A 57,072-nucleotide genomic window follows, 5' to 3' on the forward strand; every position below is an offset into this window, starting at 1 on the left:
TCCGCCACAAAAAGTAGGGGAAGAAGAAACTCTTCCCCGAGATTTTGCGGGTAGGATACCACGACATTTCCGCAGGTCAGCGGGGTCGGTCACCAGCTCTTCGAGTCAGGAATGGAACTGCGCCGTGTACATGAAAAGTCCCTGACCCAGTGTTTCAGGTCAGGGACTTTTTCGTGGAGCTGCCGGGAATTGAACCCGGGTCCTCCGTCGTGTTGGTAGGGCTTCTCCGTGTGCAGTCCGCTATGTCTCTACTTGGATCTCCCGGTCACACGAACAAGCCGAGAAGACGATCCCAGTCGCTGTTTGCTGTCCCGCGTCCGCCCGCGACCGGCGAACACGGTGAGTCCCCTGAGATGATGCCGGCATCCGGATTCGGGAACTCAATCCGGGCCGACAGACTAGCCGTCGCTGATCAGGCAGCGAGGGCGTAGTCGCGCTGATTGGAATCGGCGCTTAATTGGTTGCTGCGACGCTCACGGTGGTCTCCAGCCTGCACCGACACGCTTCCCCTACCTCGACGCACGTAGTCGAAACCGATCAGCCCCGAGATAGCACCCATCGAGTTTCGATGAGCACTTAAGTCTAACAACGTGTGCAAGCCAATTCATTCCGGTGCTCGAACAGCGCTCAGGAGCATGGTGTCGCGTGCCGCGACCAGCACCGACACCCAGCCATCGCGCACCGGCACCTGCTGCCCGGTCCACAGATTGACCAAGTGTTCACCCGCAGGCAGTCCGAGGGTCGAAAGCCGAACCGACATCGCCCGCGGATGATTCTGGCGATTCGTCAGTGACACCACCGCGCCACCGTCGACCGCCCGCTTCCATATCTCCGGATCGTCGTTCACCGGTGAGCCTGCGCCGACCACCTTGTCCTGATCGACTGCGATCACCGCAGCGTTGCGCAGGGTGCTCAGGGTATCGGGGCTCATCGTGGTGAGGTCGTTGCTCGCGATCAGGGGCGCGGCCAACATCGACCACATGGCCATCTGGGTACGACCCATAGCCGGCGTCAGCCCCGACGATCCGACGACGAGTGCGTCGGGGTCGAGGAAAGCACCCTGCCCGACGCGACCGGTCAGCGGTACCGCCGCGTCGATCTCGTCGACGATGCCCTGCTGACCTGCTGGTCCTGCCGAGGTCTGCCACGCGCCGACCACGTTGTTCGACAGTCGCGTCATGGTCGCGACCCCGCCCCAGTCGTACTGGGCTCCCGGCACGACTCCCCCGGTCAGACCGCTGTTGGGATTGATGTTGTAGACGATCGGGCGGTTGGTCGAGCGCAGCGCGTCGCGCATCGCGGTGAATGCGGTCACCTGCTTGTCGTGGTCGGCGTCGGTCGAGCACCAGTCGTATTTCAGGTAGTCCACGCCCCATCCGGCGAACGTCTGCGCATCGGTCTGTTCATGGCCGAGACTCCCCGTCGACCCTGCCCGGTTGCCGAGCAGCTGCGTGCAGGTCTGCTCCGACGCACCCGAATAGACCCCGAACTTGAGACCCCGCCCATGCAGATAGGTACCCATGGCGGCCATGCCGGACGGGAACCGATCCGGGTCGGCGACCAGGCGTCCCTGCGCGTCGCGGGCGGTTGCCGACCAACAGTCGTCGATCACCACATAGCGGTAGCCGGCATCGCGCAGACCGGTCGAGACCAGTGCGTCGGCCTGGGCGCGGACGTCGGCCTCGGTGACACCGCAACCGAAGGTGTTCCAGCTGTTCCAGCCCATCGGCGGCGTCGTTGGCAGACCCGAAATCGCCGGTGGATCGCCACCCAGCCGGCCCGGCTCGTCGCCACAGCCTGCGACGGCCAATGCCAGAACTGCTGCACCGATCACCCCGACCAGCCGGCGGACGATCACATCCCCTTGACCCGACGGCCAATTTCCCGTTCGACCTCGCGCTGCGCGGTGCGCTTCGCGATGTCCTGACGTTTGTCGTGGGCCTGCTTACCGCGGGCCAATGCGAGCTCGACCTTCACCCGACCGTCGCTGAAGTACATCGACAACGGCACCAGCGTCAGGTTCCCGTCCCGGATCTTGCCGATCAAGGTGTCGATCTCACGACGATGCAGCAGCAGTTTGCGCTTGCGACGCACAGGGTGGTTGGTCCACGACCCGTTGGTGTACTCCGGGATGTGCAGCGCGTGCAGCCAGATCTCGCCGTCGTCGATGGTCGCGAAGGCGTCCACCAGCGAGGCCTTGCCGGCACGCAGGCTCTTCACCTCGGTACCGACCAGCGCGATTCCGGCTTCGTACACATCGAGAATCGAGTAGTCGTGTCGCGCCTTGCGATTGGTGGCAATCGCCGCGCGGCCCTTTTCCTTGGGCACGTCGCTCTCCTCTCTTGTGGTTCTGTCGCCGCTCCTTCGAGGCTCGCTTCGCTTCGCACCTCAGGAAGCGGAAGGTCGGTCTTACTCGCGAACGTAGACACGCAGCGTCACATATGACGTCACGCTTGCCAACACAATTCCCCCCAGCAACAACCACGGGGCGACGAAGAGAACGTCGGTGTTCTCGATGCGCGACAAGAAGCTCACACCGTACAGATCTCGTAGCGCGTTGTCGAAGAAGAATCTCTTCGCCGCGAACAGGCCGCCGATCGCGAGCAGGGCACCGATCAGCGCCGCGACCACCGCCTCGAGCAGGAACGGCAGCTGCGTGTACCACCGGGTCGCGCCGACCAGACGCATGATCGACACCTCGGTCCGTCTCGTGTACGCGGCGATCTGGACGGTGTTGATGATCAGGAGGATCGCCGCGATGGCCAGGACTGCGGCGATGGCGAAGGTAGCGTTGCGCGCGCCGTCGAGCACGTTGAATATTCGTTCGACGAGTTTGCGGTCGTCGCGGAACGATTCGACGCCCAGGTCGGTGCGGGCCCGATATTTCTCGGCGATCGTGTTGAAGTTGTCCGGGTCGGTGACGCGCACTCGCATGGAGGCCTGCAGCGTGCCCTCGCGGATGTTGTCGGCGAGGTCGGGGTTGTTCTTGAAGATCTCCTTGGCCCGCTTGTAGGCGTCCTCGCGATCGACGTAGGTCACGGCGCTCACGCCGGATTCCTTCTCGAGGTCGGTACGCAGCGTCGCGCATGGCGCCTGCTGGCAGAGCGGGTCACGGTCGGTGACGGCGTCGTTGAGGTAGAACTCCATTTCGACGCGGTCGAGGAAGATCTTCTGGCTCTTGTCGGCCATCTGGATCACCAGCAGACCACCGCCGAACATGCCGAGGGTGATTGCGGTCGTCAAGATCATCGCGATGGTCATCGTGAGGTTGCGACGCAACCCGTTCAAGACCTCGCTGATGATGAAGTTGGCTCGCATGCTCGCTGAGATGTCCTTCTGGTCGGTGGTGTCTGTGCGGCGGTCTACTACGCGGCTGGGTCAGCCGATGCCGTACACACCCTGCGGGTCGTTGCGGACCAATCGCCCGTTGTCGAATTCGAGCACCCGCCGACGCATCGCGTCGACGATGTGGCGGTCGTGCGTGGCCATCACGACGGTCGTCCCGCGTCGGTTCACGCGGTCGAGGACGTCGACGATCTCCTCGCTGGTCTCGGGGTCGAGGTTGCCGGTCGGCTCATCGGCCAGCAGAACCAGCGGCCGGTTGACGATGGCGCGCGCGATGGCGACACGCTGCATCTCACCACCCGACAGTTCGTTGGGCATGCGGTCGTGTTTGCCCTCGAGGCCGACATACTCCAGGACCTCGGGCACCACGCGCTTGATCGTCGACTGCGGCCGCCCGATCACCTCGAGGGCGAAGGCGACGTTCTCGGCGACCGTCTTCTGCTGCAGCAACCGGAAGTCCTGGAAGACGCATCCGATGGATTGGCGCAGTTTGGGCACCATCCGACCGCGCAGGCGGTTCACGTGGAATTCGCCCAGGTGGATCTCGCCCGAGGTGGGCTTGTCCTCCTTGAGCAGCAGTCGGAAGAATGTCGACTTGCCCGAACCCGACGGCCCGATGAGGAAGGCGAACTCCCCCTTGTCGACCTCCAGGCTCAAGTCCTTGAGAGCCGGCCGACTGGAGGCCTTGTACTGCATCGTGACGTTCTCCAGCGTGATCACGAGAAGCCAGTGTAACCACGACGCCTGAGAGCTCCGCTCAGGCTGCCCGGGGCGTTTCAACTGCGTTTCAGCGGGCCGGTGACGTGGTCTGAGTCGTGCCGTTCAGTCCTGGAACCGGGATCTGGAAGGGGATTCCGGGGATCGACGTCGTGGTTGTGGTGAGGCTCGGCACGGGCGCGGGCTCCCCGTATGGGGTCTGCGACGATTCCTGCGTGCCACTGACCGATGTACTCGTGACCGACGACGAACTCGGCGTCGAACTACGCGTGGTCTCGTAGGTCTGCTGGGTGGTGCGAGGAGCCGGTTGCTGTGTCGTCTGATCCACCACGCCATAACGCTGTGAGGTGTACCCGTACACCCACAACAGCGCGATGAAGGCGATCACCAGCACTGCGGTGCTCGTCCGCACTCGGGTCCCGCGGATATGACCCCAGTCGCGCTTGCGAAACCATCCGGAACTGCTTTGGGCGCGCTGGGCCCGCAACGACCCCGTGGTGGTTGGACCGGAATTGCCCTTGTCTTCGGGATCGGTTCCGCCAGCCGGGTTTTCCTCAGTCATCGCCGCGGTCACCTCCGCTCGGCTGGAGAGTGGCCGGGGGCGCGGACTGGGCTTGCACTTCGCGGCCGAGCGCGACGGTGATGCCTTCGGCCGCCAATCTCCGCACGATGAGGATGCGCAGCGCGCGGGCGATCTCGAACTGCTTGCCCGGGAGGGTCCGGGCCACCATCCGCACCGTGATCGCCTCGAGCTCGAGGTCGATGACCCCGAGCGGAGTCGGCGCGTCGAGCATGAGGCGGTGCATCCGAGGATCGTCGAAGAACTCCTGCCCGACCTCTTCGAGAATGTCGTTGACACGACCGATGTCGGCCTCGGCCGGGATCGGGACGTCCACCACCGCGCGTGCCCAATCCTTGGACAGGTTGGTTGCCTTGATGATCTGGCCGTTCGGAACCGTGACCATCTCGCCGTCGCTGGTGCGCAGTTTTGTCACGCGCAGTGTGACGTCCTCGACGGTGCCGTCGGCGAATCCCCCGCCCGTGACCATCAGGCTGACGACGTCGCCGTAGCCGTATTGCTTCTCGGTGACCACGAAGAATCCGGCGAGAAGATCCTGGACCACGCGTTGCGCGCCGAAACCGAGCGCCGCACCGAGCACCGCGCCCGGCCCGACCAGTCCGGTGATCGGGATGTTGAAGACGCCCATGATGTGCACACCGCAGATGAGCGCCACGATCACGATGAACACCCAGCTGACTACCTGAACGACCGCACGCATGTGCTTGGTGCGCTCGGTCCGAACGATCTGGTCACTGTCCTGGAACTCGTCCTCGACGCGCGCGCCGTAGCGGTCGGCATTCCACCGTATGAAGCGGATCACGATTGCCGCAGCGAGAATCCACAGCAGGATTTCGAGCCCGTCGGTGACCAGCCACACGTAGAAGCGGCCGATGATGGACTCGGACTCCGGGCCGAGAATTGCGATGTTCAGCTCAGGCCTCTGCATCGGCCATCCGCCATCGGATGCCTGCTTCGATGAACTTGTCAAGCTCACCGTCGAGCACTGCCGACGGGTTGTTGTCTTCGACGCCGGTGCGCAGATCCTTCACCATCTGATACGGGTGCAGCACGTACGAGCGCATCTGGTTGCCCCAACTCGATCCGCCGTCTCCCTTGAGCGCATCGAGCTCGGCGCGCTCTTCCAGTCGTTTCCGTTCGAGCAGCTTGGCCTGCAGCACCCGCATCGCCGACGCCTTGTTCTGCAACTGGCTCTTCTCGTTCTGGCAGGTGACCACGATCCCGGTCGGGATGTGCGTGAGCCGCACCGCCGAGTCGGTGGTGTTGACCGACTGACCACCGGGCCCCGACGACCGGTACACGTCGACCTTCACGTCGTTCTCGTCGACGTCGATGTGGTCGGTGGTCTCGACCACCGGCAACACCTCGACCTCGGCGAACGACGTCTGGCGGCGGCTCTGGTTGTCGAACGGGCTGATCCGGACGAGCCGATGGGTGCCCTGCTCCACCGACAACGTGCCGTACATGTAGGGGGCTTTCACGGCGAACGTCGCACTCTTGAGACCGGCCTCCTCGGCGTAGGAGGTGTCGTAGACCTCGACCCCGTACCCGTGCTGTTCGGCCCAGCGCACGTACATGCGCATCAGCATCTGTGCCCAGTCGGCGGCGTCGACACCACCCGCGCCCGAGCGGATGTTGACCAGCGCGTCACGCGAGTCGTACTCGCCGGCCAGCATGGTCTTGACCTCCATCGCCTCGATGTCGGTGCGCAGGGTGGTGCGGTCGTTGTCGGCGTCAGCCAGCGCGGCGGTGCGGTCGTCGCCCTCCTCGGCGTCGGCGAGCTCGTACAGAACGGGCAGATCGTCGAGACGTTGCCGCAGTTCAGAGACCTTCCGGAACTCCGACTGCGCATGCGACAACTCGCTGGTCACCTTCTGCGCGTGCTCCTGGTCGTTCCAGAGGTCGGGGTCGGAGGCCTGCATCTCGAGCTCGTCGATCCGGCGACGCAGCTCGTCGAGGTCGAGGACTTTCTCGACCGTCGTCAAGGTGGCGTCGAGGGATTCGAGATCTGCGGTTACGTCGGGATGCACGGTTTACCAGGATACCGACCGGATTCCCGGGCCGTTCAATCGCCGAAGGAGGAACCGCCCGGCGGCGGACCCGCCTGCCCCAGATCACCGAAGCGCCACGACGTCGCAGCCTTGTGCGGCTTGTAGAGAACGGAAATGTCGTCGCCGATCGCGGGCCACCGATCGGTGGTTCCGAGCACGAGAGTGCCGTACACCTCGGTGGGATTGGTCTCGGGTCCGACGATGGTGCCCGATATCGTGGCGAACCGTTCACCGTTTTTGTCGCCCTCGTCGGGCCGATCGCTGACGCCGGTGATCGTGAAGGTGCCCTGCACATAATTCGCGGCCTGGCCTGGCGTCAGCGGCCGCGGGTTACGACCCCGCTGCCATTGCACGATCATCACCACCACGAGTGCCGCCAACAGGAAACTGAACGCCACCGCGAGCCACATGGCAGCCAGCGTACCGATCCGACATTTGCGACGGCGCCGAGGCGGGAAACTAAGCTACCCGGGTGTCCCCCGCTTCCCCGCGCATCTCCGATGACCTCGACCTCGCGCTGTCGCTGGCCGCATCGGCCGACGAGCTCACGTTGCGGCGATTCGGCGCGATCGACCTCCGCGTGGACGCCAAACCCGACCTCACTCCGGTCTCCGACGCCGACCTCACGTGCGAAACGCTTCTGCGCGAACGCATTTCGTCGCAGCGCCCGGGCGACTCGGTGCTCGGCGAGGAGTTCGGCGGCGAACGCGAGCTGACCGGCCGGCAGTGGGTGATCGACCCGATCGACGGCACCAAGAACTTTGTGCGCGGAGTTCCGGTGTGGGCCACCCTGATCGCGCTGCTCGTCGACGGCGAGCCCGTGGTCGGGGTTGTCTCGGCCCCGGCGCTGCGTCGACGATGGTGGGCGGCAACCGGACTCGGCGCCTTTGCCGCGTTCGACGACGACGAGCCGCGTCGCATCCAGGTATCGGGTGTCGATGACGTAGCGTCGGCGAGCCTCGCGTTCTCCAGCCTGTCGGGCTGGGCGGACCGCGGCATCCGCGATCAGTTCATCGCCTTCACCGACCAGGTGTGGCGCGTTCGCGGGTACGGCGACTTCTTCAACTACTGTCTGGTCGCCGAAGGTGCGGTCGACATCGCAGCCGAACCCGAGGTGTCCCTGTGGGATCTCGCGCCCCTCGACGTGCTGGTCCGCGAGGCCGGCGGGAGTTTCACCGCACTCGACGGCACACCCGGTCCCGCGGGCGGGAGCGCGGTCGCAACCAATGGCCTGCTGCACGACGCAACGCTGGCGGCATTGCACGGCGCCTGACCACCACGCCGTCTGGCCATATCGGCCTGGCCGGACGGACAGTCCCGCGTCGATGTCAACACGCCGTCGTCATGGCGGACCTAGCGTCTGATGGGTCAGTCCCCCCACGGACAAGGGAGTCCGACCATGGCAACATTTCCCGGCCTCGCCCATGTGGCCATCACCGTCTCAGACCTCTCGGCCAGCACCAAGTGGTACGCCCAACTCTTCGACGCCGACCCGGTCCTCGACGAGGACGAGGAGTCGGGCGACTTCCACCACACCGTCTTCGCACTGGGCGACGGCATGCTCTTTGGCCTGCACACCCACACTCGCCCGGGTTCGGCGGACGGCTTTGACGAGAGTCGCACCGGTCTCGATCACATCGCGTTCGCCTGCTCGCAGGCCGATCTCGACGGTTGGATCGCGCGCCTGGATGCGCAGGGAATCTCCCACAGTGGCGTCAAGCACGCGCACTACGGCTCCGGGATCTCCTTCCGCGATCCCGACAACATCGCGTTGGAGTTCTTCGCACCGCCCGCGTGAGCAACACCCGACTCTCCGAATCAGCGACCCACCCGCCGACTGCGTCGGATCTCTGTACGCCCCAGCCAGACCACGTGCACTCTGCATTTGACTGGGCTCCCAGGTACAGATCTCCGCAGTTCAGGAGGCCGAAGGCAGTACTCTTCGGATCAGAGGTCGACGCCGTTCTCCGCGTCGAGCACCCGGAAGTCGGTGGCCGGGTTCCGCATCTCCTGCAATCGAGAGTTGTGCACGGCGATGCCGGCCTCGGATTGGACGGCCTGGTGGATCGGCACCGCGACGCGCGGCGCAACCCCCCGAAGGTAGTCGACGGACTCGCTGAGCTTCATCCATGGCGCGGCAGCGGGCAGCGCGAGGACGTCGATCTTCTCGAAGGGGATGTAGAAGGAGTCACCGGGGTGCATGAACTTCGCCGGTTCGGCATCGGTGCCCAGGATGTAAGCGACGTTGTCGATCACCGGGATCTCCGGATGGATGACGGCGTGCCGGCCGCCGGTGACGCGCGCCGTGACGCTCCCGACCTGCACGCTCGTACCACTGTGCGCCGCCGTCCATTCGCCGGCGACGTCGTCGCCGTTGAGCTGAGCCGTGGTCTGCGGATCGGCGAAGCGGGCAGCGTCGGGATTGGCTGCGACGAGGTCGGGCAGCCGTGCGACGTCGCAATGGTCGGGATGCTGGTGGGTGATCAGGATCGCGTCGAGCCCGGTGATTCCCTCGAAGCCGTGAGAGAAGTTGCCCGGGTCGAAGAGCACTCGGGTTCCGTCGAGTTCGACGAGCAGGCAGGAATGGCCGAAATGAGTGATCTGCATGCCACCACTGTGCTCCCGACTCCCGGTGGTGTCACGTGATGATCGGGAAGATTCCCCATCCGGCCGCGGTGTCGACGGCACGGAACACCCCGTAGCCGAGCCAGACCGCAACAAAGCCCACGACCACGCGGACGCTCAACCACGACCGGGTCCGATCGAGTGGCGCACCATCGCGCAACACCAGCGACCAGAGCGCGATCACGACGGCCACCGCCGTCAACACGAGCAGCAGCGGGCCGAACAGATTGAACGAGAATGCGTTCGACACGTCACCGTGCATCAACGACACCCAACTGCGGGTCAGCCCGCAGCCCGGACACGGGAGTCCGGTGAGCCGACGGAACGGGCACACCTCAGGACCCGACGACGCGCCCGCGGGCGACCACGCGCACGCGACCGCGATCCCGGCGATCCCGACCCCCGCGACGGTCGCCGCACCCGCCAGGCTCACACTGGACAAGCTGCGTCCCGGCTCGGCGGTGGCCACCGCGGCATCGTGAAGGCCCTGGTCGGCGCGTGGTTCGGACGTCACCCGACCAGCGTAGCCAGGCCGGTGCCCGTCGTCATCGATCAACCGTGTGACAGGCATCCAAGAAAAACGTGACAAGCTTCTTACCGAGTAGTAAGGTACGTACTTACTACCGAGTAAGATCGGTGCGATCAAACCCTCACGCCAACCGGGATCCTCCCCGAGAACAGCTGGTGAACATGACTACCCACACCGAACCGCGCGACACCTCCGCCGTCGGAAAGACCAAGCACCCGCGCAACTTCATCGGCACCGCCATGCGCGTACTGACCACCGTCACCGGCTCGGAGTTCGCCGAGAAGTACCAGATCCGCGAGCCGATCAACCGCATCGCCTACCAGGCCACCAAGACCGGCTTCCAGACCCTCGGTGCCGCCAACCGTGCGTTCAAGGCCGCCCAGGGCGGATCCGGTAAGGCCAAGCGCCTCACCAGCACCCCCAAGGACTACTTCAACCTCACGCCCGACGACGAGCAGCAGATGATCGCGGAGACGGTGCGCGAGTTCGCCACCGAGATCCTGCGTCCCGCCGCCTACGACGCCGACGCCGCCGCGACCGCACCCGAGGAGATCCTCAATCGATCGGCCGAACTCGGCATCACCATGATCAACGTGCCCGAGGAACTCGAGGGCGCAGCCACCGAACGCGGCGTCGTGACCAACGCGCTGGTCGCCGAGGCCATGGCGTACGGCGACATGGGCCTGGCCATCCCGCTGCTCGCACCGAGCGGCGTGGCCACCACCCTCACCAACTTCGGAAGCGACGACCAGCAGCGCACCTACCTGCCCGACTTCGCCGGCGAGAACGTCCCGCAGTCCGCGGTCGTCATCGCCGAGCCGAAGCCACTGTTCGACGCATTCAACCTGTCCACCAAGGCAACTCGTGTGCCCAGCGGTTACCGCCTCAATGGTGTGAAGTCGTTCGTCCCGGCAGCCGGGTCGTCGGAGTTGTTCATCGTCGGCGCCCAACTCGAGGGCAAGCCCGCGCTGTTCATCGTCGAATCCGACTCGAAGGGTCTGATCGTCGAAGCCGATCCGGGTATGGGCGTGCGTGCCGCAGGCATGGGCCGTCTGCTCCTGCAGGATGTCGCCGTCCCGACGTCGGCTCTCATCGGTGAGGGCGAGTCCTCTGCTGCTGCCTACCGCGACGTCGTTCGGCTCTCGCGTCTGGGCTGGTCGGCGCTGGCTGCCGGCACCGCCAAGGCCGTCCTCGACTACGTGATTCCCTACGTCAACGAGCGTGAGGCCTTCGGCGAGCCGATCTCCAACCGTCAGGCCGTGGCCTTCATGGTCGCCACAATCGCGACCGAGGTCGACTCGATCCGCCTTGTCACCCTGCGTGGCGCGGCTCGTGCCGAACAGGGACTGTCGTTTGCTCGCGAGGCCGCACTGGCCCGCAAGCTGACCATCGACAAGGGCCTGCAGATCGGCCTCGACGGCGTGCAGTTGCTCGGTGGCCACGGTTTCACCAAGGAGCATCCGGTCGAGCGCTGGTACCGCGACCTGCGTGGCGCGGGCATCGGCGAAGGCATCGTCGTCCTCTGACGACCCACCGGACTTCAGGAGCATCGCAATGAGCATCAATCTGGAACTGCCCAAGAAGCTGGGCGTCACCATCGACCAGGCCCATCAGGCCGCCGCCGAGATCTTCCGGCCGATCTCACGCAAGTACGACCTGCGTGAGCACGCCTACCCGGTGGAGTTCGACACTCTGGCCAGCCTGTACGACGGTCTGTCCGAGACCGGCCAGGCCGGTGCCGGTGCCGACGCCGGCCGCAGCCGCGAGAAGACAGCGAAGCCCAAACCCGAGGGCACTGTCGTCAACGGCGGCAACATGCAGTCCGTCGTCAATGTGATGGAAACCTCGTGGGGCGACGTCGGCCTCATGCTGTCGATCCCCTACCAGGGGCTGGGCAACTCGGCGATCGCCGCGGTCGCCACCGACGAGCAACTCGAACGCTTCGGCAAGGTGTGGGCCGCGATGGCCATCACCGAACCGAGCTTCGGCTCCGACTCCGCGGCCGTCACCACAACGGCCCGGCTCGACGGCGACGAGTACGTCCTCAACGGTGAGAAGATCTTCGTCACCGCGGGGTCGCGCGCCACGCACATCGTCGTGTGGGCAACCGTGGACAAGAGCCTGGGCCGTGCGGCCATCAAGAGTTTCGTCGTGCCGCGTGAGCATCCGGGCGTGGAGGTCGTGCGGCTCGAGCACAAGCTCGGCATCCGCGTCTCCGACACCGCGGTCATCCGGTTCGAGAACTGCCGCATCCCCAAGGAGAACCTGCTGGGATCGCCCGAAGTCGACACCAAGAAGGGCTTCGGCGGGGTCATGCAGACCTTCGACAACACCCGTCCGCTGGTCGCGGGCATGGCCGTGGGTGTCGCGCGTGCCGCTCTGGAAGAGCTGCGGCGCATCCTCGAGGACGCCGGCATCGAGATCGACTACGACCGCCCCGCCGCCGACCAGCATGCCGCCGCCGCCGAGTTCATCCGCATGGAATCCGACTGGGAGGCAGCGTATCTGCTCACCATGCGCGCCTGCTGGATGGCCGACAACAAGCAGCCGAACTCGCTCGAGGCGTCGATGGCCAAGGCCAAGGCCGGCCGAACCGGCACCGACATCACCAACAAGACAGTCGAATTGACCGGAACCGTGGGCTTCTCGGAACGTCTCCTGGTGGAGAAGTGGGCCCGCGACTCCAAGATCCTCGACATCTTCGAGGGCACCCAGCAGATCCAGCAGCTGATAATCGCCCGCCGTGTGCTCAACAAGAGCAGCGCCGAGCTGAAGTGAGCTGAGCCAGACCAGAAGTGGCATGCCGGAAGAGGGCCGGCATGCCACTTCGCTTTCTCCGGGCTGGGTGCGAGCCTCGAAGCCGTTGGCGAGCTGAAGTTCTCAGCCCGCAGGCACCAACAGCACCGGCACCTTGCGTTGTCCGATCACCCGGTGCGCCACGGACTGTCCCAGCAGCGCATCCAGGTGCGACATCAGCCCGCCACGCGGGTTCCCGACCACCACCATCAGCGCCGAGTATCGGTCGGCCACCGTGATGAGCAGGTCGGCAGCCGATCCATGGCCGCTGTGATAGGTCCACGACGCCGGCACGGCGTCGAGCAGCCGTCGGGCCTCCAGCGCATTCTCGTCGACGGTCGCGGCGAACTGCTCACTCCAATCGGGCGCGTCCGGGTCGAGCGGCTCGTCATCGAGGTCGACGATGTGCACGAGGTGGATGTGCGCGTCGAGCCGGTCGGCGAGCATCACCGCGAATCGAACGGCGGCAACGCTGTCGGGCTGGCGGTTCCACCCGATCACCAATGCGGCCTGCGCGCGCTTGGCCGGGGTGGGGCCGCGCCGGTGTCTGCGCAGTGGACCGTTGTCGTCGTATTGGCCGAAGGTGTTGTCGTCTGCCATGTCTGACTCCTCTACAGCGCCCACGCCAGGGCGAGTCCGGAGGCGCAGGCGGCCACCGATGCGACCACCGACGCCAGCGCATTCGCCAATGCCCTCATGCCGTCGCGGCGTTGCGCGAGCCGCGTCGTCTCGACCGACGCGGTGCTGAACGTCGTGTAGCCGCCACAGAATCCGGTGCCGAGGATCGCCTGCAGGTCCGACGGTGCGGCGTGGTAGATCACCAGTCCGGCGAGAACACCGAGCAGCAGCGAACCGGTCACGTTGATGACGAGCGTCGCCCAGGGGAACGTCGTCGGACGCCACTGTTTCACGGCGCCGTCGACCACGAACCGTGCCACCGAACCCACCGCGCCGGCCAGCAGGATCAGCGCAACCGTCACGACACCGCTCCTCGCCCGCGCAGGAGTTGGCCGGCGACAACGATTCCCGCCCATGCACACACAACCCCGAGCACCACGCTCGATGCCGCATAAGCGATTCCCAGCCCGACCGCGCCATGGTGACCGAGTTGCGTCGTCTCGAGAGCGAACGAGCTATAGGTGGTGTACGAGCCGCAAAAACCTGTGCCGACCAGCACCCGAATGGTGCGGCGCCACCCGTCGTCGGGCCCTGCCAGGGCAAGCACCTCAAGCAACGCCCCGAGAATGAACGCGCCACTCAAGTTGACACCGAACGTCGCCCATGGCCAGTCCGTGCCGTATGCGGGAAACAGGTGTTCGGTCAGGTAGCGCAATCCGGTGCCGGCGATTCCACCGAGAAACACGAGTGCGATCGCCCGCCACTGCAGATGAAGCGGGCGCGAACTGTCCGGATCGAGTGGCAGTTCGGGGTGCGAGTCGGCTGCGTGATCGGCCATGCGTCAGTCCTATCCGTCATTTCGGACAGGAGCCATCAGCCGTGTCGGCGGTTCGGAGCAAGCACACTCCCGGTGGAGATCCATCACCGTGGACAACGGTAGCAGGGAGGAGGCGTGGATGTCCCGATCCTCACCGCTGCGGCCCTGGCCATGGAGTGCGGGAGGTGGGAAGAGTGCCGTCGTCCTACCTCCCGCACTGCTTCTGAAGATCTGCTCGCAGCCCCTGGTCAACACGACCAGTACTCGTCGAGTCAGCGACTGACCCGCGACGTAGTCGGCGATCGTGGCCGCGGGAAGTGTCCGCCGGCGCGCGAAGGCGGACACCCCAATGGGTCATTGGAAAGCGTTGTAGCAGAGAGTGCCCCATACGCGGCACCTTCTGCTACAACGTTGGCTGCTTGGTCGCACAAAAACTAGGGGAAGAAACTCTTCCCCTACCCCTGGAGTCCTCCCCGCGAAATTACTCGCGGACGACTCAACAAGCAGGGGCAGAAAGTAGGGGAAGAACCTTCCCCTACTTTTAGTGGCCCGGTGGCACGCTGACATCGTCATCTCACCCGCCCTTCGAGGCTCGGCTGGCGCCTCAGGGAGCGTATTGGGGGCTGACGCATTTCCCCAGCTCAGCGGGATTGGTCACCACACTCGTCGAGTCACACGACCACCACGTACAGGACGATCAGATAGATCGGGACGATGACGTCGAAGAAGAAGATCGGCCCGGCGTTGCCCGGCGCGAAATTGCGATTCACCACCATCTCGCGCACGTGACCGACAGCTGCACCCAGATAGAACACCGCGAACGCGATGATGGTGGCCAGCCAGAACTCCTTGCCGAAACCCGACGCCATCACGCCGAGCACACCGGTCGCGAGACTGGCGAGTCCCACCTCCCACTGCCACGGCGTCTTGGCGGGCCACCCGATGGATTCGGCGATCGGCTCGCCGAAGAACATGTGTCCGCAGCCCGTCATCCAGCCCTGCACGCCGATCATCCACAGGATCGAGTTGGCCAGCAGATCGTCACCGAAATGGCCACCGGGAGTGAGCACATCGACGACCGTCGAGATGATGGTGCCGACGATCCCGACAAAGGGGATCAGCCGGACGGACAGTCGCAGAACATGATCGACGGTCGAGCCGGTCGTCGGAGCCACCTCACCCGCCGATCTGCTTCGCCAGATCGGCCAGCACATCCGGGTCCTCGATGGTCGACGGCACGGTGTACTCCTCGTGATCAGCGATCTGCCGCATGGTCTTTCGCAGGATCTTGCCCGACCGGGTCTTCGGCAAGGCGGGAACCACGGTGACGTCGCGGAACGTCGCGACCGCACCGATGTGCTCGCGAACCATGGCGACGAGTTCGCCGCGCAGGACGTCGGGTTCGATTTCGACACCTGCCTTGAGCACCACATAACCGCTGGGGCGCTGGCCCTTCAGGTCGTCGTGGATGCCGATCACCGCGCACTCGGCCACCGCCGGATGCGACGCCACCACCGCTTCGATACTGCCGGTGGACAACCGGTGTCCCGCAACGTTGATCACGTCGTCGGAGCGGCCCAGTACGAACACGTACCCGTCTGCGTCCACATAGCCGGTGTCACCGGTCACGTAGTACCCCGGGAAGGTGTTGAGATACGAACCGCGATAACGCTCTTCGTCCTGCCACAGTCCGGCGAGCGTGCCGGGCGGCAGGGGAAGCTTGATGACGATGTTGCCTTCCTCGTCGGCGCCGAGCGCGTTGCCCTCGGCATCCACGATCCCGACGTCGTACCCGGGAACCGGCACCGTCGGGGAGCCCGCCTTGAGCGGCATCGGTTCCAGCCCACGGAGATTCGCGGCGATGGCCCAGCCGGTCTCGGTCTGCCACCAGTGGTCGATGACCGGCACTCCGAGCACCTCACCCGCCCATTCGAAGGTGTCCGGGTCGAGTCGCTCGCCCGCCGCGAACAAGGCGCGCAGCGAGGACGTGTCGTACTTGGCGAGTTCCGCCGCATCCGGATCCGCCTTGCGGATTGCGCGGATGGCTGTCGGTGCAGTGAACAACGCATTTGCCTTGTGCTGGGCAATGACTCGCCAGAATGCGCCGGCGTCGGGCGTGCCGACCGGCTTGCCCTCGTACATCACCGACGTCGCGCCGGCCAACAGGGGGCCGTAGACGATATAGGAATGTCCGACCACCCACCCCACGTCCGAGGCCGTCCACCACACATCTCCGGGTTCTATTCCGTAGATGTTGCTCATCGACCACGTGAGTGCCACGGCGTGACCACCGTTGTCGCGCACCACACCCTTGGGCTTTCCGGTGGTGCCGGACGTGTAGAGGATGTAGAGCGGATCGGTGGCCGCAACCGGCACCGGCGCGACCGGCTCGGCGGCCGACGCCAATTCCTCCCAGTCCAGCCATCCGTCGTAATCGGCTGCCGCACCGGTGATCTCGGGACGGTCCTTGACGATCACCGTTGACGGCGGCGTCGCCGACAACTCCAGCGCACGCGCCACCATCGGCAGGTACTCGACGGTCCGTCCCGGTTCGAGACCACCGGAGGCGGTGACGATCGCGACTGGCGCGGCGTCGTCGATGCGAGTGGCGAGCTCGGGTGCCGCGAATCCACCGAACACCACCGAATGGACCGCACCGATCCGGGCGCAGGCGAGCATCGCGATCGCGGCCTCGGGGATCATCGGCATGTAGATGACGACGCGGTCGCCGGCGCCCACCCCGCGGCCGGCGAGAACGCCCGCGAACCGTGACACCTCATCGAGCAGCGCCGCGTAGGTGTAGTGCCGGACCTCACCCACCATGGCCGAGTCCCAGACGAGGGCCGTCCGATCACCGTTTCCGGCGGCGACGTGACGGTCGAGCGCGTTGTGGCAGGTGTTCAGCGTGCCGTCCGGGAACCATCGGTAGATCGGCGGCGCCGAGTCGTCGAGTGCCCGCGTCGGTGCGACCTCCCAGTCGACACCCTTCGCCGCGTCGAGCCAGAAGCTCTCCCGATCGTCCTTGGCCTGCGAGAACGCCTCCGCATATCGACCCATTGCCCGTCCCTCTCACCGCGTAACCGTGTCTTGTGCCGCTTCGAGGGTAGCGATGTGATCGTTGCCACGGCGTTGCTTCGCGGGCTGTGCGTTCACCGGTCGACCGGCTGCGACGAGCGGTTGGAGAAGGTTCGCGCTCACCGGTTTCGGGTCAGCGGAAGCGTGGAGCTCGGGATCGATCCCGCCGACTCAGTTGCGATACTTCTCGACCACATCGGCCGGCCGAACGCCCGCGTCGTCCGGGTTCTGTCCCGCGTCGCGCTTGGCCTGACGCTGTCGCAGCAGGTCCCAGCACTGGTCCAGCGAGACCTCGATCGCGGCCAGCCGCGCGTTCTCGTCCTCGCGAGACACCTCACCGCGCGAGAGTTTGCCCCGCAGGTCGTGCTCCTCGGCGATCAGATCGGTGATGTGGGAGTGGATGGACTTGTCGGTGTCGGCCATGGTTTCCACCGTAGTCCGCACTGCGATGCGCCCGTTCACATATGACGCGCATCCCCGACCGCGTGTGTGACTGCGTCGAGAAATCGCCGGACGGTGTCGAGCTCGACGCCGGAGAAACCGGCGGTCACGCCGACCACCCCATCGATGAGTGGGCCGAAGAACGCCCAGCCGAGGGTTCGGGCGTGGTCGGTGACGACGATCGTCACTCGTCGCCGGTCGGCATCCCCCCGTTCCCGGACCACCAGCTGCGCTCGTTCCAACCGGTCGACCAAGGCGGTCGTCGACGCACTGTTGAGCCCGAGATGGGTGCCCAGCCAGCCTGGGCTTGCGGGTTCGCCCGCGCGCTCGCGATCCAACAGTCCGATGAGCGCTCGGACGTCGGTCGAGTTCATCCCGTGCATCGTGGCGAATCCCGATCCGAAGTGCTCGAGTGCCACCACCAGTCGTCGGAGTTGGTGGACCATCTCCAATTGCTCGTCGTCTCGCGGTTCATCCACGTGCGCGCCCACCCGTCGAGCCTCCCACTTTCCCCCTCGATCGTCTACCCTCTCGTTTATCGACTGTCTCGACAAACGAGGGAATTTGATGTCACAGCGCGCGATCAGCGAGTTCTCCCAAACAGCAGCCGGACACGAGTTCTTCGTGGCCTACGACGCGCTCCTGGCTCGCTGGCCCGCCCACCGGGCAGTCGACGTCGAGACAGCACACGGGGTCACCCGCGCAAACGTCTGCGGTCATGAGCACGCACCTCCGGTCGTCCTGCTGCCCGGCGGCGGGGCTACGTCAACCGCGTACACCCACAACGTCGCAGCGCTCTCGGCTACGCACCGTGTCGTGGCGCTCGACGTGATCGGCGACGCGGGGCGCAGCCGGCCAGGCAGCGGCCGGCCGCGTGACACCTCCGAACTGCTGACATGGCTTGCCGATGTGCTCGATGAACTCGGCGTCGGCGACGCGCGCTTCGTCGGCCACTCCTACGGGGCGATGATCGCCCTCGCGTTCGCACTGAGCCACCATCGCGATCGTGTCGGTGGTCTCGTATTGCTCGATCCGAGTTCGTGTTTCACCGGAATGAAACCGACATACCTGCTTCGTGCGCTCCCCGTGCTCGTGCGCCCGTCTCCCGAACGCCAACGGCGATTTCTCGAGTGGGAATGCCGATCGTCGGGTGTGGACCCGGTCGATCTCGATCAGGACTGGCTCACGGTCGCATGCATGGCCGCAGCGTTCCCCACGACCCGGCCAGTCGTCCCCCGACGACCCGACGCCCGGGCCCTCGCCACCCTGAACGGGCTCGGAATGACCGCAATACTGGCTCCGCACAGCAAGATCCACGACCCGACCACGGTGGCCCAGCGGATCACCGCGACGGTCGAGGATGCCACTGTGATGACACTGGCCTCGGGGAGCCACCACACACTCCCGCTCGCGCCGGCGGACGACATCAACCACTCATTGGTGAGGGCACTGAATCCGGGCCCCACCGAGTAGAAGCCGACGAATTGAACCAGCGGCACGCGTCAGGACGGCGCCAACCCCACCTGTGGCACCGTCGCCGGCCGCATGGGCGTGCTCTGCGCGGTCCGACGTCGCGGTCGCAGATGCGTGGTTCCGTCGGTGACGACGAACTCGATCCGATCCGCCAACCGGCGACGCAGCGCGCGAGCGAGCGGACTCGGACGTCCAACCATGCCGACCACCACCGCGGAGGCGTCGAATCGGTCGGCGACGCGAATCAGGACGGTCAGCGGATCACCGACCTCGCTGACCACCGTCACCGATCGCGCTCCGGCACGCTGCGCCACCTCTCGCGCATGCCGTAGATGCTCGGTGGTGATGGCCTCGTCGGTGAGTTGATATGCGTCCGCCTTCAGCGCGTCATTCCAGGCGTTGGGACGACCGACGCGATGACGCCCCGACGTGGCGGTCACCACCACGACGTCGGCGCCGGAGAATCGGGCGCAGACCATCCGCAGCGCGCGTTCCGATGCATCGGAGTTGTTGCAGCCGATCACGATCGGCCCTCGGTCGGGCGGTGGAAACCAGGTCGAGAACGGCTCCCAGCGGTCGAACCGATCGAAGATGTGGAGTGTCATGAGATGCCCCTTGAGCGGTGTGGATTCCCTACCCTCACAACGGTATGGAGGGCACGCGGGCGAATCTCCATGCCGGAGACGGAACCCGAGTCCACCCTGGGGTGGACATGACAGTCCATCGTCGGATTGATGAATCCGGTGATCAGCGGCCTATTCTGGACTGGTGACGGGCCTCACACGAGAACTGCGGCGTCGCCTCGAACTGGTCGGTGGCGACTATCCGCCGCTGTATCCGGTCGTGATCCTGGCTGCGAGCGTCGTCCTGACCATCACCGCCACGGCACAACGATTTCCGTTCGACGCTCCGTGGTGGACACTCGCGGCGCTGGGCTGCGCACTCACCACCCTGGTTCTCGACTTCACCGTCGCCGCCAAGACCGGCGCTTGTGTCCTGATGCTGGTCGGCACGTCCTGTTTTCTCATGGACCCGGTGCCCACCGATGCCGCGCCGATGCAGTTGGCCATCGTCACCGCGATCTCGGCCGCAATGCAGTCGCTGCGCACCGGGCTGACCGTCGCGGCGGCCTCCATCGCCGTCATCACCGGGTTCGCCGCCTTCGGAGGATTACAGGCGCCCGCCTACTACATCTCATCGGTGGCCATCGGATGGCTACTCGGCTACATGATCCTGATCCAGCAACGCCTCGCCGACAACCGGGCCCGTGAACTGCGCGCCCGCGCCGACAACGCAGCCAGTGAAGAACGACGCCGCATCGCCCGTGAGATCCACGACATCATCGCGCACTCGCTGTCGATCACGATGCTCAACGTGACCGGGGCCCGTCGGGCGCTCGAACAGGACCGCGACATCGACGACGCCGTCGACGCACTCCAGGACGCAGAACGACAAGGACGTCAGGCCATGGCCGAGATCCGCAACATCGTGCACCTGCTCGGTACCGACGAGGCATCCGTCACGCCGACCCCCGGCGCCGAAGATCTCGAACGGCTGGTGGCCGACTACCGCAAAGCCGGTCTGCAGGTCAACTTCCGAACGGTCGGGGACGTCGGCCGACTCTCGGCGCCGGTGGGCGCTGCCGTATACCGCATCACGCAGGAGTCGCTCGCGAACGTGGTGAAACATTCGGCTGCGCAACGCGCTTCGATCGTTCTCGCCGTCGGTGAGGACACCGTGGTGCAAGTACACAGCCCCTGCTCTGCCGAACCACGACCCTCACGCGACGGAAAGGGCATCACCGGAATGATGCAGCGCGCACATCTTCTCGGCGGGACCCTCGAGGCGTCCCGGACCGGCGACCTCTGGTCGGTGCGCGCCGCACTGCCCACAAGGGTCGGCGCCGACGAGGTGACAGCGTGAGCACCACCGCGATCGGCGAGCCGGCGGTGCCCGTCATCCGTGTGCTCCTCGTCGACGATCAAGAACTGATCCGGACCGGTCTGCGTCGAATCCTGCGAGCCAAGGACGGCTTCGAGATTGTCGGCGAGTGTGCCGACGGCTCAGAGGTTCTCGCGGCCGTGGCCGAACACAGCCCCGACATCGTGGTGATGGATCTGCGAATGCGCAACGTCGACGGGATCACCGCGACGACCATGGTCCGCGCCCTCAACAATCCACCGCCGGTCCTGGTGCTCACAACCTTCGACGACGACAAACTGCTGTCCGGCGCACTACGCGCCGGGGCAGCCGGATTCATCCTCAAGGATTCGCCCGCGGAGTCGTTGATCTGGGCGGTGCACGCCGTCGTCCGTGACGGCGCGTTCCTCGATCCGGCAGTCACGAGCCGTGTGTTGCACGGTTATCGGGGCAGCGGGCACGAACAGATCACCCGGCCCAGTGAACTCACCGACCGGGAAACCGACGTCTTGCGCCTCGTCGCGCGGGGCCGCACCAACGCCGAGATCGGCGCGGAACTGTGCATCTCCGAGGTGACGGTGAAGAGCCACATCAACCACATCTTCACCAAACTCGATCTGCGCGACCGGGCCGCCGCCATCGTGTACGCCTTCGACCACTCGCTGGTGCTCCCCGAGTACGACTAGACATGCGACGGATCACGGACCTGCCCAAGGTGGAATTGCACGTCCATATCGAGGGCACGCTCGAACCCGAGTTGGTGATGGAGCTCGCCGAGTCGTCGGGCGTCGACCTTCCCTACGCGAACGCGGACGAACTACGCCGACGCTACGTGTTCACGAACCTCCAATCCTTTCTCGACATCTACTACGACAACCTCGACGTTCTGCGGACCAACCACGACTTTTCCCGTCTCGCATACGAATACGCCGTCCGCGCCCATGCAGGTGGCGTGGTGCATGCCGAGGTCTTCTTCGATCCGCAGGCGCATCTCATTCGTGGCGTCGCACTCGACACCGTCGTCGACGGATTGGTCGACGGATTTGCCCGAGCACGGTCCGACTGCGGATTCACCGCCGACCTCATCGCCTGCTTTCTGCGCGACCGGCCGGTCCGGGAAGCTCTGGAGACGCTCGAATCCCTGACCGCCATCGACGCCCCGATCATCGGCGTCGGTCTGGATTCCGCAGAACTCGGCAACCCGGCATCGCTGTTCACCGAGGTGTTCGCCCGTGCCGCCGCGCTGGGCCTGCGCCGCGTCGCACACGCCGGCGAGGAGGGCGGCCCCGAATCGATCCGGCAGGCCCTCGACGACCTGGGCGCCGAACGCATCGACCACGGCATCCGCAGCCTCGACGACCCCGAAATGGTTGCGCGGCTCGTCGCTGCGCACATTCCGCTCACCGTCTGCCCGCTGTCGAACGTCGCCTTGCAGTCCGTCGACGAGCTCGCGCGTCACCCACTGCCCGAACTCCTGGCGGCCGGGTTACACGTCACGATCAACTCCGATGACCCGGCCTACTTCGGCGGCTACGCCGAGGACAACTACGTCCTGGTCGCGGCCGCCTTCGACCTCGACGACGCCACGCTGGCCGACCTCGCCCGAAACTCGGTGCGGGCCAGCTTCTTACCCGTGGACCGACAAGACGAGGTGTTACTCGACATCGACCGATGGTTGGCCGACGCCCATCCCACCTGACACCGAGCGCGGGTTCGAGGGTTGTTGAAACCCGTCCGAATCTAACCCGCATACCTACGCCGGTTCCCGCGTTCAATGGGGACGTGACCGACTCAGCCCACTCCACACCCGTCGGACCACCACATTTCCAGTGGCCTGCGGACGTCCCGCGACCGCGATTCGGTGTCTGGGCCCCTGTGTGGGGCCCCTTCGCCAGTCGCCACTATCCCGACGACCCCTTCGATGCGTCGTGGGACCTCAACCGCCGCTACGTACTTGCCGCCGAACAACTCGGCTTCGATTCGACTCTGGTCGCCCAACACAACCTCAACCCGAACGGCGACGAGTACGCACATCTCGAAGCGTGGACGGGCGCAGCTGCGCTGGCCGCGGTCACCGAGCGTATCGAGATCATCGCCGCGATCAAGCCGTACCTGTTCCATCCCGTGTACTTGGCCAAACTGGCCACGCAGATCGCCGAGATCTCCGGCGGCAGGTTCGCGATCAACCTGGTGAACGCCTGGTACAAGCCAGAGTTGGAACGCGCCGGGCTCGAGTTCCCCGAACACGACCTGCGCTACGACTACGGGGGCGAATGGCTGTCGATCGTGTCCCGCCTCGTGGCCGGTGAGCGAGTTCGGCATCAAGGCAAGAACTTCCACATCGACGACTACATACTGCGGCCCGCCGATCCGGCGCACGCGCCACGCATCTACCTGGGTGGCGAGTCCACCCCGGCGCGCGACCTCGCCGCGTCGAGCGCCGACGCCTGGTTCATCAACGGTCAACCACCAGAGGTGGTGCGCGACCTGATCGCCGACGTCCGACGACGCCCGCGGACCCGCGACCCGCTGAACTTCGGCCTGTCCGCCTTCGTCATCGCCCGCGAAACCGAGTCGGAGGCGCTGGCCGAACTCGACCACTTCTGGCGCCTCGCCGAGGTCGACGCCCCCGAACTCGCCGACCTCGTCGCCAATGCCGACCCGAAGGCCGTCATGTTCCACACCTTCGAGAAGTACCCGCACATCGGCACCAACGGTGGTACCGCAGCTGGCCTCGTTGGTAGTTATGACCAAGTGGCGCAGCGCGTTGTGGAGTTCCACGATCTGGGCATAGAACTGTTCATGCTGCAGTTCCAACCGGTCGAGGCCGAGATGCGGCGGTTCGCCGAACATGTGCTGCCGAGGGTCGCCGCGTTGATCGCCGAACGTGACGCCAGCGGTCACCGTGGAGAACTGATTGCGGCGGGCGACGGACCCGTCTCGTGACCCTGCAACTGGACAAACGTGTCACCGCTTCTCCCACTGCGGCTTCCGGCTCGGCCCGACAACCCGCGACCGCACCGACAACGTCACCTGCACGCACCGCGCATCCGGTCCGACGCCTGCTGCCCAGCGGACGCGCCGCCCGAGTGTTCCGGCAATCCGTCGGACTCGTTCTGGTGGTGGTCATCTGGCAACTCGGCGCGCGCAGCTGGCTCGGCCCCACCACACCGGCACCCACCGAGGTGATCAACGCCGGAGCCGATCTCATCCGCACCGGCGAACTGTGGCACCACCTGGCCGCGTCGACGCGCCGCGTCGCGATCGGACTTGCCATCGGCATCACCATCGGCGTGGTCCTCGGCGCCGCCGCCGGGACCGTCCGCATCGCCGAAGACCTGGTCAACGCGCCGATCCAGGTGCTGCGCATGATGCCCGCGGTCGCGCTGGTACCCGTGTTCATCATCTGGTTCGGCATCGACGACACGTTCAAGATCGCGCTGATCATCGTCGCACCGATCTTCCCGATGTATGTCAACGTGTTCGCGGGCATCCGCAACGTCGACCACAAGCTCATCGAAGCAGCGCACTCGCTCGATCTGACGCGCGCCGAGATGCTGCGCTTCATCGTGCTGCCCGGTGCCCTACCGCAAACCTTCGTCGGGCTCCGACAGGCGCTCGGGATCGGCTGGCTGGTGCTGGTCGTCGCCGAGATGCAGACCACCACGGTCGGTCTGGGTTTCGTGATGAACGACGCGAAAGAGTACCTGCGCACCGATCAGATCTTCCTCGTGCTCGTCATCTACGCCGTCCTCGGACTACTCACCGACACGGCGGTCAAACTGCTCGAGCACCGTTTCCTGTCCTGGCGCAACGGATTCCAGGGGGCCTGATGACAACGTCGACAACCCTTGGCGCCGACGGGGCGGTCGAGGTCCGTGACGCCGGACGCAGCTTTGGCGATCGGGAGATCCTACGCGAAGTGGACCTCACGATCGCACCCGGCGAGTTCGTCGCACTGCTCGGGGCCAGCGGATCCGGCAAGAGCACCCTCCTGCGCGCCATCGGCGGACTCGACGACGGGTTCACCGGGACCATCAGCGCTCCGGCGTCCAAAGCCATTGCCTTCCAGGAGCACCGACTGGTGCCCTGGCAACCGGTCTGGCGCAACGTCGCTCTCGGGTTGCGCGGCCGCGACGCCAAGTCCCGGGCTCTCGAGGCACTCACCGAGGTCGGTCTGCGGGACAAGGCCGACGTGTGGCCGTCGACGTTGTCGGGGGGAGAATCACAACGCGTCGCGCTTGCCCGCGCACTGGTCCGAGAACCGCGTCTGCTGCTGCTCGATGAGCCGTTCGGCGCGCTCGACGCCCTGACACCCGGGGCACCGCGCAGCGCCTCGTCGAACGTCTGTGGCAGCACCACCGGCCTGCGACGCTGCTGGTCACCCACGACGTCGAGGAGGCCGTTCTACTCGCCGACCGAGCCCTCGTCCTGCGCGACCACCACGTTGCCGAGGAAGTCGTGATCGACCTGCCTCGTCCGCGATCCGTCGTCGACCCCGAGTTCGTCGCTCTCCGTTATCGATTGCTGTCCGCACTGGGTGTCCAGACACCCGCACCCGCCACTACCGCGTCCGCGCAGCCGGATGCCGAGGAGACCACATGACCGAGCCCGACACCCTCACCCTGTCCACCGACGTACTGATCATCGGCGGTGGACCGGCCGCCACGTGGGCGGCGATCGCTGCGCGCGACAATGACGCCGACGTCGTTCTCGCGGACAAGGGCTACTGCGGTACCTCGGGCGCGACCGCACCCGCCGGTACCGGTGTCTGGTACGTGGCACCGGAGGCCGACGCGCGAGCCAAGGCGAAGGCATCGCGGGAACGCCTGGGCGGCAATCTCGCCGACCACGACTGGATGGATCGCGTCCTCGACCAGACCTACGCCAACATGCACCGCCTCGGCGCCGAGGGAGGCTATCCCTTCCCGGTTGATGACCGCACCGCCGAACCCATCCGGACCGGCGTGCAGGGACCGGAGTACATGCGACGCATGCGGGCGTGGGTGCAGCGCCGGGGCGTGCACATCCTCGATCACTCCCCCGTTCTCGAACTCCTCGTCGATCGCGACGGACGTGTCGCAGGTGCCGCCGGACACCAGCGACAGACCGGCCGCGACTTCCGGATCACGGCGGGTGCGGTCATCGTCGCGACAGGCGGATGCGCATTTCTGTCACGGGCGTTGGGCACCAACAACAACACCGGCGACGGCTTACTGATGGCCGCCGAGGTGGGTGCACAGTTGTCCGGAATGGAATTCGGGAACGCGTACGCGATCGTTCCCAAGGGTTCGACCGTCACCAAGACCGCCTACTACGGATACGCGACCTTCTATCACGCCGACGGCCGGGTGGTCGACGGCGCCGGCTCCATGAAGGGGCGGTCGGTCATCGCACGAACCCTGTTGAACGAACCGGTGTTTGCGCAACTCGACCGGGCCGACGAGACGGTCGCCGCGCAGATGCGCCTGGGTCAGCCGAATTTCTTCCTCCAGTTCGACCGACGCGGCATCGACCCGTTCACCGATCGCTTCGAGGTGGACCTGCTCGCCGAAGGAACCGTACGCGGAACCGGCGGGCTCGACATCGTCGACTTCGGCTGCTGGACCGGCATTCCCGGCCTGTATGCCGCGGGCGACGCGGCCACCCGCGAACGTATCTGTGGCGGATTCACCGGCGGCGGCAGCCACAACTCGGCCTGGGCGATGTCGTCCGGAGTGTTCGCCGGGTCGTCGGCCGCGCGCTCATCCCGCAACGGCATCCGTCCGGCATCGCAGGACCTCCGCGGAGCCGGACGCGTGGGACTCGCGCGCGAGTCCGGCGAACTCGCTCCCGACGAAGCGCTTCGTGCCGCACGGGCCGAGTTGATCCCGTTCGAGAAGAATTATCTACGGCACGGCGTGCGGATGTCCGACGCCCGTGCTCGTCTGGATGGACTGTGGACTCAGCTGTCGGACAACGACTTCGGATCATCGGACCCCGCTGCGCGGCTGCGGACGCGGGAGGCGGCCGCCATCACCGCCACCGGCCGGTGGATCTATGCGTCGGCGTTGGCGCGGACCGAATCGCGCGGCATGAGCAAACGCGAAGACTACCCCGACCAGGACCCCGCACAACGAGGTCACGTGCTGACCGGAGGGTTGGACGAGGTGTGGGTGCAGCGGCGTCGGCCTTTGCCGCGGGTCAGCGCCGACGATGTCATCGAGGCATTCGTCGCATGATCGAACTCGTGATCGCGGATGCGTGCATCGCCTGCGACAAATGTGTGGTGGCCTGCCCGACCAACGTCTTCGACCGAGGTGACGACGGGGTGCCCGTGATCGCGCGGCAGTCGGATTGCCAGACCTGCTTCATGTGCGAGGCCTATTGTCCCACCGATGCACTGTATGTGAGTCCCGAATCCACCCCCGTCGGTGACGGATTCACCGCTCCCGAAGACCTGGTCGGCAGCTATCGTGAGCGCCTCGGCTGGGGCAAGGGCCGCAGGCCGGGCAGTCTGGTGGCCGTCGGACCGGAGATCCCGCATGGTGATCCGCCCCCACGTCGACCCGAACGACTGCGCCATCCCTGACCTACCTCTGTTCGCTTCCCAAGCTTAGGAACCCTGTTCATGCATCTCCTTCGTCGTTTCGCGCTGTTCCTTGCCCGCACGCCACTGGTCGGGCTGATACTGGCTGCCCTCGTCGGCCTCTCCTTGGCCGGCTGCACCGACCAGTCGTCGAGCGCACAACGGGACGTGATCGGAACGCTGCGGATCGGTGTCATCGGCTCGGTCAACGTCCTGACCGGGCCGCTCGGATTCGCCCACAGCCGAGGTGAACTCCTCAACGCGCTCAAGCCGCTCGGGGTCGACGCGGTGGAGGTGTACAGCTTCCCCAACGGCCCCGACCTCAACCAGGCGCTGCTCGGCGGCCGCCTGGACGTCGGGAACTACGGGGACACACCGGCACTCGTCGCCAAGGGCAGCGGCCTCGACACACGACTGCTGGCCATCACACAGTTCAACAACGACGCCGGTGTGGTCGTGAAAGATCCGTCGATCAAGTCCTTGAAGGATCTGGCCGGCAAGAAGATCGGCGTCCCGAAGGGCTCCTACATCGATCGGTACCTGCAGGGTGCGCTGCAGCAGGAGGGCATCACCGCTCAGCTGGTCCATCTGTATCCCGCCGACCAGGAAGGTCCGTTGAGTACCGGCGAGATCGCCGGCGCGGCTCTGCCCGGGGTGATCCCGTCGGTCGCCTTGCAGTCGTTCCAGCGCAAGGGATACCGCCTGGTGGATTCGGTCTACACCAACCATCCGGGGCTGGCCGGCACGAGCGTGTCGGTGGCGGCCAACCCGTTCCTCGCCAAGCAGCCCGACTTCGGCGCAGCGTGGCAAAAGCTGATCGCGGACTCCGTCATCTACGCGAAGGCGCACTGGGACGAGTACCTCGCGTTCGAGATCAAGAACTCCAAGGCCAACCCGGCCGACATCCGCGCCGCCGCCAACCCGGGAGGCTATGCCCCCGAACCATTCCCGGCCGCCGGCGTCCGACTCCTCGAGGGCACCAAGGCGTTCCTAGTCGCACAAGGCAGCCTGAAGACCGACTACTCCCTCAACGAATGGCTGTACAAGCCCTCACACGCCTGACGCGAGCACGTCCCGCCGGCTAGGTGCGAGCTTGCGAGCCTCGAAGCCCCTGGCGAGACAACATCGCCGCTTGACCACTCGCTACTCCACCGGAAACCGCACCCGGCGCACGCTCCAACCCGCCGTGACCAACCGTCGTTGGCGTTGATTCTCCCGAATATCGATCGGGGGTGTGGTGGTGTCGTCCCGGCCGGGTGGCCGCAACCGATGCTTACGGCGCACCAACGCCGTGACCTGTTGCGGCACATCGTGCACCCGGTTGATCCGCGCCGGATTCGGAGGCGCACCGGGTTGCGGATTCAACGTCCACGCCGTGCGCCCGGCATCCGGACCCTCCTTGACCACATGCGTGGTGTACTGCCCCGGCTCCGGACCCACCACCCGATTATGTGGACCACACGCCGGACCCAACGTATCGATGTCGGTCACCCCGCCATCGGCCCAGTCCTTGTCCGCGTGATGAATCTGCACCTTCGCCGCCGGCACACTGCACCCGGGACACGCGCACCCATCATGATGGGCAAACAACAAGAACCGCTGCGACCGCGACGCCAACCGTTGCGCCGTCCCCAAATACAACGGCTGACCCGTCACCTCCGAGAACACCGCCAAATGCAGCTGGGCCTCCGCGGCCAACGCGATAACGTCCTCGATCGGCAGATCCGTACCCGTCGCCGTCCGACCAAACCCCGCGCGCTCGGCCAACTCGGCATCGGTGATCTTCACAATCACATGCGGCGGCAACCCATTCACCGAGCTGCCCAACAGCTTCCCATCCAACGCCGCCCGCAACAACGCCCGAAACGCATCGTGATTGCGCTGCGCTGGGCACCGGTCATCCCGCTCGGCCGCCGCCGCCAACTCTTCGGCACTGACATCGTCTTTCGACCCCTGCAACGGCGTCTCATCGGCCGGATTGTTCATCCCCTTGACCGCCCACGCCGTCAACACCGTGTCGAACATCGCCCGGGTCAACGGATCCAACTGTCCACTCAGCTTCGACATCAACTGAGAATCCTGCCGCCCCAACGACACCCCGCGCCGCCGCGCGCGATCGGAGTCATCGGTCAACGTGCCATCCGGATCCAGATGCGCCAACACCCGGGTCCCCAACGCAGTGATCTCCTTCGGCGTGAACTCACGCGCATAGTCGACCATGTCCCGCTCCGCCGCCTCCACCACATCCGCAGGGATCGCCGCCGGGATCTTGTCCAAGGTGTCCAACACCGCATGCACATGATCGGCACCCACCGCACCCTGCGCCACCGCCTCGGCCAGATACGGCCGTTTCGGTTGCAGCAGTTCGCCATACACCGAGAAATGCCGGGCCACCGCCGCCATCTCCGCTATCCGCTTCCGCGGCTGCGTCACCCGCAGACGCGTCGTCAGAAACGAGTGCACCGACGTATCACCCACCAAACGGAACGCGTCCCGGTCCGAGACGTCCATCACCCGACGATGACCCGACCACGCCATCCGACGCACCGCACGCTCATGCTCCCCGGCCACCTCCACGACCTCCGCAGACGTATTACCGGTGGTGTCGACCGCATCGATGCGATCCAACAAACCATGCAACTGCCGATACAGATCGACCACATCATCCCGACCCGACGGCGCACCATCAGAATCCGGATGCTCGGTCTCCGCGCGCACCGACATCAACTCGTCGAAATCCCGCGGCACCCCCACCAACCGCGAATTCCACGCGGCGCCAGGCCCATACAACGCAGGACTCGCACGACGCTCATCCGGCACGCGAGAACCAGAACCAGAATCCCCCGAAATCTCCGCCACCCCCACGCACCTCCCCCAAGCGCCATTCGAATACCTGTTCGAGGTTACGCGGTCAACCCGACACGCGCAAGGATCCTTCGAAAATTCCTCGGGAGGCTTTCAGCCACCCATGGTGATCACAAGCCGGCCCGGCCGGTCGTCGACCCACGCTTCGGCCACATCGCGTAGCGGTGCCGTCCGCACGTCGATCGAAAGTTCGCCGCTTGCAGCATAATCCAGAATACTCGGGAGTTCCCGCAGCATCAGCATCGGATCGATGGAACCACCACCGGAACCGCGAATCGAGATCGGCCGTGCACGTAGGATTGCCGCGTCGAGCGCGATGTCGCGGCCCGCGACCGCCCCGATCTGGAGATACTGCACGGGAGAACGACTTTCGGTGAGGCTGTGCGCCCGGAGGGCTCCAAGCGCCATCTCGGCCACCGGTCCCCACAGATAGTCGAGAACCACATCAATGCCGTCGGCGAAGGCCGCCGCGAGACTCTCGGCAGGGTCGTCGTGAATCAGCGACACCGCCACCACGCGCGGGTCGTCGGCAAGACGCGCCAGGGCATCGGCGTTGCGGCCTACAGCAATGACGCGCTTGGCGCCGAAGTGCAACGCGATCCGGACGGCGAGGGACCCAGACGTTCCCGTCGCGCCCAACACCGCGACCGTGCCGCCCTGCACGACATCACCACACGTGACGAGCGGCATCCACGACGACATCGCGGGGTTGACGATGGCCGCAGCAACCTCGGTCGCCAGGGGGTCCGGTACCGGGATTCCGAAGCCGCGCGGGACGACGGTGCGTTCGGCGATGGTGCCGTACGGGTCCGGACAACCTCCGGTGTAGACGCGTTGCCCGTCGATGACGCCCACGCCATCGACTCCGGCGACGAAGGGCAACTCATCGCCGGACGAGTAGTGGGCGCCGCTCGCGACGGACCGGACGAGTTGGTGGACGCCGGCGGCGAGCATCTCGACCTCGGCGAGTCCATCGGACATGGTGGGGTCGGGAAAGTCCGCGCAGGTGGGTGGCTTGGTGAAGTCGGTGACGACTGCAGCTTTCATTATTCGCTCCTGAACATTGTTCAAATACCTATCTGCTAGTGTTGTTGAACATTGTTCAGAAGTCAAGGGAGCTCAGGACACGCAATGGCGCGCACCGCCCTCAGCCGCGAAGCGATCGTGGACGCGGCCTTCGACCAGCTCGCCGATAGCGGCTTGGAGGGCATCACCGCGCGAGCCCTGGCCGCACGACTGGGCGTCCGGGCCGGCGCCCTCTACTACCACTTCCGCGACATGTCCGACCTGCAGGATTCGATGGCGTCGCGCATCATCGCGGAGATGCTGGCGGAGCCGATATCACCTGAGGCGCGGGCCGATTGGCGGGTCCTGCTGCGCACCAGCGCCCATCACATCCGGCGCACGCTGCTGTCGTTCCGCGACGGCGCCAAGCTGGTCTCGGGCACCACCCTCGTCGACGACGAAGCGCTGCGCAGTCTCGAAGAGCCGGTGCGGGTTCTCGTCGAGGCCGGGATGTCACCGGTCGACGCTCAGCGCGCATTGCAGACGGTCAACGTCTTCGTGAGTGGCTTCGTCGTGGAAGAACAGCACCGACACCCCACCCCGGGGCATGACCGCTTCACCGCGGACGATCGACGCGCACGGCTCGATCCGGACGAGCAGCCGCTGCAGTACGCCTTGAGTGACGAGGTCGCGGACCTGCCAACCGAGGCGTTCGATTGGGGCCTGGAGGCGCTGATCGAGGGAATCGGTGTGCGCCTGAGCCTCTGACTCCTGTCGGACAGTCGCGGGTCCACCGCGACTCGGCAAGCTCAGCCCTCGGCAGCAAAGAACGCCTTGGTACGGACGTTCCACAGCAGGGCAGCATAGACAGCGGCGGTCACTCCTGTGCCAATTGCCGCAAGCAACACAAGCCAAGGCTGGGTGCGGTCGACGTCGGCCTCGGCCACAGCACTCCCGATGATGTCGGTGACTCCCCCGATCGATGGAACGGGGCCAACAGAATCAGAAAACCCCCGCCCGGATGTGCCGGACGGGGGTTCTCATCGTGGTAGCGGGGACAGGATTTGAACCTGCGACCTCTGGGTTATGAGCCCAGCGAGCTACCGAGCTGCTCCACCCCGCGTTGGTGAACACCACGTTACACATACGTTCGCCTGCGGTGCAAATCGATACCTAGATGTCGCCTGAACTGGGAAAACGCGACTCACCCCGACTCCCTTCGACGTCAATCGCCGGCGAAACCGACCCCGCAACATCGACATATGCGAGCAACCCGACTGCGTGATACTCCTGTGACCGATGTCACATTTCGAGTACAATAGGCGCGCCGACGACCACCCGAGGAGGCACCATGACCACGCATCACCCGCACCGGCACGAGAGCCACGGCAATCATCCGATGAGCATCGTCGCGTTCCTGCTCATCCTCGGTGGGTTCGCCCTCGCCGCACTGTGGCTGGTCGCCATGGCTGCCGGCAACACCGGCCCGGCGATCCTGTGCGGATTGGGGATGGTCGCCGCGTTCGCGGGCGCCGTCACGATCTTCACGTCGCTGATCCACCGCTACCACCACTCACCGGTGATACCCGACAACACCCCGGCCGAGACCGACCGCTACTTGCACGAGTACCGCGACTGAGTTTCCGCCGCGCCCTGAGCGACCCAGCCCTCCGCTCCCTGCGCGACCCATCCGCTCCCTGAGGCGCGAGCTTGCGAGCCTCGAAGGGCTGGCGAGACAACATCGTCATCTCACCAGGGGCTTCGAGGCTCGTCGCTTGCGCTCCTCACACCTCAGCCAGCGGTAGGGGGCTCGCACCTCAGCCATCGGTAGAAGCGCTTCCTCGCACTAGCTACGCCTGATCAACCCGCCGGCTGAGCCGCCTCGTACTGTGCGACAGCACGTTTCAGCTGTTCGAGTGCCGCGCCATAGGCCTGGAAATCGCCACTGGTCTGCGCCTGTGTCAGCTTCTGCAATGCCTCGTCCATGGCCTTGACCGCATCCCGTTGGGCAGCAGTCGGCTGTCCTCCCTGCGGTTGTGGTTGCGGTTGAGGCTGTGGCTGGTTGTCGGTGTCGGTCGGTGCCGGTTCGGGAATCCCGACAGCACCCGGGTTGATGCCGACCTGTCGCAACGCCTCCGCAGTGGTCGTCGCATAACCGATGCTCGACTGCCCATTACCCGGCTCGTAGCGGGTGATCACCCGGAACAGGCGCGGGAACGCCTCGGCCGCCTGCGCCTGCGCGTACATCGGGACCACGTACAGAATCCCGTTGTCCCCCACCGGAAGTGTCAGCAGGTTACCGAAGGTCACCGTCGCGGTGGCCTGGAGGTCGCGCTGCGATTGCGCCACACGCCCGTCGGCCTTCATCGGGTTGAACGCCTGCACGGGACCCGACCGCTGGTTGTTGCCCGGCAGTTCCTTGACGGTGATCTGCCCGTAGCTTCCCGGCTCGGACGACACGGTCACGTATGCACCCAGGATGGGCCGGTCGAGACGGTTCAGCACCGAGGTCAACTGGAACGACGCCTGTTGCGTGCGTGGGTCCCTGGCCACGAAGTAATACGGCGGCTGGTCCAGACCGCGTTGTGCGGCATCGGAATTGGTGGGGTCCGGCGGAACCGACCAACGGTCGTTGCCCTGGAAGAAGGTCTGCGGTGAATCGACGTGGTACTGCGTCAGCAGCGACCGCTGGATCTTGAAGATGTCCTCGGGGTAGCGCACATGCTCGCGCAGCGACGTGTTCTGGTCGAACTCGGCGCGGCTCTTCACTGTGCCCGGGAACACCTTTCGCCAGGTCTTCAGAACCGGATCCTTGGTGTCGAACTCGTAGAGCGTCACTTCACCGGTGTAGGCATCGACGGTCGCCTTCACCGAGTTGCGGACATACCCGATCGTCTTGTTCACCTGGGTGCGACCCGTCTGTCCCGGATTGAGGTCCTGGGCGTCGGCGGTCGCACTCTGCAACGACGTCGGCTGCGAGTACGGGTAGTTGTCGAGCGTGGTGTAGCCGTCGACGATCCACTTGATCGAGCCATCGGCCATCACCGCCGGGTATGTCTTGGAGTCGACAGTCAGCCACGGCGCGACCTTCTTCACCCTGTCCCGCGGGTCGCGGTTGTAGATAATCCGCGACGCGTCGGTGATCTCGCTCGACAGGATGAAGTTGCGCTCGGTGAACTTCACCGCATACATCGCGCGGGTGAACCAATTGCCCAGTCCCACACCGGCGGTACCCGTGTAGGTGTAGCGCGCGCCGTCGTCGCTGCCGCCGTCGAACTCGCGCGGCTGACCATTGTTGGAGCCGACGATCGCGTAGTCGGGATCGACCTTGGCGATCAACTCGCCGAAGTAGATCCTCGGCTGCTTCACCACGATCGGCGCGTCCTGCTGATGCTCGGCGTTGTTGACGTTGGTGGTGTCGGTGACGAAGTACAGCGGATCACCGCCGCTGTCGATGTCGTTGTCGTCGTTGTCGTTCACCGGTTCGCGGACACGGTTGGCCGGCGCTGCGACAAATCCGTCGCCGTGGGTGAATACGAGGTGCTTGTTGAGCCAGTTGGTCTGGTTGCCCTGGTACTGGCTGGGGTCGAGTTCACGGACCGACACGACGTAGTCGCGCAACTGTCCGTCGACCCGGTACCGGTCGACGGCAAGCTGAGTCGGGAAACCGTAGAAGTTGCGGCGCTGCTGCTGCTGACGGAACGTCGGCGACACCACGTTCGGATCGAGGATACGAATGTTCGACAGTGTCGTGGTGTCTGCGTTCACCGTTGTCGCAGTGGCCGGTTGGGCGGTCCAGTCCCGCTGGTACTCGACATTGTCTTGGCCGATGCCGTAGGCCTGACGCGTCCCGTCGAGCGCGCGCTGGATGTATTCGGATTCCTTCTGCGCGGCGTTCGGCTTCACCGAGAACTGCTCCATCGCGAGCGGCCACCCGACGCCGATCAGCAGCGCCGAGAACAACATCAGCACCGTCGCCAGCGCCGGAATACGCAAGTCACGCAGTACAACCCCGGCGAAGAACGCCACCGCACAGATGATGGCGATGGACATGAGGATCAGCTTCGACGGCAGCACCGCGTTGATGTCGGTGTAGCCGGCGCCTGGGAAGATCTCGGCCTTGCGGTCGCTGCTCAGCAAAGAGTACCGGTCGAACCAGTAGGCAACGGCCTTGAGTAGCAAGAAGGTTCCGGCCAGCACGGCGAGCTGGATGCGCGCGGCCGTGGTCAGCGCTCCGCTGCCGCCACCGAGCCGGATTCCGCCGAACAGATAGTGGGTCACCAGGTTCGCGATGAATGCGATCACCACGACCACGAACAGCAGATTCAGGACAAACCGGTAGAACGGCAGGTCGAAAGCGTAGAAGCCGATGTCGAGACCGAACTGCGGATCGCGGACACCGAAGTCCGTGCCGTGCAAGAAGACCTGCACCGTCGCCCACGAACCCTGGGCCACCAGCCCGGCGAGCGCACCGATGATCACCGCCGGCACGATGCCGAACCATCGGACCCGCGCCATGATCGCCGTCCGATAGCGCGCCAGCGGATCGGCGGGTCCGCTCGTCGGCACGAACACCGGTCGGGATCGGTAGGCCACCGCTATCGCGCCGAAGATCAGACCGCCGACCACGATCGTGGTGATCAGGAACAGGATGATGCGGGTCCAGGCGATGGTCGAGAACACCTGCGAGTAGCCGAGGTCCTTGTACCAGAGCCAGTCGGTGGTGATCGACACCAACCGTGGCCCGACGAGCAGCAGCACCAGAATGCCGACGCCGATCCCAATGGCGATCTTGCTCCTGCGTGACAGTGTCGGCATCCCTGCCGGCCCGCGAACGCCCACCTGACCCACTCTCCAAAATTCTCAATCCGGACATGACGTCGGCTGGATCTTCCGGCCGGTCGCGCCGAGTGTCGTTGCGCCCACTCTACTGACCGCTCGAAACGTCATAACGATCACATTCGCGTGTGGGTTCCCTGCCAACTGGCTGTGGAGGGAATGATGACGGCATGACGCCTCGACGATTCTCCCCCGATGCACTCGGTTCGGCGATGCGAGAAGTCATCGACCACACCGCGGGGCTCGGTGCGCAACCGGCCGTGTTCGCGCTGGTCCCGACGTCGGTGCTGGCCGAATTGGAACCCGGTCTCGTCGCCGACGACGACGCGTCCGAACTGAGCCCCGTCCAGCAGGAGATCGACGACCCCGACGAATTCCTGGCCACCGCAGCCTGGCCGGAGGCGGTCACCGGCGCTGTGCTGACCACCCAGATCACCGTCGCACCGCCCGCCGACGCGGCGTCGCGACAAGCCGAGCAGCCCGCCCGGCTCGCCGTCGGCGTGCTGCGCGACGGACCGCGCCTCGCGATGATGCGACTGCTCACCGAACCCGCGTCCGACGAGTTGCTGACCCACCCCGACCTCGCCGTCGACCTCGTCGAAGCGCTTGCCGCGACGTTCGAGCCAGACGCCTCGTAACGCCGGCTCAGGTGCGAGCCTGCGAGCCTCGAAGCCCCTGGTGAGAGGGCATTGTCGTCTCACCAGGCCTTCGAGGTTCGTCGCTAGCGCTCCTCACACCTCAGGCAGCGGTGGTGGTTCTCCGAGCACCCAGGTAGCGGCGTACCGCGTCAGCAGTGCGTGACCGGCCGTCCGGCTCCGAGGGCGTTGAGGGAGTCGACCGCGCCTTGCAGGGAGTCGACCTTCACCAACTCGAGGCCGTCCGGTTTGTCGGAGGCGGCTTCGGAACAGTTGCTGCCGGGCACCAGGAAGACGGTCGCCCCGGCGTCTCGGGCGGCGCGGGTCTTGTGGGTGATGCCGCCGATCGGCCCGACCACTCCGGTGTCGGTGATCGTGCCGGTGCCGGCGATGAACTTTCCGTGCGTGAGTTCACCGGGGCTGAGCTTGTCGATGACGGCCAGCGACAGCATCATTCCGGCCGACGGTCCGCCGATGTCGCCGACGGAGTAGGTGATCTTGAGCCCGGGGTCGGCGTTGACGACCGCCCCGTCGGCCCCGATGTTCGCCTTGCCGGGTTCGCGCGCGTCGGATCGCGGAATCACCGAGACTGCCGACGGAACGTTGTTGCGCACGATGTCGAGCGTGAGGGGCTTGCCGACGGGAGCTTTCTCCACCGCGTTGTCGAAGTCCTCGGCGGTCACGACAGGGGTGCCGCCGACGCGATTCACCTGGTCACCGAGTTTCAGGACGGTCGACGACGGTCCGCTGGACACGATCGTGCCGATCACCAGCTTGGTCGGCCGGTTGAGGAACCGTAGCGCCGCTGCGGTCGCGTCGTCCTCCGACCCGGTCATCTGCTGGGCGTTTTCCTCACGCACCTGGTCGGTGGTCTTGTCCGGGTCGTAGATGCGGTCGCGTGGTTGCAGTGCGTACTCGCCGGACAGCCATTTGCCCATCGCTTCGAAGAGACTCAAACCGTCGGTCACCGACACGGTGGTCAGGTTCAGGTTTCCGGTCGTCGGGTCGAGCTGGGCACCCTGGATGTCGACGATCGGGAGCGTCTGAACCTTGCCGTCCTGCCCCTTCACCTGCGCGGTCCCGAGCGTGTTCAGCGTCGGCCCGGGCCCGAGCGCGACGTAGGGCACGAGCACCTGGGTGCCGAGCACGAGAAGTACGACGAGTACCAGCGTGGTCACCGCGACCGTGGCGATCCGGCGGTACTGGGCCTGCAGCGTCATTCCGCTCACGTTAGCGATTCCACCGGCACCCCCGCATGTCTTGAGCGCACTACGCTCAACGCGAACACCTCACCCCCGATCTGGCGGTATTCGAGCGGTACCGTGGATGGCATGAGTGACCTGCCCTTCGGCTTCTCGTCGTCCGGTGACGACGACGACCGCCGCAAAGAATCCGACGGACCGGCCGGATTCGACCCGTCGTCGATGGATCCGGCTGCGCTGGGTCAGATGTTCTCCCAACTGGGCAGCATGCTCAGCGGCATGGGCGCCGGCATGACCGGCGGCGGCCAGGGACCGGTGAACTACCAGGTCGCGACCAACTTGGCTCGTCAGCAGATCGGTTCGTTCACACCCGTTCTCGCCAAGGAGACCGGCGCCGTCGCCGACGCCGTGCGTCTTGCCGACGTCTGGCTCGACGACGCGACCACCCTGCCCAGCGGAGTGTCGCAGTCGGTGGCGTGGACCCCCGTGCAGTGGCTCGAAGAGACGCTGCCCACATGGAAGGGCCTGTGCAATCCGGTCGCCGAGCAGCTCGCCCGGACGTGGCAGGACAACCTGCCCGCGGAGGCCGCACAGTTCGCCGGGCCGATGATGGGCATGCTCACCCAGATGAGCGGCATGGCCTTCGGTACCCAACTCGGGCAGGGTCTCGGACAGCTCGCCAAGGAGGTGCTCACCTCCACCGACATCGGCCTCCCGTTGGCAGCCGAGGGTGTGGCGGTACTCCTCCCCGAGGCGATCGCGAAGTTCGCCGAAGGTCTCGAGCAGCCCGCGCAAGAGATCATCGTGTTCCTCGCCGCGCGCGAGGCCGCCCACGTCCGTTTGTTCACGCACGTTCCGTGGCTCCGCCAACGACTGCTGTCCACCGTGGAGGAATACGCCCGCGGGATCAGTGTCGACTTCAGCGGAATCGCTGACGCGACGTCGAGCATCGACCCCACCGAACTGTTCTCCAACCCCGGCAAACTCGAGGAGCTGATCGGGTCGTCGGCGTCGTTCGAGCCGACCACGACACCCGAGCAGAAGGCCGCACTCAACCGGCTCGAGACCTTGCTCGCACTCATCGAAGGGTGGGTCGAATCGGTCGTCGGTCAGGCACTCGGTGACCGGATCCCGAGTACCGGCGCGCTCACCGAGACCATGCGTCGGCGTCGGGCGTCGGGCGGACCCGCCGAGCAGACCTTCGCGACCCTGGTGGGACTGGAACTGCGCCCACGAAAGGTGCGTGAGGCGTCGGATCTGTGGCGCAAGCTGCTCGATGCCTCCGACATCGCGACCCGCGACGGCGTCTGGGCACATCCCGACCTCATGCCCGACGGCGAAGATCTCGACCAACCGGCCGCATTCATCGACCGGGTCATCGGTGGTGACACCGGAGCCCTCGACGACCCGATCGCCGAACTCGAGCGGACGTTGGCGGCCGAACGCGACGACGACACCTCGGGCGAGTCCGACGACCCGCCGAAGACTCCATAGTCGTCGACGCGGGAGCCATGCCTGTGGATAACTCGCCGCCACACTGATTCGACGCGCCGCAGCCTGGCAGAGTCTGGTCATGGAGACCCGACCGGCCACGCTTCCGATGATCCAGCCCGGAACACCGATTCTCGTGCGCCCGGCCAATCGGGTACACATCGGCACCGATCCGGCCGACAGTCTCGTCATCGACGTCGACGCCCAAGTGCAGGCATCCGCGGTGGCGGACCTGCTGCGTTCCATGCAGCAGCCCTGCCGCCCGGAGGACGTCGCCATGCGTATCCGGGCCGCGGGTCTCAACACCGCCGACGTCGACGAGATCCTGTCGCGCCTGGTGTCCGCCGGAAAAGCGCGCGTGCCGGCGGCCGCGTCCGCCGAACCCGCACTGCGCGTACGTATTCACGGGCAAGGGCCACTGGCCGATCTGATCGGTTCGCTGCTGTCGGAGACGGGGATCTCCGCACGCCACACCGCACGACGCCCCGGCGCCGGAGCCATCGAGACCTGGGACACGAATCTTGTTGTCCTGACCGACTTCCTGGTGCACGATCCGAGCTTGACGAGCGCCCTGGCACGACTACGCATTCCCCACCTCCAGGTCCGGGTTCGTGATGGCGTCGGTGTTGTCGGCCCGCTCGTTCTCCCCGGCATGTCCAGTTGCCTGCGGTGCGCCGACCACCACCGCACCACGATGGAACCCGACTGGCCGTTGCTCGCCGCGCAACTCGTCCGGCAGCCCGGCTACGCGAGTTCGGCAACTATCCGCACCACCGCAGCACTCGCGCATGTCCAGATCGAGCAACTCTGCACAGCCCTGCAGAACCCGGGCCGTGTCCGTCCGGCGTCGGACGGTTCGCGACCGCTACTGTTCGACAGGGTCCTCGAGTTCCGGCCGGACACGGCACGCATCGAGTTCACGCAGTGGCCGCCGCACCCGCTGTGCGAATGTCGCCCCCGCGCCGAACATGAGGGTCCGTCATCTATTCTTGACGGGGAAAGGATGCTATGACCGACATCACCAGGGGGCAGGGTCGGCGCAACGCGAAGCTGGCGTCTCTCCCCATCGGAATGGCCGGCCGCGCGGCCGCAGGCTTCGGCAAGCGCATGGTCGGCAAGGACAAAGACCAAGTCAATCAGGAGTTGCTGGAGAAGTCCGCCGAGCAATTGTTCTCGGTTCTCGGCGAACTCAAGGGCGGGGCCATGAAGGTGGGCCAGGCGCTCTCCATCATGGAGGCCGCCATTCCCGACGAGTTCGGGGAGCCATTCCGCGAGGCACTCACCAAGCTGCAGGCCGACGCACCGCCGATGTCGGCGGACAAGGTCCACAAGGTCCTCGACCAACAGCTGGGCACCCGCTGGCGCGAACGCTTCGAGGAGTTCTCCGACACCCCGGCCGCTTCGGCGAGTATCGGGCAGGTCCACAAGGGCGTGTGGTCCGACGGGCGCACCGTCGCAGTGAAGGTGCAGTACCCGGGCGCCGACCACGCCTTGAAGGCCGACCTCAAGACCCTGTCGCGCATGTCGGGTCTGCTGCAGAAACTCTCGCCCGGCACCGACGTCAAGGCGATGATGGACGAGCTCATCGACCGGACCGAGGCCGAACTGGACTATCTCGGTGAGGCCGACAACCAGCGTGCTTTCGCCAAAGAGTTCGACGGCGACGAGCAGTTCCTCATCCCCAAGGTCGTGGCGAGCGCGCCCAAGGTGGTCGTCTCCGAATGGGTCGAAGGCACTGCGCTGTCGAAGATCATCACCACCGGCGACCAGGCGACGCGCGATGCCGCCGCCGCACGGATGGCCGAGTTCGAGGTGAGCTCACCATTCCGGTTGGGTCTGCTCCACGGCGACCCGCATCCCGGCAACTTCTTCATCGCCGACGACGGCCGCTTCGGTGTGCTCGACTTCGGCGCGGTCGGCCACTACCCCGGCGGACTGCCGCCGGAGACCGGACCGATCCTGCGACTGGCCCGCGACAAGAAGTACGCCGAACTCAAAGAGCTGATGGTGGAGTCGGACTTCATTCTGGCGTCCCGCGCCGACAAGGTGGAGGCCGCCGACATCGAGGCCTACCTGAAGCCCTACGTCGATCCGCTGTACACCGAGTCGTTCCACTTCACCCGCAAGTGGATGCAGCGCGCGGCGGGCAAGGCCACCGACGTCCGGGGTGACGTGTACAAGACATCGCGAAATCTCAACGTGCCCAAGCGTTTCGTCATGGTTTTCCGGGTACTCGGCGGCTGCGTGGGCATCGCATCACAGCTCGAGGCAAACGCACCGTACCGCGCCATCATGGAAAAGTGGGTTCCGGGCCTGGCCTGACGTCGCCCGAACCTCGACGAATAGCAATCGGTTGCCATGGCGCTCGCTTTCCGAGCGCCATGGCAACCGATTCTTCACTTCTCACGCGACCGTCTTACGCGGGCGGCCACGCGGCCGCTTGCGCGCGATGACGGTGCCGCGCTCGAAGATCTCCCCGCCCCAGACACCCCAGGGCTCGGCCCGATCCATCGCAGCCTGCAAGCACTGCGTCCGCAACGGGCACTCGGCGCACAGTTCCTTTGCGCGCTCGAGGTCGCGCGGGTCCTCGGCGAACCACAGGTCTGCATCGGCCACCTGGCAGGGCAGGTCCAATCGGCCAACCGACACGCGGTTCGCCGAAAGACAGGATTCGAGAACGCATTCGACAGTCATTCTGCTCTCCACATCTGCTCGTGATACTTGGGTGTTCTCCGACCCGAGTCCTCAATGTGGGAGAGCCGCTTCGCTTCTCATCGTGAGATGAGAACCGTGTGGGGCTTCACAAAAAGGGCCACGGGTTCGCTTCTGCGATTCGCCCGTGGCCCGAATGTCGTGGAGTCAACTACTCCATGAACTTCGATGCTGCACGGGGAACCGCTCTAGCGCTCGTGCTTCGGCGGCCGGTGCTCCGGCGAACGCTGCATGCGTTGCCGCCAGATGGAGGGCCATCGAACGCGGTACTGCGACCGCCCAGGAGCGGTCGCGACGAATCCGGGTATCGACAGCCGCAACACCGCTGATGGGTGCCGCACACGGCTTGGCCACAGGCAGGCAGCTACCGCCGGCCAGATACATATTGATTCCGTTCACTTGTCCGCTCCTTTCCTTCTCGATGGCTTCCACGTGAGCTCCTGCGATGCGATGGACACGCACCTGTCACCCCGTGCTGACTCAACCAGGGTAGGTGGTGTCCGCAGGATCGCACAACCTATTTTTGACCTGCGGTTTTCACCAAATCCAAGATCTCCTCGCCGTACTCGGAGAGCTTCTGCGCACCAATCCCGGAGATCGACACCAGCGCGGCGGTGTCGGTGGGACGTTGCTCGGCGATGGCGGTCAGCGTCTTGTCGGAGAACACCACATAGGCCGGCACCTTCTTCGTCTGCGCCCGATCGCGGCGCCACTCCTTGAGCGCCACCAGCAGACCCTCGTCGAGGTCGGACGGACAGTCCGCGCATCGGCCCAGCAGCGTCGCGGTGGAATCCATCAACCGAGTCCCGCACACGCGGCACACCGGGCCTCGCCGTGACTTACGCTCCGGCGCAACACGGGAGGCCGGAGAGTCGTCGGGCACCAGGTCGGCGAGAAAACGCGAACGGCGTCGCGGGCGGCCGCCCTCGTTACGGGCCAGTGCCCACGACAGGTGCAGATGCTCGCGCGCCCGGGTCACCCCGACGTAGAACAGGCGCCGCTCCTCTTCGATCTCGTCGGCCGAGGCCTTGATCGCCTGGCTGATCGGCAGCGAACCGTCGGTCAGTCCCACCAGGAACACCGCATCCCATTCGAGTCCCTTGGCCGCATGCAACGACGACAAGGTGACGCCCTGGACGGTCGGCGGCTGCCGCGCCTGCGCACGCACCGACAGTTCGGCGACGAGTTCAGGCAGCGTGAGGTCGGAATTCTCCGTGACCATGTCGGCGGTCAGCATCTCCAAGGCGCGCAACGACTGCCACCGGCTACGTGCCTGCGCACCGGCCGGTTCTTCGTCGGACAAACCGAGCTCGGCGAGAACCGCGCGCACGACGGTGGCAACCTCGGCGTCGGCCGGCAGTTCACGTCCGGCCATCACGGTGAGCTGCCGCATCGCCTGCCGGATCTCGGTCCGGGTGAAGAACGCCTCCCCGCCGCGCACCTGATACGGAATCCCCGCCTCGGTCAGCGCCTCTTCATAACTCTCCGACTGGGCGTTGACGCGGTAGAGGATTGCGATCTCGGCGGGTGACACCCCCGAATCCACCAGGCGCGCGATCTCAGCGGTCACCGCCGATGCGGCGGCCGGTTCGTCGTCGTACTCAGCGAATTGCGGCTCGGGGCCCGCCTGCCGCTGCCCGACCAGCTTGAGCCGTGTACCGGCGATCCGCCCGCGCGCAGCCCCGATCACCTGGTTGGCGAGATCGACGACCTGCGGCGTCGACCGGTAGTCGCGTTCCAGGCGGACCACCGTCGCATCCGGGAACCGACGGCCGAAATCCAGCAGGTACGACGGCGTCGCGCCGGTGAACGTGTAGATCGTCTGGTTGGCGTCGCCGACGACGGTCAGGTCGTCCCGGTCGCCCAGCCATGCGTTGAGCAAACCCTGCTGTACCGGGGTCACGTCCTGGTACTCATCGACGACGAAACACCGGTAGCGTGACCGGAACTCTTCTGCCACACCAGGATCGGCGGCCAGGATCTGCGTCATGTAGATCAGCAGATCGTCGAAGTCGAGCATCCGGTCACCGTCCGCCGACACCTTGGCATCCTCGTAATGCCCGTACACCGCAGCCACCTGGGAGGGCGGTGCCGGGGTGTCGCGGCCGACGCGCAACGCCGCCTCCGCATAGTGCTCGGGATCGATCAGCGACGCCTTGGCCCACTCGATCTCCGACGCGAGGTCGCGCACGGTGTCTGTCGAGGTGTCGAGTCGGGCGCGTCGCGCCGACCGTGAGACGACCGGAAACTTGTTGTCGAGCAGTTCCCACCGCGCGCTGCCGAACGCTCGCGGCCAGAAGTAACGCAGTTGGCGCATCGCTGCGGCGTGAAAGGTCTGGGCGGCAACGCTGTCGGTGCCGCGCGGGCCACCCACTCCGAGCGAGCGGAGCCGCGTCCGCATCTCACCCGCGGCGCGAGCAGTGAACGTCACCGCGAGTACCTGGCCCGGATTGACCTGGCCGCTCTCGATCAGATGCGCGATCCGCCGGGTGATCGTACGCGTCTTGCCGGTTCCGGCACCGGCCAGAACACACACCGGACCGCGAGGCGCGAGGACCGCAGCACTCTGCTCGGGATCGAGGCCTGCGGCCTGCGTTGGCGCATTGCGAAGACGACTCGGATCGGACACGCCGTCCACTATCTCACCCACCACCGACGTCTTACCCGCCATGCTGCTTCCACCGTTCTTCCGCCGGCGAAGGCGCGAGGCGCCCCTACCGCTGGCTAGGTGCGAGCCTGCGAGCCTCGAAGCCCATGGCGAGGTGGAGTTGTTGTCTCACCAGGCCCTTCGAGGCTCTCGGCCAGCGCCTCGAGCACCTCAGGGAGCGGTGGGTTGAGGGAGAAGGTCGGGACGATCAGACGCCCAGTTTGGCCTTGACCTCGGCGATCGACGGGTTGGTGGCGGTGGTGCCGTCTGCGTAGAGGACGGTCGGGACCACGTGGTTGCCGCCGTTGACGCTGCCCACGAACTCGGCCGCGTCGGGGTTGAGCTCGATGTCGATCTCCTGCCAGTGGATGCCGCTGCTGCGCAGGCCGGTCTTCAGTCGCGCACAGAAGCCGCACCACGAGGTGGTGTACATGGTCAGTTCACCAGTGTCCGAGGTCCGCGCGCCGGCCTCGTCGTCGATCACATTGCTCATGTGGTCAATAACACCACGCGGTGCCGCACTGTTCCCACCTCAACCCGCGGCCCAGGACTCGATCATCGCCCGCGCGATCGAGATGGAACCGGGCAGCCGGAGCCGATGGGTGTCAGTTGCAGGTGTCTCGGCGCCGGCCTCGGGTCGCACCCAATCGTCGCCGCGGGCGAGCGCCGCGCGGACCTCGTCGCGGTGGAACCACTGCGCGTGCCCGATCTCGCCGTCGAGGTAGTGCAGTTCGTGCTCGGGGTCGCCGATCGCGGCGAAACCCAGCATCAGCGATCGCGGGAACGGCCACGGCTGGCTGCCGAGGTAGCGCGGTTCGGTGACGGTGATGCCCACTTCCTCGTGGACCTCGCGAATCACACACTGCTCCAACGACTCTCCTGGCTCGACGAATCCGGCGAGCGTCGAATACCAACCGTCGGGCCACACGGCCTGCCGGCCGAGCAGCACGCGGTCGGCGCCGTCGTGCACGACGGTGATGATCGCCGGGTCGGTGCGGGGGAATTCGTCGCGTCCGGAGTCGACCCCGCGGCGTACCCAGCCACCACGCGCCGGCGCCGTCGCCGCTCCGTCGACCGGCGAATAACTCGCCGTCGCATGCCAATTCAGGATTCCGAGAGCAGTTGCAAGCAGACCCGCCTCGTCCGCGGACAGCCGCACCGCCCCGCGTCGGGCGTCGTCGGTCGGCCCGTCGATGTGGTCGACGCGGCGCGCCCACAGGTCGCCGCCGGCCACGCCCAGCAGAATCGCGTCGCCCGGTGGCGCGTCCGCAAGGTCAGCGGCGGGGATCCAGTGCAGTCCCCCGCTGTCGTTGACCGGGTAGCGTCCATCCGCGTCGATCAGCAGAACGCGGGCGCTCGGCCAACCGGCGGACATCCGCGCCGGATCGTCGCGGATCTCGTCGGCCCGATCGAAACCCGCGCGCGAGAGCAGCGGCGGCTGACGAAGGCTGAACTCGGCGCCACTCATCGTCGACTCACTCCGCCGACCCCTTGCGCACATAGAGCAGTCGGTCGCCGACCTCGATCTGTTCGACCTCGGCGTCGTCGACCCGATGCAGTGTGCCGTTGCGGACGACACCGAGCACGATGTCGCGGGTGTGCGAGGGCGATCCACCGGATTCCGACGGTTCGACCTCACGTTCGGCGATCGCGTATCCGGCATCCGGAGTCAGGAGATCCTCGATCACCTCGACCACCGACGGGGTCATCGTCGCGATCCCGAGCAACCGTCCGGCGGTCTCCGACGACACCACCACCGAGTTGGCGCCCGATTGGCGCATCAGATGGGTGTTCTCGGATTCCCGAATCGACGCGACGATCTTGGCGCGCGGATTGATCTCGCGGGCGGTGAGCGTGGCGAGCACAGCGGTGTCGTCGCGATTGGCGGCGACGACGATGCTCGACGCGTGGGCGACACCGGCCAGACGCAGGACATCGGACTTGGTGGCATCGCCGCGCACGGTGACCAGGCCGTCGGCAGCGGCCGCTTCGAGTACGTCCGGGTTGGCGTCCACGACCACGATCTCGGCGGGCTTGATCCCGTCCCCGACCATGGCGTCGACCGCGGTGCGGCCCTTGGTGCCGTAGCCGATGACGACGGTGTGATTGCGCACGTTGTTCCTCCAACGCTGGATCTTGAGGGCTTGCCGCGATCGCTCGGTGAGCACTTCCAGTGTCGTACCGATCAAGACGATCAGGAACAGGACGCGCAGCGGGGTGATGATCAGCAGGTTGATGAGCCGGGCCTCGGGTGTATATGGCGTGATGTCGCCATAGCCGGTGGTCGAGAGCGTGACCGCCGAATAGTACATGGCGTCCAGGAAGGACAGCGGCGAGTCCTGGACGTCGCGGTAGCCGTCGCGGTCGAGGTAGACCAGGCCTGCGGTGAAGAACAGCGCGACGATGGCGAACACCACCCGCTTGCCGATGGCACGGCCAGGGCTCTGCTGCAGCTCCGGGATGCGGACGACCCCGACCAGGTCGTAATCGGGCCGATCGGCGAGTTGTTCGCCGGCGAATCGTCGGCGCAGGCGGTTACGCATGGCCGCATCGGTGCTCGAACGGTTCGCTCACACTGAGGAATCTAACGCATCGAGCTCATGGTGCGAGCTTCGCCGCGAGAGCGGTTTCGTCGGGCAGGTGGTCGGCTTGCAGGGTATGACCCGAACGGACATAGTGGAACGCCGCCTGCACGCGATCGATCGGCACCCCGGCCAACTGCGCCCACGCGATGCGATACGCCGCGAGCTGGACGAACAACGATTCGCGTCGGGCCGGTTCCGGAACCGCTCCCGTCTTCCAGTCGATCACCGTCCAGCCGCCGTCGGGCTCGGCGAACACGGCGTCGATCCGTCCCCGGACGACGATCCCGCCGATCACTGTCTCGAACGGCACCTCCACCTCGCTCGGGCTGCGCGACGCCCACGGCGAGGCGAGGAACGCCTCACGCAGGGCCTCGAGGTCGGTGTCGGGGGCGGCAGCGGCGTCCGCGGCTCCGGGCAGTTCGTCGATGTCGAGGAGTCGGGTGGCGCCGAACCATCGCTCCACCCAGGCGTGGAAAGCGGTGCCGCGCCGTGCGGTCGGGTTGGGCCGGAAGGGGGTCGGACGCCGCAACCGGCGCGCGAACTCATCGGAATCGATGTCGAGTTCGACGAGCTGACTGACCGACAGATGGGTCGGCAACTCGACCTCCACGAGTGCCTGATTCCCGGCCCGGTGTTCGGCCAGCAACGCCGACACCTCGGCCTCCCACGCCGCCACCTCGTCATCGTCGGTCTGTGCCCCGCTCTCGGCCGACGGTGCGTCGTCGAACAGCGTGGGCAGATCGCGGCCGGCGATCTCGGCGAGCACGAGGTCGGCGGCCGTCTGCACCGAATCCCGGTGTCCGATCAGTGGATCCGCCGGCCACGGCGCGGCCACCACATGCTCCGCGAGCGGATTGGCTGCGCCGTCCTCCGGGTCGGGTGCGATGGTGTCGACCGTGAGGCCGTCGGAGTTCGCCGTGGGGTCGGCGATGGTCGAGGAGATCTCGGCGAGCAACTCGGCGAAGAAGTCCGATCCGCCGCGCGGCTTGTCCCCGGTCTCCGACCACTGGTGCGCCGAGATGTACACGTCGTGGCGCGCTCGGGTCAGCGCCACATAGAGGAGTCGGCGGTCTTCCTCGAGCCGCCGCTGCGCGATTGCCTCCTTGTGCTCGGTCAGCTTGTCCTCGAGTTCTTTTCGGTCACCGACCGTGTGCAGATCGAGCGTCGGAAAGCCTTCGGGATGATCGTTGCCCTGTTCCGCGGCGACCGCCAGATCTCCGCGCAGCTTGGCCGGGAGTTCCCGCGCGCTGCCCAGCCACGTCGAATCAGCCTTGCCGCCCGGGAAGATTCCCTTGCACAGATGCGGAATCGCCACGACATCCCATTCGAGGCCCTTGGCGGCGTGCACCGTGAGGATCTGGACCCGCTGGGCCGCCACCTCGATCCGGCCCGGTTCCAAACCTTTCTCGATGGCCTCGGCCGCTTGCAGAAAGGCAAGCAGGCCAGGCAGATTGGCTCCGGGACGGTCGGCGTAGTGAGTGACGTACTCGGCGAAGGCGTCCAGGTGCTCGCGACCGGTGATCGCGCCACGCATCCGCCGCGCCCGGATCTGCGCCTCGACCCCGACGCCGATCACGTTTTCGACGTCGGCGACCAGTTCCGGCAGAGGCGCACCGATGCGGCGTCGCAGCGACTCCAACTGCGCACCGAAGGCACGGATGCGGGCATATCCGTCGGGGCTGTAGCGGGTCGGCTCGCCGGGATCGATGACGGCGTCGGCGATCCCGGCGCGATCGACCACCTCGGTGGGCAGAACCGCGTCCAGTGCGGCGTCGAGTTGTTCGCGGCTGGTGACGGTGCCGCCGGCCGCTGCGATCTCTTCGGCGGCCAGCTCGGTGGCGCGCCGCCACAGGGCGGCGAGATCGGCCGCGCCCAGCCGCCATCGGGCGCCGGTGAGCAGTCGCATCGCGGCGGTGCCGGCCATCGGATCTGCCATCACCCGCAGCGTCGCCACGATGTCCTCGATCTCCGGCACGTGCAACAGCCCACCGATACCCACCACCTCGGCCGGAATTCCCCGCGCCTCCAGCTCGGCGGCCAGAGGTGCCGAATCCTCGTTGCGGCGCACCAGAATTGCGGCGGTCGGTGGCGCCTCCCCGGAATCCTCGGCGGCGCGGTAGTGCGCCTCGATCGCGTCGGCAACCCAGGCGCGTTCGTCGAGCACGGTCTGCGTCAGCGTGATCGACGCGGTGCCCGACGGGGCGTCGGGCCGAGGGCGCAGGACGCTCACCGGAATGCCCCGGCGGCGTAGTTCCTCGGAGATGTGGTTGGCCAGGCGAAGCCCGTTCACCGAGTTGCGCCAACTCGTCAGCAGTTCACGACGTTCCGCCGGCCTGCCGTCGGGACGGGGAAAGTCCGCGGCGAAGCGCGGCAGATTGGCGGCCGACGCCCCACGCCAGCCGTAGATGGACTGGATCGGATCGCCGACCGCGGTCACCGCGACCGGATGCGCGCGGGCCCCACGGGCGCCGAACAGCGTCGACAGCAGCACCCGCTGCGAGTGTCCGGTGTCCTGATACTCGTCGAGCAGCACCGCGCGGAACGACGTGCGTTCGGCGGCAACCACTTCCGGATTGGCCACGACGAGCCGCGCGGCCATCGACATCTGGCTGCCGAAGTCGAGCGCTGCCTGTTCGCGCATCGTGTCGGCGAGCGCGACCACCATCGGGATCAGCTCCCGCCGTTCGTCGATCACCTCCCGCACCCGCAACAGCGACTGATTGGGCCCGCCGCGCTGGCGCGGCCCCTTCGGCAGCGTCATCACCATGTCGTACAGATCCGACCCCGCGCGCCGCAGGTCGTCGACGTCGACGAGGTGTTCGGCCATCTCGCCGTAGAGCTTGAGCACCATCTCGGTGACGGTCGCGGGTGTCTTGGTGGTGTGCAGTTCGCCCGGCCAGTTGGCGACCACCGAGAAGGCCAGTTGCCACAGCTCGGTCTCGCTGAGCAGCGTCGAATGCGGCTCGACGGGCAGCAGGAGACCGTAATCGCCGATGAGCCGGCCGGCATACGCGTGGTAGGTGCTGACTTCGGGGTCGGCGCCCCGCAGCCGGGCCGTCAGCGAACCGTCCGGATCCCACGACCGGAGCGCAGGCGATCCGGACAGCATCGACAGCCGACGCCGGATGCGCGCGCCGAGTTCGCTGGCCGCCTTGCGGGTGAAGGTGAGTCCCAGGATCTCGTCGGGGCCGACGATCTGATTGGCGACGAGCCACACCACCCGGGAGGCCATCGTCTCCGTCTTGCCGGCACCGGCGCCGGCGACCACGAGCATCGGTTCCACCGGGCCCTCGATCACCGCGACCTGTTCCGGCGTGGGATTGGGCAGACCCAGCGCGGCGGCCAGCGAACTCGCGCTAATCATCGGTGACCGCCTTGCCCTGGATCTGGGCCGGGCAACTCGTCGTCAGACGACAGTGCACGCACCCCGGATTGGGGGTTGCCGCGTATTCCGGACCGACACTGGCCCGGGCCGCGCGGCGCACGACGCCGATCCACTCGTCGAGCAGTTCCGGCGACAGCGGCGGCTGGGTGCGTTCCGCCGCGCCCGTGCTGCGATGCGGAGAGGACACGTACACCAGTCGTGCTCCGCCCGGTTCGGTGCGGCCGAGAGCGGCGACACCGCCGTTGGCGATCGCCACCTGGTAGGCCGCCATCTGGGCATGGCCTTCCGCGTCGGCCTTCGTGATGGCCGACTTGGTCGTCTTCACGTCGACGACGACCGGCCTTCCGGCGGAATCGGTTTCGAGCCGGTCGACGCGGCCGCGCAGACGCACGTCGAGGTCGGAACCGGGCCGGTCGGGATCGGGCGGCCCGGGGTCGGCGGGCACCGTCGCATCCACCGGCAACTCCACACCGGCCTCGGTGAGGTCGGCGCGCGAGATGCGCAGCCAGTCCCGGAAATGCACCAGCATCGACTCCGCACGTTCGAGTTCACGCGCGGAGAACCAGGCGGCGCCGGTGTCGATGCGGTCCCAGATGCCGCGCAGCGCCGCGGTCACCTCGTCGGGGTCGAGGTCGCCGGCCACCGCCTGCACGAGCGTATGGACCAGGCTTCCGGTGACCGCGGGTGCGGCGTCGCCGTCGCGGCCGCCGCTGCGTTCCAGCAACCAACGCAGCGAACACTTGCTCAGTGCGTCGACGTTGGATGGGGAGAGAACTACCGGCCCCTTCTCCGGAGTCCACAGGGGATGATCCGTGCTCGACGGGGCCAACCCGAACCAGTCGCGTGGATGCGCGCCGGGAATGTCGGAGTCGGCCAGCTGCGCAAGCAGCCGCACGGCCGCCCGCGTGCGCTCGTCGGGTTCGGCTCCACCCGCGACGACGACGGATCGCAGGGTGGCAACCAGCGAAGGAAGCGAAAGCACCCGTTGCACACCGGGATCGAGTGGTGTGCCCTCCTCACCGGGGTCGTGTGCCGGCCCGTCGGATCTGGTCACCGCATCGGCGAGTTCACCGACGAAACGCGATGGCGAGGCGTCACCGCTCCCGTCCTCGACCGCCGTGACGAGCAGCCGCCGCCGTGCCCGCGTGCACGCGACGAGCAACAGCCGCCGTTCGTCGGCGAGCGCGGCGACCGGGCGTGCGAGCTTGTCGAGCGCATCGGGATCCACCCCGTCGAGCAGGTCGACCAGCGCCCCGGTGCCGAGTACGCTTCCACGACTGCGCAGCGACGGCCACAGACCGTCCAGCACGCCGGCGACGGCCACCACATCCCACTCGCGACCCACCGCCGCATGCGCCGAGCACACCGTCACCGAGTCGGTCATCGCGGCGGCGGCCCGGCTGTCCCGCGGGATCTGCAACTGTCCCAGGTAGTGGACGAACCCTCCCGGCCCGGCCGCGGGCAGGTTGTCGGCGAAACTCCCCGCCGCCTCGAACATCGCCATCACCGCGTCGAGGTCACGGTCGGCCTGTTCGCCCGCCGGTCCGCCGCGCATCGCGGCCGACGCCCAGCGTCGTTCCAGACCGGTCCGCTGCCATGCGGCCCATAGCGTTTCCTCGATCCCCCGGCCAGTCGAATGTGCCGCGTATGCCGATTCGACGACGTCGAGCACCCGTCGCAACGGCGCACGTTCGGCCTCGGTGAGGCGTTCGCAGTAATGGGACCCGACGGCATCGTCGACGATCGCGTCACGCAACGCGGTCAACGAATCCCGTTGATCCGCATCGCCATTCGTATTCTTCTCGTCGATGCGCCGAATCCCACGGCGCAACCTGCGCAGCGAGCCCGGGTCGGCGGCGCCGACGGGCCCCGACAACAGGGCCGCTGCATCTTCGACGGTGAACAACTCATCTGCGTCGTCGGGGGTGGCCGCACGCGCCGCAACCGCACGCAGCGCGAGCATCAGCGCCGCCACCGCACGCTGGCGGTGCAGCGGCAGCCCGCTCGCCGGGGTGGTGAGCGGTACCCCCGCCGACCGGAACGCCCGACGCAGCGCGGGCAGCGCCAGCGAGACCGACCGCACCACCACCGCCATCCGCGACCACGCGATCCCGTCGAAAAGGTGGGCGCGGCGGAGCAGATCGGCAACAGCGGTGGCCTCCTTGGCCGCCGAGCCGAACACCTTGACATCGACCGCGCCCGGAATGTCGGGACCGGACGCGCTGGGATAGGGATGCGGGCGCGCACCGGGCAGCCGCGACGCGAGCACCTTCCCCACCCGCTCGATCTCCGGATTGCTGCGAAAGTTCTCTTCCAGCACGACATCTCGATCCGAACCGGACTCGGCGAGGTCGTCGACGAAACGCGGGCTGGCTCCCCGGAACCCGAAGACCGACTGGTCGGTGTCGGCCGCGATGATGGTCGATGCGGTACCTGTCCCGACCAACCGGACCAGTTGTGCGGCTTGCGGATCCAGATGCTGCGCGTCGTCGACGAGCAGGTGTCGGATGCGGGAACGTTGCGCGGTCAACAGATCCGGGTCGGTCGCGAAGGCCGACAAAGCCGACCCGACGAGTTCGGCGGCATCCACCGCGGGTGCCGACGCGCCGGGCGTCTCGAGTCCGACGGCGCCGCGCAGCAGCATGTTCTGTTCGTACTGCGCATACGCCCGTGCCGCGGCCACCCACTCCGGCCGGCGGTGCTTGCGCCCGAGTGCCGCGAGTTCCTCGGGTCCGGCGCCGCGCTCGGCCGCCCGCATCATCAGATCGCGGAGCGCCTGGGCGAATCCGTCGGTACCGAGCGCGGGCCGCAGATGCGCCGGCCAATACCCGGCACCGTCCTCGATGTCGCCGGCGAGCAGCTCTCGCAACACCACGTCCTGCTCGGAACCGGTGATCAGTCGTGGCGGCGGATTGCCGTGTGCGGACGCCTGCAGCCGCAGGATCGCGAAGGCATAGGAGTGCACCGTGCGGACCAATGGCTCGCGCAGCGCACCACCCAACGCCCGCTGGTTTTCGGAATCGGCGGAGAGTACTCGCCTCGTGATCTCCTCGCGCAGCGTCGCCGCCGCCTGCCGGCTCGATGCCAGCACAAGAACCGACTCCGGATCGACGTCGGGTGCCAGCAACCGCGCGACCGCCGCGTCGACGATCAGCGCGGTCTTCCCGCTACCCGGCCCGCCGTGCACGCGGAACGGCCGCCACGCGCCGTCCTGCGGTCCAGCCGTATCGACACCGTGGGTGATCACCCGATCGACATGCGGCGGCCAGGCACGCTTCGCGTCGGCCACCTCGGGTGCCGCGACAAGCCGCGTGCGCAACGCGGAGCGCGCTGCGTGTTCACCGGGTCTCGTGGCCATGGGCTCCATCGAATCACGCGCCGCCGACACTCTCTGCGCCCCTACGGCAGGATGATGGGCGTGCCCGCGCTCAACACCTATGTCTTCGGTCCGACCGAGACCACCACTCCCACCGTCCTCGCGATCCACGGACTCACCGGCCACGGACGACGCTGGGCAGCGCTGAGCGCAGGCTTTCTCCCGGATGTCCGCATCGTCGCCCCAGACCTCATCGGCCATGGGCGGTCGCCGTGGCGTCCGCCATGGAGTATCGAGCATCACGTGCGCGCGTTGTCGGAGGTGATCGACACCCACATCCCGTCGGCCGCACAGCCGATCGTCGTCGTCGGCCACTCCTTCGGCGGTGGGCTCGCGCTCCACCTGGCCGGCTTCCGCCCGGACGTCGTCAAGGGACTGGTACTTCTCGACCCCGCGCAGGGTCTCGACCCCGAGTTCGCGCTCGAAGTCGCCACCGCGAGCCTCGATCACTGGGACTACGCCGACGCCGATGCTGCGCGTGCGGCCAAACGCGCCGAGGGTTGGGCAGACGTGCCCGACGAGATCCTCGAGGCGGAGATCGCCGAACATCTGGTGGGTCGGCCACACGGACGCGTCGGGTGGCGGGTCAGTGCGCCCGCCGCTGCCGCGTCGTGGGGCGAACTGGTGCGTCCGGCAGTCCTTCCGCCGCCGGGTATCCCCACCCACGTCGTGGTCGCCGACCGCGTCGATCCACCGTTCGTGCGTCCGGCGTTTCTCGAGGCCTGCGCCGCTGCGCGCCCGGACACGGTGACGGTCCACGGCTCCCCATGCGAGCACATGGTGCCGTTCCTGCAGCCCGAGTTGAGTGCGTCGCTGATCCGGTCCGTGCTCTGATGGCTGCGGAGTTCTGATGGCTGCGGTCAGCGACGAGCAGGTGGAGGACGTGCGCGGACTGGTTGCCGCGATCCCGCTGGGTCAGGTGAGTACCTACGGGGATCTCGCTGCCGCAGCGGGACTTTCGTCGCCGCGCATCGTCGGCTGGATCATGCGCACCGACACCGTCGACCTGCCGTGGCATCGCGTCGTCCCGGCGTCGGGGAAGCCCGCCCAACACCTCGCCCGTCGCCAACTCGAGCGACTCCGGGCCGAGGGTGTACCGATCGTCGACGGTCGAATTCGATTGCGGGAGTGCCGATGGGACATCCCCTCCCGTTGACCGTGCAGCGAAAACCGTTGACCGTGCGTCGCATATCGTTGACTGTGCAGCGAATGCCAGGGATCAGCGACCCACCCGCCGGCCACCAAGAAAATAGGGGAAGAAACTCGTCCCCTACCCTTGGTGTCCTCCCTGCGAGTTTTCTGGGGGACGACTCCGAACCTCGCGGAAGAAAGTTCCTCCCCTAGGTTTTTGCTGCACCGCGCAGACGCATTTCCCCAGTTCAGAGACTTGGTCACGTCATTCTTCGGATCAGTCAGACCGACTCGACGGCGTCCGGTTTTGGGGCGCACGGTCAACGGAGGTGGACGGCGGCCGTTCGACGGTAGGGACTGATGGCGGCACGCATACGGGTGACGATCAGGTCGATGATGCGGGGGTCGGCGCCCAAGGGTGCCGAAACTGCGTCGGCACCATAGGTTTCCAGTCGCTGATGAAACAGGCCGGGTGCGAGCAGATGGCTGGCGACAACCACCCGCCGACCGCTGCGCCGAGCCCGGGCGATCGCCTCGGGCACCGTGGGCGTCGCGGTGGCGATGAAGCCGACCTCGACGCGGCCACCGATCAGCGACTCGAGCTGTCGCGCCGCGAGATAGACCTGACCGCACGCACTTTGATCGGAACTTCCGGCGGCGGCGAGCACCACGGCGTCGCCCGGCTGCCAACCGGCCTCGACGAGTCGCAGTCGTGCGACCGCCGCGATCGCCGGGTCCGGGCCGAGCGCGCGGGTGACGATCGTGTCCCGACGACCGGCCGCCGCGACGTGCTCGGGGATGTCCTTGCGGACGTGATAGCCCGACGCCAGGAAGGCCGGCACCAGCAGAGCGGGACGTTCGACGTCGGCGATGACCTCGGCCGGTGTCGGGCCGAGCACATCCACGAACGCGGTGCGGGTGGTTCCGATCCGACGACTCACCAATGCGGCGATGTCGGCGATCACGTTGACCCCGTGTGGGTTTCGGGTTCCGTGCGCCACCAGCACCGGACTGACGTCACGCAGCCGGTCACCGAAGGGCAGCACCACACCACCGTCGTGATTCGTCATTCGTCCCCCTCGCTGTCGTATTCGAGGTCCACTGCGAGGCGATAGCCCCGCTTGACCACGGTCTGGATCATCTTGGGATCGCCGAGCGCCGCACGCAGACGCCCCACCGCCACCTCGACCGCGTGCGTATCGGAACTGTCGCCCGGCAGCCCACCGAGCAACTCCTGCCGCGACACCACCCGTCCGGGCACTCCGGCGGCGAGGATCTTCAGCAGGATCATGCTGGTCGACGAGAGGTCGCGCACCTGGCCGTCGACGAGTACCGCCTGACCGTGGATCGAGGCGTCGTGGCCGGCGACCCGCAAGGTGTGCGTGCGTCGCGGCAACTCGTCGGTGATCATTCGGGCCAGCGCGCCGAGCCGGAAGCGTCGCGGGTAGGTTGTCGGGATCTGTAGGGCCTCAAGGGGACTCGCGGTCACCGAGCCGACGCACATCACCGGCACCGCGGTGCGCAGCGCGTGCACGAACTGCTGCAGCTTGCCCAGTTCCTTTGCCCGCGTGAGGATCGACGCGGCGGCCGGTGCACTGGTGAAGGTGATCGCGTCCAGGTCGGCGCGCAACACCGACCAGATCA

At 66.5% G+C, this 57,072-nt stretch carries 53 protein-coding genes, 1 tRNA gene, 1 other RNA gene, 1 pseudogene and 1 riboswitch (1 of these 57 only partly in view); of the genes and pseudogenes, 22 read left to right on the forward strand and 34 right to left on the reverse strand.

Going from position 1 to position 57,072, the window contains the following annotated elements; all coding sequences use genetic code 11:
* Positions 1-171: 171 nt before the first annotated feature.
* From ssrA to ACWDTF_RS06950, 9 genes are all read right to left on the reverse strand, one after another.
* Positions 172-545: a transfer-messenger RNA gene (gene ssrA, locus ACWDTF_RS06910) on the reverse strand.
* 59 nt (positions 546-604) lie between these two features.
* A complete protein-coding gene (locus ACWDTF_RS06915) occupies positions 605-1,858 on the reverse strand; it encodes a glycoside hydrolase family 27 protein (RefSeq protein ID WP_240861086.1) in 1,254 nt (417 codons plus the stop codon).
* Positions 1,855-2,328, reverse strand: a complete 474-nt coding sequence (gene smpB, locus ACWDTF_RS06920; protein ID WP_240861084.1) for an SsrA-binding protein SmpB — start codon at positions 2,326-2,328, stop codon at positions 1,855-1,857. Before smpB ends, ACWDTF_RS06915 begins: the two co-directional genes overlap by 4 nt.
* Before the next feature lie 81 nt (positions 2,329-2,409).
* Complete coding sequence (gene ftsX / locus ACWDTF_RS06925; protein ID WP_240861082.1) at positions 2,410-3,318, reverse strand: permease-like cell division protein FtsX; 909 nt, start codon at positions 3,316-3,318, stop codon at positions 2,410-2,412.
* Between the two features lie 60 nt (positions 3,319-3,378).
* Entirely contained in the window at positions 3,379-4,065 is a 687-nt protein-coding gene (gene ftsE / locus ACWDTF_RS06930; protein ID WP_240861079.1) for a cell division ATP-binding protein FtsE, read from the reverse strand.
* A 67-nt stretch (positions 4,066-4,132) separates the two neighbouring features.
* Positions 4,133-4,624: a hypothetical protein gene (locus ACWDTF_RS06935; RefSeq protein WP_433255764.1), complete on the reverse strand. Its 492-nt coding sequence runs from the start codon at positions 4,622-4,624 to the stop codon at positions 4,133-4,135.
* Positions 4,617-5,570 (reverse strand): mechanosensitive ion channel family protein, encoded by a 954-nt coding sequence (locus ACWDTF_RS06940; RefSeq protein ID WP_240861075.1) that lies wholly within the window; start codon positions 5,568-5,570, stop codon positions 4,617-4,619. Before ACWDTF_RS06940 ends, ACWDTF_RS06935 begins: the two co-directional genes overlap by 8 nt.
* The gene (gene prfB, locus ACWDTF_RS06945) at positions 5,557-6,672 is read right to left on the reverse strand and encodes a peptide chain release factor 2 (RefSeq protein WP_240861073.1); all 1,116 of its coding nucleotides are present in this window, start codon (positions 6,670-6,672) and stop codon (positions 5,557-5,559) included. The genes ACWDTF_RS06940 and prfB overlap by 14 nt, the downstream gene beginning before the upstream one ends.
* Before the next feature lie 35 nt (positions 6,673-6,707).
* The gene (locus ACWDTF_RS06950) at positions 6,708-7,103 is read right to left on the reverse strand and encodes a hypothetical protein (protein ID WP_240861071.1); all 396 of its coding nucleotides are present in this window, start codon (positions 7,101-7,103) and stop codon (positions 6,708-6,710) included.
* Positions 7,104-7,165: 62 nt separating this feature from the next.
* Between ACWDTF_RS06950 and hisN the strand changes: the two genes are divergently transcribed.
* Together hisN and ACWDTF_RS06960 are read left to right on the forward strand one after the other, a co-directional pair.
* Positions 7,166-7,966 (forward strand): histidinol-phosphatase, encoded by an 801-nt coding sequence (gene hisN, locus ACWDTF_RS06955; RefSeq protein WP_449754168.1) that lies wholly within the window; start codon positions 7,166-7,168, stop codon positions 7,964-7,966.
* A gap of 126 nt (positions 7,967-8,092) precedes the next feature.
* On the forward strand, positions 8,093-8,491 hold the full coding sequence (locus ACWDTF_RS06960) for a VOC family protein (RefSeq protein WP_240861068.1): 399 nt from the start codon (positions 8,093-8,095) through the stop codon (positions 8,489-8,491).
* A gap of 149 nt (positions 8,492-8,640) precedes the next feature.
* Here the strand turns inward: ACWDTF_RS06960 and ACWDTF_RS06965 are convergent, their stop codons facing one another.
* Both ACWDTF_RS06965 and ACWDTF_RS06970 read right to left on the reverse strand, forming a co-directional pair.
* On the reverse strand, positions 8,641-9,300 hold the full coding sequence (locus ACWDTF_RS06965; protein ID WP_240861066.1) for an MBL fold metallo-hydrolase: 660 nt from the start codon (positions 9,298-9,300) through the stop codon (positions 8,641-8,643).
* Between the two features lie 31 nt (positions 9,301-9,331).
* Entirely contained in the window at positions 9,332-9,832 is a 501-nt protein-coding gene (locus tag ACWDTF_RS06970) for a DUF2752 domain-containing protein (RefSeq protein ID WP_433255772.1), read from the reverse strand.
* A gap of 176 nt (positions 9,833-10,008) precedes the next feature.
* Between ACWDTF_RS06970 and ACWDTF_RS06975 the strand changes: the two genes are divergently transcribed.
* Both ACWDTF_RS06975 and ACWDTF_RS06980 read left to right on the forward strand, forming a co-directional pair.
* Positions 10,009-11,373, forward strand: coding sequence for an acyl-CoA dehydrogenase family protein (locus ACWDTF_RS06975; RefSeq protein ID WP_433255775.1), 1,365 nt, complete (start codon positions 10,009-10,011; stop codon positions 11,371-11,373).
* A 28-nt stretch (positions 11,374-11,401) separates the two neighbouring features.
* Entirely contained in the window at positions 11,402-12,625 is a 1,224-nt protein-coding gene (locus ACWDTF_RS06980; RefSeq protein ID WP_449754169.1) for an acyl-CoA dehydrogenase family protein, read from the forward strand.
* A 102-nt stretch (positions 12,626-12,727) separates the two neighbouring features.
* Here the strand turns inward: ACWDTF_RS06980 and ACWDTF_RS06985 are convergent, their stop codons facing one another.
* The 7 genes from ACWDTF_RS06985 to ACWDTF_RS07015 all read right to left on the reverse strand — a co-directional run bounded on the left by ACWDTF_RS06985 (position 12,728) and on the right by ACWDTF_RS07015 (position 18,073).
* Positions 12,728-13,243, reverse strand: a complete 516-nt coding sequence (locus tag ACWDTF_RS06985; RefSeq protein ID WP_433255778.1) for a universal stress protein — start codon at positions 13,241-13,243, stop codon at positions 12,728-12,730.
* A gap of 11 nt (positions 13,244-13,254) precedes the next feature.
* The gene (gene crcB, locus ACWDTF_RS06990; protein ID WP_449754170.1) at positions 13,255-13,623 is read right to left on the reverse strand and encodes a fluoride efflux transporter CrcB; all 369 of its coding nucleotides are present in this window, start codon (positions 13,621-13,623) and stop codon (positions 13,255-13,257) included.
* A complete protein-coding gene (crcB, locus tag ACWDTF_RS06995; RefSeq protein WP_240861054.1) occupies positions 13,620-14,099 on the reverse strand; it encodes a fluoride efflux transporter CrcB in 480 nt (159 codons plus the stop codon). The genes crcB (ACWDTF_RS06990) and crcB (ACWDTF_RS06995) overlap by 4 nt, the downstream gene beginning before the upstream one ends.
* Positions 14,100-14,118: 19 nt before the next feature.
* A riboswitch (Fluoride riboswitch) is annotated at positions 14,119-14,196 on the reverse strand.
* A gap of 553 nt (positions 14,197-14,749) precedes the next feature.
* A complete protein-coding gene (locus ACWDTF_RS07000) occupies positions 14,750-15,253 on the reverse strand; it encodes a DUF6790 family protein (RefSeq protein WP_449754171.1) in 504 nt (167 codons plus the stop codon).
* Position 15,254: 1 nt separating this feature from the next.
* Positions 15,255-17,135, reverse strand: a complete 1,881-nt coding sequence (locus tag ACWDTF_RS07005) for a propionyl-CoA synthetase (protein ID WP_449754172.1) — start codon at positions 17,133-17,135, stop codon at positions 15,255-15,257.
* 189 nt (positions 17,136-17,324) lie between these two features.
* Positions 17,325-17,576 (reverse strand): DUF2630 family protein, encoded by a 252-nt coding sequence (locus ACWDTF_RS07010; RefSeq protein ID WP_240861048.1) that lies wholly within the window; start codon positions 17,574-17,576, stop codon positions 17,325-17,327.
* Between the two features lie 35 nt (positions 17,577-17,611).
* On the reverse strand, positions 17,612-18,073 hold the full coding sequence (locus ACWDTF_RS07015; protein ID WP_240861045.1) for a MarR family winged helix-turn-helix transcriptional regulator: 462 nt from the start codon (positions 18,071-18,073) through the stop codon (positions 17,612-17,614).
* An 88-nt stretch (positions 18,074-18,161) separates the two neighbouring features.
* On the opposite strand from ACWDTF_RS07015, the gene ACWDTF_RS07020 reads away from it, so the two are divergent.
* Positions 18,162-19,067: an alpha/beta hydrolase gene (locus tag ACWDTF_RS07020; protein ID WP_355277431.1), complete on the forward strand. Its 906-nt coding sequence runs from the start codon at positions 18,162-18,164 to the stop codon at positions 19,065-19,067.
* A gap of 29 nt (positions 19,068-19,096) precedes the next feature.
* Here the strand turns inward: ACWDTF_RS07020 and ACWDTF_RS07025 are convergent, their stop codons facing one another.
* Positions 19,097-19,672 (reverse strand): universal stress protein, encoded by a 576-nt coding sequence (locus ACWDTF_RS07025; RefSeq protein ID WP_449754173.1) that lies wholly within the window; start codon positions 19,670-19,672, stop codon positions 19,097-19,099.
* 160 nt (positions 19,673-19,832) lie between these two features.
* Between ACWDTF_RS07025 and ACWDTF_RS07030 the strand changes: the two genes are divergently transcribed.
* From ACWDTF_RS07030 to ACWDTF_RS07070, 9 genes and pseudogenes are all read left to right on the forward strand, one after another.
* On the forward strand, positions 19,833-20,990 hold the full coding sequence (locus ACWDTF_RS07030; protein ID WP_433259585.1) for a histidine kinase: 1,158 nt from the start codon (positions 19,833-19,835) through the stop codon (positions 20,988-20,990).
* Positions 20,987-21,673, forward strand: a complete 687-nt coding sequence (locus ACWDTF_RS07035) for a response regulator transcription factor (RefSeq protein WP_240861039.1) — start codon at positions 20,987-20,989, stop codon at positions 21,671-21,673. Before ACWDTF_RS07030 ends, ACWDTF_RS07035 begins: the two co-directional genes overlap by 4 nt.
* A gap of 2 nt (positions 21,674-21,675) precedes the next feature.
* Positions 21,676-22,686, forward strand: coding sequence for an adenosine deaminase (locus ACWDTF_RS07040; protein ID WP_449754174.1), 1,011 nt, complete (start codon positions 21,676-21,678; stop codon positions 22,684-22,686).
* Between the two features lie 83 nt (positions 22,687-22,769).
* Complete coding sequence (locus tag ACWDTF_RS07045) at positions 22,770-23,933, forward strand: LLM class flavin-dependent oxidoreductase (RefSeq protein WP_240861035.1); 1,164 nt, start codon at positions 22,770-22,772, stop codon at positions 23,931-23,933.
* Positions 23,930-24,820: an ABC transporter permease gene (locus ACWDTF_RS07050; RefSeq protein WP_240861033.1), complete on the forward strand. Its 891-nt coding sequence runs from the start codon at positions 23,930-23,932 to the stop codon at positions 24,818-24,820. The genes ACWDTF_RS07045 and ACWDTF_RS07050 overlap by 4 nt, the downstream gene beginning before the upstream one ends.
* Positions 24,820-25,592, forward strand: a pseudogene (locus ACWDTF_RS07055) (ABC transporter ATP-binding protein). Before ACWDTF_RS07050 ends, ACWDTF_RS07055 begins: the two are co-directional and overlap by 1 nt.
* Positions 25,589-27,208 (forward strand): FAD-binding protein, encoded by a 1,620-nt coding sequence (locus tag ACWDTF_RS07060; protein WP_449754175.1) that lies wholly within the window; start codon positions 25,589-25,591, stop codon positions 27,206-27,208. The pseudogene ACWDTF_RS07055 and the gene ACWDTF_RS07060 overlap by 4 nt, the downstream one beginning before the upstream one ends.
* On the forward strand, positions 27,205-27,558 hold the full coding sequence (locus ACWDTF_RS07065) for a 4Fe-4S dicluster domain-containing protein (RefSeq protein WP_240861028.1): 354 nt from the start codon (positions 27,205-27,207) through the stop codon (positions 27,556-27,558). Before ACWDTF_RS07060 ends, ACWDTF_RS07065 begins: the two co-directional genes overlap by 4 nt.
* Before the next feature lie 39 nt (positions 27,559-27,597).
* The gene (locus ACWDTF_RS07070; RefSeq protein WP_240861025.1) at positions 27,598-28,617 is read left to right on the forward strand and encodes an ABC transporter substrate-binding protein; all 1,020 of its coding nucleotides are present in this window, start codon (positions 27,598-27,600) and stop codon (positions 28,615-28,617) included.
* 81 nt (positions 28,618-28,698) lie between these two features.
* Here the strand turns inward: ACWDTF_RS07070 and ACWDTF_RS07075 are convergent, their stop codons facing one another.
* On the reverse strand, positions 28,699-30,309 hold the full coding sequence (locus ACWDTF_RS07075; RefSeq protein ID WP_240861023.1) for an HNH endonuclease signature motif containing protein: 1,611 nt from the start codon (positions 30,307-30,309) through the stop codon (positions 28,699-28,701).
* A 204-nt stretch (positions 30,310-30,513) separates the two neighbouring features.
* A complete protein-coding gene (locus ACWDTF_RS07080; protein ID WP_449754176.1) occupies positions 30,514-31,467 on the reverse strand; it encodes an alcohol dehydrogenase in 954 nt (317 codons plus the stop codon).
* Between the two features lie 84 nt (positions 31,468-31,551).
* Here ACWDTF_RS07080 and ACWDTF_RS07085 point away from each other — a divergent pair, with 84 nt between their 5' ends.
* A complete protein-coding gene (locus ACWDTF_RS07085; protein WP_449754177.1) occupies positions 31,552-32,193 on the forward strand; it encodes a TetR/AcrR family transcriptional regulator C-terminal domain-containing protein in 642 nt (213 codons plus the stop codon).
* Between the two features lie 41 nt (positions 32,194-32,234).
* Here ACWDTF_RS07085 and ACWDTF_RS07090 read toward each other — a convergent pair whose 3' ends face one another.
* Positions 32,235-32,372 carry a hypothetical protein gene (locus ACWDTF_RS07090; protein ID WP_240861016.1) on the reverse strand — a complete coding sequence of 46 codons (138 nt, stop codon included), beginning with the start codon at positions 32,370-32,372 and terminating at the stop codon, positions 32,235-32,237.
* A gap of 99 nt (positions 32,373-32,471) precedes the next feature.
* A tRNA-Met gene (locus ACWDTF_RS07095) sits at positions 32,472-32,548 on the reverse strand.
* Positions 32,549-32,776: 228 nt separating this feature from the next.
* Between ACWDTF_RS07095 and ACWDTF_RS07100 the strand changes: the two genes are divergently transcribed.
* Positions 32,777-33,064, forward strand: a complete 288-nt coding sequence (locus ACWDTF_RS07100) for a hypothetical protein (RefSeq protein WP_240861013.1) — start codon at positions 32,777-32,779, stop codon at positions 33,062-33,064.
* A gap of 221 nt (positions 33,065-33,285) precedes the next feature.
* Here the strand turns inward: ACWDTF_RS07100 and ACWDTF_RS07105 are convergent, their stop codons facing one another.
* Positions 33,286-36,243 carry a UPF0182 family protein gene (locus tag ACWDTF_RS07105; RefSeq protein WP_433255812.1) on the reverse strand — a complete coding sequence of 986 codons (2,958 nt, stop codon included), beginning with the start codon at positions 36,241-36,243 and terminating at the stop codon, positions 33,286-33,288.
* A gap of 191 nt (positions 36,244-36,434) precedes the next feature.
* Here ACWDTF_RS07105 and ACWDTF_RS07110 point away from each other — a divergent pair, with 191 nt between their 5' ends.
* Positions 36,435-36,902, forward strand: coding sequence for a PPA1309 family protein (locus ACWDTF_RS07110; protein ID WP_449754178.1), 468 nt, complete (start codon positions 36,435-36,437; stop codon positions 36,900-36,902).
* Between the two features lie 149 nt (positions 36,903-37,051).
* Here ACWDTF_RS07110 and ACWDTF_RS07115 read toward each other — a convergent pair whose 3' ends face one another.
* Positions 37,052-38,119, reverse strand: coding sequence for a YlbL family protein (locus ACWDTF_RS07115; protein WP_449754179.1), 1,068 nt, complete (start codon positions 38,117-38,119; stop codon positions 37,052-37,054).
* A 111-nt stretch (positions 38,120-38,230) separates the two neighbouring features.
* Here ACWDTF_RS07115 and ACWDTF_RS07120 point away from each other — a divergent pair, with 111 nt between their 5' ends.
* The 3 genes from ACWDTF_RS07120 (at position 38,231) to ACWDTF_RS07130 (ending at position 41,914) form a co-directional block, all read left to right on the forward strand.
* Positions 38,231-39,595 carry a zinc-dependent metalloprotease gene (locus ACWDTF_RS07120; protein WP_240861550.1) on the forward strand — a complete coding sequence of 455 codons (1,365 nt, stop codon included), beginning with the start codon at positions 38,231-38,233 and terminating at the stop codon, positions 39,593-39,595.
* A gap of 79 nt (positions 39,596-39,674) precedes the next feature.
* Entirely contained in the window at positions 39,675-40,604 is a 930-nt protein-coding gene (locus tag ACWDTF_RS07125) for a hypothetical protein (protein ID WP_240861552.1), read from the forward strand.
* On the forward strand, positions 40,601-41,914 hold the full coding sequence (locus tag ACWDTF_RS07130; protein ID WP_240861554.1) for an ABC1 kinase family protein: 1,314 nt from the start codon (positions 40,601-40,603) through the stop codon (positions 41,912-41,914). Before ACWDTF_RS07125 ends, ACWDTF_RS07130 begins: the two co-directional genes overlap by 4 nt.
* Positions 41,915-41,995: 81 nt before the next feature.
* Here the strand turns inward: ACWDTF_RS07130 and ACWDTF_RS07135 are convergent, their stop codons facing one another.
* The 7 genes from ACWDTF_RS07135 to ACWDTF_RS07165 form a co-directional block, all read right to left on the reverse strand.
* Positions 41,996-42,286, reverse strand: coding sequence for a WhiB family transcriptional regulator (locus tag ACWDTF_RS07135; RefSeq protein ID WP_240861559.1), 291 nt, complete (start codon positions 42,284-42,286; stop codon positions 41,996-41,998).
* Between the two features lie 535 nt (positions 42,287-42,821).
* Entirely contained in the window at positions 42,822-44,975 is a 2,154-nt protein-coding gene (locus tag ACWDTF_RS07140) for an ATP-dependent DNA helicase UvrD2 (protein WP_240861562.1), read from the reverse strand.
* A gap of 184 nt (positions 44,976-45,159) precedes the next feature.
* Positions 45,160-45,444, reverse strand: coding sequence for a mycoredoxin (locus ACWDTF_RS07145; RefSeq protein WP_240861564.1), 285 nt, complete (start codon positions 45,442-45,444; stop codon positions 45,160-45,162).
* 39 nt (positions 45,445-45,483) lie between these two features.
* A complete protein-coding gene (nudC, locus tag ACWDTF_RS07150; RefSeq protein WP_449754180.1) occupies positions 45,484-46,419 on the reverse strand; it encodes an NAD(+) diphosphatase in 936 nt (311 codons plus the stop codon).
* Positions 46,420-46,426: 7 nt separating this feature from the next.
* Complete coding sequence (locus ACWDTF_RS07155; RefSeq protein ID WP_240861570.1) at positions 46,427-47,494, reverse strand: potassium channel family protein; 1,068 nt, start codon at positions 47,492-47,494, stop codon at positions 46,427-46,429.
* 55 nt (positions 47,495-47,549) lie between these two features.
* On the reverse strand, positions 47,550-50,900 hold the full coding sequence (locus ACWDTF_RS07160; RefSeq protein WP_240861573.1) for an ATP-dependent helicase: 3,351 nt from the start codon (positions 50,898-50,900) through the stop codon (positions 47,550-47,552).
* A complete protein-coding gene (locus ACWDTF_RS07165) occupies positions 50,893-54,279 on the reverse strand; it encodes an ATP-dependent helicase (protein WP_449754181.1) in 3,387 nt (1,128 codons plus the stop codon). Before ACWDTF_RS07165 ends, ACWDTF_RS07160 begins: the two co-directional genes overlap by 8 nt.
* Before the next feature lie 60 nt (positions 54,280-54,339).
* Between ACWDTF_RS07165 and ACWDTF_RS07170 the strand changes: the two genes are divergently transcribed.
* Together ACWDTF_RS07170 and ACWDTF_RS07175 are read left to right on the forward strand one after the other, a co-directional pair.
* The gene (locus ACWDTF_RS07170) at positions 54,340-55,131 is read left to right on the forward strand and encodes an alpha/beta fold hydrolase (protein WP_240861575.1); all 792 of its coding nucleotides are present in this window, start codon (positions 54,340-54,342) and stop codon (positions 55,129-55,131) included.
* Positions 55,132-55,147: 16 nt separating this feature from the next.
* Complete coding sequence (locus ACWDTF_RS07175) at positions 55,148-55,453, forward strand: MGMT family protein (RefSeq protein WP_240861578.1); 306 nt, start codon at positions 55,148-55,150, stop codon at positions 55,451-55,453.
* Between the two features lie 295 nt (positions 55,454-55,748).
* On the opposite strand, the gene ACWDTF_RS07180 is transcribed toward ACWDTF_RS07175, so the two are convergent.
* Positions 55,749-56,498 (reverse strand): sirohydrochlorin chelatase, encoded by a 750-nt coding sequence (locus ACWDTF_RS07180; protein ID WP_355279173.1) that lies wholly within the window; start codon positions 56,496-56,498, stop codon positions 55,749-55,751.
* Positions 56,495-57,072, reverse strand: the 3' end of a protein-coding gene (locus ACWDTF_RS07185; protein WP_240861583.1) for a uroporphyrinogen-III synthase. 619 nt of this gene lie beyond the right edge of the window; only the last 578 of its 1,197 coding nucleotides appear in the window; its start codon lies beyond the right edge, outside the window; the stop codon is at positions 56,495-56,497. The genes ACWDTF_RS07180 and ACWDTF_RS07185 overlap by 4 nt, the downstream gene beginning before the upstream one ends.

Source organism: Gordonia sp. NPDC003422 (assembly GCF_053588675.1).

What these genes read in the sequence shown, in the direction of transcription:
- ACWDTF_RS06980 (WP_449754169.1), top strand. Translation starts at nt 11,402, where the DNA reads ATGAGCATCAATCTGGAACTGCCCAAGAAGCTGGGCGTCACCATCGAC.
- ACWDTF_RS06950 (WP_240861071.1), bottom strand. Translation starts at nt 7,103, where the DNA reads ATGTGGCTCGCGGTGGCGTTCAGTTTCCTGTTGGCGGCACTCGTGGTG.
- nudC (WP_449754180.1), bottom strand. Translation starts at nt 46,419, where the DNA reads ATGAGTGGCGCCGAGTTCAGCCTTCGTCAGCCGCCGCTGCTCTCGCGC.
- ACWDTF_RS07080 (WP_449754176.1), bottom strand. Translation starts at nt 31,467, where the DNA reads ATGAAAGCTGCAGTCGTCACCGACTTCACCAAGCCACCCACCTGCGCG.
- ACWDTF_RS07155 (WP_240861570.1), bottom strand. Translation starts at nt 47,494, where the DNA reads ATGCGTAACCGCCTGCGCCGACGATTCGCCGGCGAACAACTCGCCGAT.
- ACWDTF_RS07070 (WP_240861025.1), top strand. Translation starts at nt 27,598, where the DNA reads ATGCATCTCCTTCGTCGTTTCGCGCTGTTCCTTGCCCGCACGCCACTG.
- ACWDTF_RS06975 (WP_433255775.1), top strand. Translation starts at nt 10,009, where the DNA reads ATGACTACCCACACCGAACCGCGCGACACCTCCGCCGTCGGAAAGACC.
- ACWDTF_RS07020 (WP_355277431.1), top strand. Translation starts at nt 18,162, where the DNA reads ATGTCACAGCGCGCGATCAGCGAGTTCTCCCAAACAGCAGCCGGACAC.
- ACWDTF_RS06985 (WP_433255778.1), bottom strand. Translation starts at nt 13,243, where the DNA reads ATGGCAGACGACAACACCTTCGGCCAATACGACGACAACGGTCCACTG.
- ftsX (WP_240861082.1), bottom strand. Translation starts at nt 3,318, where the DNA reads ATGCGAGCCAACTTCATCATCAGCGAGGTCTTGAACGGGTTGCGTCGC.
- ACWDTF_RS07025 (WP_449754173.1), bottom strand. Translation starts at nt 19,672, where the DNA reads ATGACACTCCACATCTTCGATCGGTTCGACCGCTGGGAGCCGTTCTCG.
- ACWDTF_RS07130 (WP_240861554.1), top strand. Translation starts at nt 40,601, where the DNA reads ATGACCGACATCACCAGGGGGCAGGGTCGGCGCAACGCGAAGCTGGCG.
- ACWDTF_RS07085 (WP_449754177.1), top strand. Translation starts at nt 31,552, where the DNA reads ATGGCGCGCACCGCCCTCAGCCGCGAAGCGATCGTGGACGCGGCCTTC.
- crcB (WP_240861054.1), bottom strand. Translation starts at nt 14,099, where the DNA reads ATGGCCGATCACGCAGCCGACTCGCACCCCGAACTGCCACTCGATCCG.
- ACWDTF_RS07100 (WP_240861013.1), top strand. Translation starts at nt 32,777, where the DNA reads ATGACCACGCATCACCCGCACCGGCACGAGAGCCACGGCAATCATCCG.
- ACWDTF_RS07180 (WP_355279173.1), bottom strand. Translation starts at nt 56,498, where the DNA reads ATGACGAATCACGACGGTGGTGTGGTGCTGCCCTTCGGTGACCGGCTG.
- ACWDTF_RS07175 (WP_240861578.1), top strand. Translation starts at nt 55,148, where the DNA reads ATGGCTGCGGTCAGCGACGAGCAGGTGGAGGACGTGCGCGGACTGGTT.
- ACWDTF_RS07060 (WP_449754175.1), top strand. Translation starts at nt 25,589, where the DNA reads ATGACCGAGCCCGACACCCTCACCCTGTCCACCGACGTACTGATCATC.
- ACWDTF_RS07165 (WP_449754181.1), bottom strand. Translation starts at nt 54,279, where the DNA reads ATGGCCACGAGACCCGGTGAACACGCAGCGCGCTCCGCGTTGCGCACG.
- ACWDTF_RS07135 (WP_240861559.1), bottom strand. Translation starts at nt 42,286, where the DNA reads ATGACTGTCGAATGCGTTCTCGAATCCTGTCTTTCGGCGAACCGCGTG.
- ACWDTF_RS07105 (WP_433255812.1), bottom strand. Translation starts at nt 36,243, where the DNA reads ATGCCGACACTGTCACGCAGGAGCAAGATCGCCATTGGGATCGGCGTC.
- ACWDTF_RS06965 (WP_240861066.1), bottom strand. Translation starts at nt 9,300, where the DNA reads ATGCAGATCACTCATTTCGGCCATTCCTGCCTGCTCGTCGAACTCGAC.
- ACWDTF_RS07160 (WP_240861573.1), bottom strand. Translation starts at nt 50,900, where the DNA reads ATGATTAGCGCGAGTTCGCTGGCCGCCGCGCTGGGTCTGCCCAATCCC.
- ACWDTF_RS07040 (WP_449754174.1), top strand. Translation starts at nt 21,676, where the DNA reads ATGCGACGGATCACGGACCTGCCCAAGGTGGAATTGCACGTCCATATC.
- ACWDTF_RS07145 (WP_240861564.1), bottom strand. Translation starts at nt 45,444, where the DNA reads ATGAGCAATGTGATCGACGACGAGGCCGGCGCGCGGACCTCGGACACT.
- ACWDTF_RS06960 (WP_240861068.1), top strand. Translation starts at nt 8,093, where the DNA reads ATGGCAACATTTCCCGGCCTCGCCCATGTGGCCATCACCGTCTCAGAC.
- ACWDTF_RS07010 (WP_240861048.1), bottom strand. Translation starts at nt 17,576, where the DNA reads ATGGCCGACACCGACAAGTCCATCCACTCCCACATCACCGATCTGATC.
- ACWDTF_RS07065 (WP_240861028.1), top strand. Translation starts at nt 27,205, where the DNA reads ATGATCGAACTCGTGATCGCGGATGCGTGCATCGCCTGCGACAAATGT.
- ACWDTF_RS07140 (WP_240861562.1), bottom strand. Translation starts at nt 44,975, where the DNA reads ATGGCGGGTAAGACGTCGGTGGTGGGTGAGATAGTGGACGGCGTGTCC.
- ACWDTF_RS07115 (WP_449754179.1), bottom strand. Translation starts at nt 38,119, where the DNA reads ATGACGCTGCAGGCCCAGTACCGCCGGATCGCCACGGTCGCGGTGACC.
- ACWDTF_RS07110 (WP_449754178.1), top strand. Translation starts at nt 36,435, where the DNA reads ATGACGCCTCGACGATTCTCCCCCGATGCACTCGGTTCGGCGATGCGA.
- ACWDTF_RS07120 (WP_240861550.1), top strand. Translation starts at nt 38,231, where the DNA reads ATGAGTGACCTGCCCTTCGGCTTCTCGTCGTCCGGTGACGACGACGAC.
- ACWDTF_RS07005 (WP_449754172.1), bottom strand. Translation starts at nt 17,135, where the DNA reads ATGGGTCGATATGCGGAGGCGTTCTCGCAGGCCAAGGACGATCGGGAG.
- ACWDTF_RS06935 (WP_433255764.1), bottom strand. Translation starts at nt 4,624, where the DNA reads ATGACTGAGGAAAACCCGGCTGGCGGAACCGATCCCGAAGACAAGGGC.
- ACWDTF_RS07125 (WP_240861552.1), top strand. Translation starts at nt 39,675, where the DNA reads ATGGAGACCCGACCGGCCACGCTTCCGATGATCCAGCCCGGAACACCG.
- ACWDTF_RS06940 (WP_240861075.1), bottom strand. Translation starts at nt 5,570, where the DNA reads ATGCAGAGGCCTGAGCTGAACATCGCAATTCTCGGCCCGGAGTCCGAG.